A 56412-nucleotide genomic window follows, 5' to 3' on the forward strand; every position below is an offset into this window, starting at 1 on the left:
TGCTTATTGTCATACAAAGCGGCGCAATGCGTGCAGGAGGACGGCAAATTTGCAGTCCGTTCTGACAAGGGCTTGCGCGATGCGCCGGACATGCTGTTTTGGGGCCTGTGATGGCCCGGTGCTGGCCCAAAGCGCAGTGCGCACTAGCGCAAAAATGTGTCAGCCCCTAGCCGCTGTGCCAAAAATCCTGCACTGCTCGGGTATTTATCGACAACTTTTACGCAGGCCTCCGACAGGCATTGACTGCCTTGGCTGACAGACCTGGTGCACGGAGACGACTGCCCAACATGGCTGGTTAGCTATACAAATAATAGCTATATGCATTCCGGCGGCCGACAAACCCCGGAAGCGCATTGGGGCTCCTGCAGGCGCTGCCCCCCATGGCGCAGTGCAGCATGGTAAATTCGCGGACTGCCAGGCCTTCTGCCTTGTTTGCGAGTTCTTTGTTCTGCGCGCTCGGCCGCCGGGTTTTTTCCCATTTTGTTTTACTGAGAGACATCATGAAAATTCATGAATACCAAGGCAAGGAAATCTTGCGTCAGTTCGGCGTGCCCGTTCCGCGCGGTATCCCCGCCTTCACTGTGCAAGAAGCAGTGGAAGCAGCACAGAAGCTGGGCGGCCCCGTGTGGGTGGTGAAGGCCCAGATTCACGCAGGTGGCCGCGGTAAGGGCGGTGGCGTGAAGGTTGCCAAGACCATCGACGACGTGAAGGCGCTGTCCGAGCAAATCCTCGGCATGCAGCTGGTGACCCACCAGACCGGCCCTGAAGGCCAGAAGGTGCGCCGCCTGTACATCGAAGACGGTGCCGACATCCAGCAGGAATACTACCTGTCTGCCGTGACCGACCGTGGCACGCAGAAGGTGGCCTTCATCGCTTCGAGCGAAGGCGGTATGGACATCGAGGAAGTGGCGCACAGCACTCCCGAGAAGATCATCACCGTCCTGGTCGACCCCATTGCTGGCTTCACGCAAGCCAATGGTGAAGAGCTGGCCAAGGGTATCGGCATGCCTGCTGATTCGGTGGCCCAGTTCATCGATATCTGCCAAAAGCTGTACAAGTGCTACATGGACACGGACGCATCGCTGGTTGAAATCAACCCGCTCAACCGTGACTCCAAGGGCAACGTGATTGCACTGGACTCCAAGTTCAACTTCGACCCCAACGCGCTGTTCCGTCACCCAGAACTGGTGGCCCTGCGCGATCTGGACGAAGAGGATCCTGCTGAAGTGGAAGCTTCGAAGTTCGACCTGGCCTACATCAGCCTGGACGGCAACATTGGCTGCCTGGTGAACGGCGCTGGCCTGGCCATGGCCACGATGGACACCATCAAGCTGTTCGGCGGCGAGCCTGCCAACTTCCTGGACGTGGGCGGCGGTGCCACCCCCGAGAAGGTCACCGAAGCCTTCAAGATCATGCTCAAGAACCCCAAGGTCAAGGGCATTCTGGTCAACATCTTCGGCGGCATCATGAAGTGCGACACCATCGCTACCGGAGTGATCACCGCTTGCAAGGCGGTGAACCTGAGCGTGCCACTGGTGGTGCGCATGAAGGGTACCAACGAAGAGCTGGGCAAGAAGATGCTGGCCGAATCGGGCCTGCCCATCATCTCGGCCGACACCATGGCCGAAGCCGCCACCAAGATCGTTGCCGCAGTGAAGTAAGCCCTGGAGAACACACATGTCTATCTATATCAATAAAGACACCAAAGTCATTACCCAAGGCATCACGGGCAAGACCGGCCAATTCCACACTGAAAAGTGCCAGGAATACGCGAACGGCAAGAACTGCTTCGTCGCAGGCGTGAACCCCAAGAAGGCTGGCGAAAAGATTTTCGACATCCCCATCTACGGTTCGGTCAAGGACGCTGCCAAGGACACCGGTGCTACCGTGTCCGTGATCTATGTGCCACCCGCTGGCGCTGCTGCTGCCATCTGGGAAGCGGTGGAAGCCGACCTGGACCTGGCCATCTGCATCACCGAAGGCATCCCCGTGCGCGACATGCTGGAAGTGCGCAACAAGATGAAGGCCAAGGAAGCGGCTGGCGGCAAGAAGACCTTGCTGCTGGGCCCCAACTGCCCCGGTCTGATCACACCCGGTGAAATCAAGATCGGCATCATGCCCGGTCACATCCACAAGCCAGGCCGCATCGGCGTGGTGAGCCGTTCGGGCACGCTGACCTATGAAGCTGTGGCACAGCTGACCGAACTGGGCATTGGCCAGTCTTCGGCTGTCGGTATCGGTGGCGACCCCATCAATGGTCTGAAGCACATCGACGTGATGAAGGCGTTCAACGACGACCCGAACACCGACGCTGTGATCATGATCGGCGAAATCGGCGGTCCAGACGAAGCGGAAGCCGCTCTCTGGTGCAAGGCCAACATGAAGAAGCCTGTGGTGGGCTTCATCGCTGGTGTGACTGCCCCTCCCGGCAAGCGCATGGGCCACGCTGGCGCGCTGATCTCCGGCGGCGCCGACACGGCAGATGCCAAGCTGGCCATCATGGAAGAGTGCGGTTTCACCATCACCCGCAACCCATCCGAAATGGGCCGCCTGCTGCAAGGCCTGCTGAAGTAAGCAAAATTACGCATGCCAGGGGCTGCGTGCCCCGCTAAACTGCGTACTCCATAAAAAGAAGACGCCAGATCGTTCAGGTCTGGCGTCTTTATTCATAACTACGGAGCGCAACATGGATTACGTCAATCATCCCGACTTCTGGATCGGGCTGGTCAAGATCATCTGGATCAACATCATTCTCTCGGGCGACAACGCCGTTGTCATCGCGCTCGCTGCGCGCTCTCTGCCGCCTGAACAACAAAGAAAAGCCATCATGTTTGGCTCCGGCGCCGCCGTGGTGCTGCGCATCTTGCTGACCGTGGTGGCGGCCAAGCTCTTGGAGCTGTCCTTCTTGCAGATCGTCGGCGGCTGCCTGCTGCTGTGGATTGGCCTGCAGCTGCTCACCAGCCACGACGAAGAAGAGGGCGCGGGCAAGGGCACCGGCACAATGATGGCGGCCATTCGCACCATCCTGATCGCCGACCTGGTGATGAGCCTGGACAACGTGATTGCCGTGGCTGCTGCTGCTGGCGGCAATATGCTGCTGCTGATCCTGGGCTTGGCGATTTCGATCCCGCTGGTGATCTTTGGTTCGACCTTGATGATCAAGCTGATGGAACGCTTCCCGGTCATCGTCATTCTGGGCGCTGGCCTGATCGGCTGGGTAGGCGGTGAGACCATCATGAACGACAAGCTGCTGCACGGCTTTGTCGAGGCTAACCCTGCGCTGCACTACCTGGCAGCTGCCGCTGGCGCCGCGCTGGTGGTGGGCCTGGGTCTGTGGCTGCAAAAGCGCAATACCGCGCCCGCACACTGAGCGGCTGATCCTCTCACCCCAACACAAAGCGCCTTCGGGCGCTTTTTGCATTTCTGCGCCGGGCTGCAGAGATGGTGCTTCTTCAAGGGGAGAGAGCGCCTGCAGCAGCCAACGCATTGATCAGCATCAGTCATCAAGGGGGATCAAGGGTAAACCCGTAACCAAAATCCGGTAGCACCCAACACATCGTGATCCTTTGTCAACCGCGTATCGAAAAAGTCATTTGTATAGCTTATGTGCATATAATCGTGACGAGGTTTATCAATATGCCAAGACTCATAGTTTCATTAGATGGAGTGGTGATCCAGGACTACATGCTGACGGAGTCCAGGGCCACCCTGGGGCGCCGTTCCACCAACGACATCGTGCTGACCGACATGGCGGTCAGCGGCGAGCATGTGGTGTTCACCTATGACAAGAAGATCGGCATCGTCGTCGTCGAAGACCTGGGCAGCACCAATGGCACCAAGGTCAACGGCTTGAAGGTGCGCCGCCAGGTGCTGCAAAGCGGCGATCTGCTGGACATCGGCAAATGCCGCATCCGCTTTTTGATGAACTCTCTCGTGCCCGAAAGCCACTACATGCATGCCAGCGAAGCCGGCAGCCTGACCGCCAAGCCCGCCCACGCCGACCACGGCGAAGACAGCCCCACGGTCCCCGCCGACTTCCCCCCTGCCGAAGAGCAGCCCTACACCCCCAGCCCCTACCTGCGCGCCGTCAGCGGCGCCAGCGAAGACATCATCCTCTCCAAGGTTGTCACCACCGTCGGCCGCCCCGGGATCGCCGTCGCTGCGCTGACCAAGCGCGGCAAGGGCTATATCGCCACCAAGGTCGATGGTTCGGCCGATGTGGTGCTCAATGGCCAGGCGCTCAATGGCGCGGGGCTGTCGATGCACAAGGGGGATCGGATTGAGCTGGCGGGGATGGCTTATGAGTTTTGGACTTAGGGCTCTGGGTCTTGGGCTTCCATAGACAGGGCCTACATAGGCGCAGCGGCACCCTCGGGTGCCGTTTCTGTTTCTGCTTCCCATGCGCATAGCTTGCACAGTCCTGCAGTAGATGACAAAAATGGCAGAAATCTTGGGTTGATGACATTTATGAACGTCTTGCACAATAAGTTAACAAAACGCCGCATTTTTGTCAGCGCAGGCCGCGAAATGCATAGGTGCCAAAAGTTGGCACAGCACTTGCAATAAGTGATGCACGCCAAGTCGCTCGACAAGGCTACCTAATCACTGGTTACATAGAGAGGATTCAACATGCTGCGTAAGATGCAAAAGGGTTTTACCCTGATCGAACTGATGATCGTTGTGGCGATTATCGGTATTTTGGCTGCTGTGGCACTGCCTGCTTACCAAGACTACACCGTGCGTACGCGTGTGACTGAAGGTCTGACCTTGGCATCTGGCGCTAAGGCGATGGTGAATGAAACTGCTACTAAAGATGATTTGGTGGTTGCCGCCAAGACTTGGAATGAGCAACAAGGTAATACGGGTGCGAGCTCCAAGTATGTAAAGGATGTTAAAATCGCAGATGCCACCGGTATTATCACTGTGCAATACATCAAGACTACAGTGGGCCCTATTCCTGAGGATGCTTCCATCTTGTTGACCCCTTTTGTTAAGTTGGATGGCAAAGCCTTTTCCCAGCTTGCCGACGTTTTTTCCGGTACTGAGTCAGGTAATATTGACTGGGCATGCTCTTCTACCACCAACGAAACGGCTACCGTTCGTAAGATGACGGTTGATAAGGGTACTTTGCCAGCCAAGTTTGCTCCCGCTGAGTGCCGTTAATAGTAGTCATTGAAAGTAAGGGGGCGTTTGCCCCCTTTTTTTATTTCTGCAGGTGTTTAAATGATTCGGCATAGAAATGGCTTCACCTTGTTAGAGGTTATGATAGTGGTGGCTATTGTGGGTCTTTTGGCCTCTATCGCTCTGCCTGCATATCAAGACTACATTTCACGTGCGCGGATTTCAGAAGGTCTTGCCCTTGTTGCTGATGCTAAGCAAGAGCTAAGCACGAATGGAATGGATAATGAATCATCCCTTGAATTGACTGCGAAAGCATGGAATGAAAGCATGGGGGGCATGGGCAGAAGTAGCAAATACATCAAATCTATTTTGATTAATAATGAATTCGGTGAAATAACAGTGATTTTTACTCCTGGCGTTTCATCCAATGCGGCAGAGAAGTCGTTGGTGTTTAGTCCGCAGTTTCGAGATGGAAAAGGTGCGGCAGTGACTTTGCCTACTTATTTTTCTTTGACTAATCCCGAGGGTACCTTGGACTGGCTTTGTACATCTGCTGCCGGCTCTGGTGCAGGAACGCGTGCGCAGCTGTATGGATTTACCCCGCCAGCGACTATTGCCACCTTGCCCGCTAAATTAGCACCTACTGAGTGCCGTTGATAATGAGTTATGCCCTGAGAGGTAAGTTTGCCTTGGCGTGGGCTGCAAAGCACTTGGCAGTCTCTTTATTGTTTGCTGGTGCTGCGGCTGCTTTGGTGTTCATGCTTTGGTACCCCCATCCAACCAGCCAAATGCTGGGTGTTGCCCGTATTTATGGGTTGATGCTGGCAGTAGATGTCGTCTGTGGTCCATTGCTGACCTTGGTCATGGCTTCTCCCAAAAAATCCAGGCGTGAGCTAGTGCTCGATCTCGGCGTCGTAGCTGCTATCCAGCTGGCCGCATTGGGCTATGGTTTGCATGCTTTGTATATGGCTAGGCCCGTTGCCTTTGTTTTCGAAGAGGATCGGGTCGTCGTGGTTACCCGCAATGAGTTGGTAACTGGGGAAAATGATTTAACCAAAATTCCCGCATTGCCGCTCTTCGGTTTGGATTGGCATAAGGCCAATTTGCGGGTTCAAGGTGATGGGAAATTAGAAAGTCTGGACTTGTCATTGCAAGGTGTCTCCCCTGCGATGCGTACCGAAACCTGGACTGCATGGAGCTGGGATGACACAAAGCTGCAGTCGCGTCTGCGCTCATTAGCGACATTAGGCAGCAAGCAACAGGTACAAGTGCGGGAGCTGCGGGGGTCTGATTTTCTGCAAAATACGGAACGTGTCTACCTGCCTTTGGTATCGTCAAAGAATCTAGACTGGATTATAATTTTTGATAAAAAAGGTCAGTGGATGGATTCTTTGCCCGTGGATGGGTTTGCCGACTCTTGATATTTTTCTAATAGTCTGCCATATTGACTTTGGATAATATGTCTTGAAGTAATGCCCTTCTCTACGGTTGGCTTGCTGCGAAATAATCTTCTGATTTCCCCCCCCGCTTCTCCCGCAAGCCCACCTCCCCGATCACCATCCCCTTATCCACCGCCTTGCACATGTCATAAACAGTCAGCAGTGCGACCTGAACTGCGGTCAAGGCTTCCATCTCCACGCCAGTGGGCCCAACAGTTTCCGTTCTGACTTCGCAGCGCACGGCATTCTTTTCGGGTAACAACGCAAAATCCACTGCCACCTTGGTCAGCGCAATCGGGTGGCACAGCGGTATCAGCTCACTGGTCTTCTTCGCCGCCATGATGCCGGCAATGCGTGCAATACCCAGCACATCGCCTTTTTTCGCGGTGCCCGCGGCAATGATGTCCAAAGTGGCTGGCTGCATGGTGATAAAGCCCTCCGCGATCGCGATGCGGTGGGTGTTAGGCTTGGCGCCTACATCGACCATATGGGCCTGGCCCTGGGCGTCGAAATGGGTGAGTTCAGTCATGGTGCTTTCCGTGTTCAATACGTCACAAGCGGCAATACAGCATGCAACTTGTGCAGTGGTGCTTCATCATACGTGTTGGGCTGAAGGCTTGATGGCAAGGAGCCCGCTCTGCCTACCCTCTGGCTTGATTCAGATTCAGCATCTGCTGCCGCACGGAATTTTGAATGAATACATGGTTTTTTAAACGCACAGCATGTGCCTTGTTGGCCGCCCATATGGCGGCGGTGGCGGCGCTAGCCCCCATGCAGGCCCGCGCCGACACCAGCTTGCCGGCGATGGGTGAGGGCGCCGAGATGACCACCAGCGAGGAGCGGCGCCTGGGCGATGACATTGCACGCGAGATCTACCGCGATCCGCAGTTTCTCGATGACGCGATCCTTTATGAGTATGTCAACGGTATCTGGCAGGAGCTGATGCTGGCTGCGCGCCAGCGCGGCACCATGACGTCTGAACTGCAGGAGCGCTTTGCCTGGCAGGTGATGCTGATCCAGGATGCCACCGTGAATGCCTTTGCACTGCCTGGTGGTTTTATGGGCGTGCAGACCGGCCTGGTCGGCGTGGTCGGCAGCCGCGATGAGCTGGCTTCTGTGTTGGCCCACGAGATGAGCCACATCACCCAGCGCCATATTGCGCGAATGCTGGCCCGCCAGTCGCGCATGACGCCGGTGATGATTGCCGGCATGATCCTGGGCGCGTTGGCGGCCAGCAAGAACCCGGCTGCGGCCCAGGCGCTGATGGTGGGCAGTTCGGCCGCCGCCATCCAGTCACAGCTGAACTTCTCACGCGATATGGAGCGCGAGGCAGACCGCACCGGCATGAGCCTGATGCCGCCTGCCGGCTACTCGCAAGCGGGTTTTGTCAGCATGTTTGAGAAGCTACAGCAAGCCAACCGGATGAATGACAACGGCAGCTGGCCGTATTTGCGCACCCACCCGCTGACGACGGAGCGCATTGCCGACATGCAGTCACGCTTGCCCGCTGGCGCTGCACGCAAACCGCAGGACACGGGCATGGTGGCGCAGATGATGTCGGCCCGGGCGCGCATGCTGTCCAAGCCTGAGCCCCAGGTGCTGCACCAATGGGTGCAACTGACCACAGCAGCCGATTTTGCCAACCGCTCGTTGGACCAGCGCGCGGGTGTCTGGTATTTGGCAGCCATGTCCCACAACCAGCTGGGGCGCCATGCGGAGGCCCTGGCTGCGTTGGACCAGCTGGATGCCACCGTGCAAGCCCACCCCGATGCGATGCGCCAGGCGCAGCTGTTGCGTGCCGATGTCGCATTGCGCAACCGCCAGCCGCAGGATGCGTTGGCAGCGCTGGCCAAGATCCAACCGCTCAAGCCCCCTGCAAGTAAGGCGGGCAGCACCTCGGTGACGGTCAGCAATGCGATGACCGGCCTGGTCAACGAAGCGGTGATCACGCAGGGCTCGGACAAGTCGCTGAGCATCCAGGACAGCAGCCGCGATGTGCTGCTGCCGGAGGTCAAGGCGGTGGTGGGCGACGATGCAGGCCAGGGCAGTGACCGGTCCGAGCTGGTGCTGGCTGCGCAAGCCCTGGCGCAGCTGCCCGCCACGGGTTTGACGGCCTATGAAGGGGTATTGCGCCAGACCAGCAGCCGCCTGCAGACCCTGGTCGTGCAGTGGCCCAAGGATGCGGGGGCCTGGCTTGCGCTGTCGTGGGTGCTGCGCCAGCAGAACCAGCCGCTGCGCTCCATCCGCGCCGAGGCCGAGAGCCGGGCTGCGCAGTATGACTATCCAGCAGCGGTAGACCGCCTGCGTGCCGGGCAGGACATGGCGCGCAACAGCCCAAACCGCAACGACTATTACGAGGCCTCGATTATCGATACCCGCTTGCGCGAGATGCAATCACTTGCCAAGGAGCAGGCGGCCCGAAAGTGATTCGATGACCAGGCTGATGATGGAGTAAAGCACCGAGCCGATCAGCGCAGCCCAAAAGCCATGCACCACAAAGCCGCTGCCTGCAATGCCGGACGCGGCCCAGAACATCAGCGCGTTGATGACAAAGATGAACAGGCCCAAGGTGAGGATGGTGACGGGCAGGGTCAGCACGATCAGCACAGGGCGCACTATCGCATTGCACAGCCCTATCAGCAGCGCTGCAATCAGCGCCGCGCCAAAGCTGCGGATTTCCACACCACTGTAGAGGTAGGCGACACAGAGCAGGGCGACTGCGGAGAGCAGCCATTTGAGGATGAGTTTCATGGCGCCAGCATAGCGGATGGCGGGCGTGCTGTGTATAGGCCGGCATCCAATGATGGAAGGTTTGTTTACCGAGCCCAGCCATGAAAAAAGCGCCCGAAGGCGCTTTGTGTTGGGTGATGAGGCTGATGGCTTACACGCCGTCCAGCACCAAGCTGAAGCAGATACCCAGAATCCCCAGCAGCGAGCCTGCCAGCTTGCCAGGGCGCGGCACAAAGTCGGCCGATGGTGGCTCGGAGATGGCCTTGGGGCGGCGCCAGTCCAGCACTTCGGCCTCGGGGTACTCGGCGTGGAGCTGGGCGGTCATTTGCTGCACGCTCACTTCCGAGATATGGGTCGAGACGCGGGCGCGCTGCAGCTGGGTGCTTTGCGGGATCAGGCCCTCAAACAGGTTTTTGGCCCACTTGTTGCGCCACTTTTCGAGGGTGCTGCGATTGCCCCAGCGGCTGGCCCTGCGGGTGATCTTGGGGGCGCAAGCCACCAGCACCCAGTGCTCGTCGTTGATGGTTGCGCACTCGTTCAAGCGCTGCAGGGCAAAGGCGGCATCATCTACAAAGACTATTTTTACGTTCATCCAAGTGGCCTAAGTGGGGCTGGCAGCGTGGGGCTGCCAGCGGTGGTGGTAGAGGGCGGTTATAGGCTTAGTGTACGTTGGCCGCCGGGAGTTCCTTGGCTTTTTTGCTGGCCAGCCATTTGCCCAGCACCAGCACGACCAGTGCGCCAGCGGCAGCAGCTGCATAGTGCAAGGTCTTGCTCTGGTCGATCTTGAACATCCAGGTCCACTTGTCGGGGTTGGCAAACACGGGGTCAGAGACCAGCATGCCGCCCGCAATCCAGCCCAGCAGCATGCCGCCGGCGGTGATGACCATCGGGAAGCGCTCCATCAGCTTGATGACCAGCTGGCTGCCCCAGACGATGATCGGGATCGAGATCAGCAGGCCCAGAACGATCAGCAGCATGTGGTGCTCGTCGCCGGCGTTCTGTGCGGCGCCAGCAATGGCGATCACGTTGTCCACGCTCATCACCAGGTCGGCAACGATGATGGTCTTGATGGCGGCAAACAGGCGGTCGCTGCCTTGGATGTTGCCATGGTCTTCGTCTTCAGGCACCAGCAGCTTGACGCCGATCCAGAACAGCAAGATGGCGCCGACAAACTTCAGGAACGGCAGGGCCAGCAGGAACATCGCGAACGCGATCAGGATGACGCGCAAGATGATCGCGCCAGCGGTACCGAAAATGATGCCTTTGCGGCGCAGGTCAGGGGGCAGCTTGCGGCATGCCAGGGCAATCACCACCGCGTTGTCGCCGCCCAGCAGGATGTCGATGATGATGATTTGGCCCAGTGCAATCCAGAAGGGCGCGTGCGTCAGAAAATCCAAGTCCATGTAAGCACCTAATTTTTGAAAAAGCGGCCCATGCACCATGCACAGACCAGCCAGTGGGGTGTCGTTACAAGTCAGGGAGGCGACGTGGTTCAGCGTTGGCGCCGTGATGGCCAACCGCCGGGCAGTAGCTTCGAAGACCTGTGGTGCGGCACCATGGTTTTCAAAGGTCTTGCTCAGATCATGTGGGCCATGAACCTAACGCGCCGGAAGCCGTGAGGCTTCGTACTGACGACGCATTACATGTCTCTGCGCATGCCGCTGGCAAGGCATCAACGGGAGCTACTCCCCTTCGTCAGCGCGTATTGGAACACAAACCAAGCGCTTTGGGGTGACAAAGACCGGGCCACCGCACAGAGTATTCCCGCATGTGTGTGTTTGCCCACACCTGTGGATAACAAGCTGTGAACAAGTGGGGGTGCACCGCCGCTTGGCGGTTTCGCTGCCGCAGGGCTATCATCGATGGCAGCTATGGAAATCATCCACCTGACCGATCTGGAAGCAGCCATCAACCACTGGCGCCAGCGTGCGCCCAGTGGCCCTGGCGCATCCTTGGCGCCGCAGGTGGCTGCGCTGGCCGAGGTCTACGCGCGGCTGGTCTACCAGCGCCGCGATGGGGTGGATGTGCGCGAGATGGGCGATGCGGCCATGCAGGCCTGGCTGGCCTGGTGGGAGACCACACCGGATACGCCCTGCATCGCCATCTGCTCGACCAGCCAGGGCGATGCGGTCTGCAAGGGCTGCGGCCGCAGCTTTGACGAGGTGCAGCACTGGCTGGCCTACAGCCCTGTGCAAAAGCGGGCGGTGTGGCGGCGCATCAGCCTGCAGGGCACGGCCTGGCGCTTCAACCGCTATGCGGAACGTGCGCGTTCCGCAGGCGGCATCACTTCCAGCGAATAGGTTCTACAAAGACCGTGCCCTTGTCGCTGGACAGGGTCAGCTGGCCTTCCTGGATGGTGGCCTGCAGCTGCATGCTGCGCTCGGCCAGATCGGCCAGCGATTGGGACACCTCGGTGGGCAGGCGGAACACCTCGAGCTTTTCCTGGCGCGCGAGCTTGCCTTCCAGGCCCTTCCACCAGATCTCGGCTGCATGGTTGAAGCAGTAGACCAGCATGTGGTCCGACTTGTTGCAGGCCTTGGTGATCGGCTTTTCTTCGGGCTGGCCCACTTCGATCCAGATGCGCTTGGCGCCGGTGAAGTCGGTCAGGTGCACATCAGGGTTGTCCGGGTCGGACAGGCCGGCGCCAAAGCCCAAGGTGCCGTCGCCATTGCACAGGTCCTGCAGCTGGTGGGCGTTCAGGGCCAGCGCCACCAGGCGCACCATCATGCGCTCGTCGGTTTCGCTGGGGTGGCGCGCCAGGGTCAGGTTGTGGTCGGCGTAGTAGTTGTGGTCGATATCGGCAATCGACAGATTGGCCTTGTAGATCGTGGATTTGATAGCCATGGGGCAGGGTCTGGTGACGAAGCCTGGGCTTCGGGGTGAATCCGGCGCGCCAGGCTGGCGCATTGCGCTTGGCCGGGCGGTGAGAGAAAAAAGGCAAGAGGCCAGGGAGCGCCTGGCCTCTTGGGGGGAGCGTACTTAAACGCGCTGGGCCAGCTCGGTGGCCTTGCCGATGTAGCTGGCCGGGGTCATGGCCAGCAGGCGCTCCTTGTCAGCCTGCGGGATCTCCAGGCTGCGGATCAGCTGGTGCAGGTCTTCGGCGCGCACCGTCTTGCCACGGGTGACTTCCTTGAGCTTTTCATAGGCGCCTTGCACGCCATAGCGGCGCATGACGGTCTGGATCGGCTCGGCCAGCACTTCCCAGGCATTGTCCAGATCTTCGGCCAGGCGCTCTTCGTTCAGCTCCAGCTTGTTCAGGCCGGTCATCAGCGAAGTGTAGGCCAGTGCAGCATAGCCGGTGGCCACGCCGATGTTGCGTAGCACGGTGGAGTCGGTCAGGTCACGCTGCCAGCGGCTGATCGGCAGCTTCTCCGACAGGTGGCGCAGCAGTGCATTGGCCAGGCCCAGGTTGCCTTCGGCGTTTTCGAAGTCGATCGGGTTGACCTTGTGCGGCATCGTCGACGAGCCGATCTCGCCGGCCTTGAGGCGCTGCTTGAAGTAGCCCACCGAGACGTAGCCCCAGATGTCACGCGAGAGGTCGATCAGGATGGTGTTGGCGCGGGCAATGCCGTCAAACAACTCGGCCATGTAGTCATGCGGCTCGATCTGGATCGAGTAGGGCTGGAAAGTGAGGCCCAGGCCCTGGGGCTCGTGCTTTTCCACGACGTTCTTGCTGAAGCTCTCCCAGTCGAACTCGGGCCAGGCCGACAGGTGGGCGTTGTAGTTGCCCACGGCGCCGTTCATCTTGGCCAGCAGCTTGACGTTGGCAATGCGGTCCATCGCCGCTTGCAGGCGCACCACCACGTTGGCCAGTTCCTTGCCCACGGTCGTGGGGCTGGCGGTCTGGCCGTGGGTGCGGCTGAGCATGGGCACAGCCGCATACTGGTGCGCCATCTCGCGCAGCTTGAGCACCACGCGGTCCAGGCCCGGCAGGATCACCTGGTCGCGGCCGGCGCGGATTTGCAGCGCATGGCTGGTGTTGTTGATGTCTTCGCTGGTGCAGGCAAAGTGCACAAACTCGGCCGCCTTGAGCAGCTCTGGGCGTGCCTCGAACTTGCTCTTGATCCAGTACTCCACCGCCTTCACGTCGTGGTTGGTGGTCTTCTCGATGTCCTTGATCGCCTGGGCGTCGGCTTCGCTGAAGTTATTCACCAGGCCGTGCAGGTAGCTGCGTGCACCCTCGGACAGCGGCGAGAACTCGGCAAAACCGGCATCGGACAGCGCGATGAACCAGGTGATCTCCACCTGGACACGGCGATGCATATAGCCAAATTCGCTCATGATCGGGCGCAGGGTGGACAGTTTGGAGGCGTAACGGCCATCCAGCGGAGAAAGGGCGGTAAGGGAAGACAGGCTCATGGGCCGCTATTGTAGAAGCGGGCCGTTTGCCGCGGCTGCAGTCTGGATTTGCCTAATTACAATCGAGAGGTGCAAATGTCCCGTACGGACCCCCATGCCCATGGCAGCTTGGAGGTCCCTGCGGACCGGATCGACGCCACCTGCCTGAGCCTGAAGCTATGAAATTGCTAGGAAGCCTGACCAGTCCCTATGTGCGCAAGGTGCGCGTGGTGCTGGCCGAGAAAAAACTCGATTACCGCCTGGAGACCCTGGATGTCTGGGGCGACAGGGCCACGATTGCCTCGGTCAACCCGCTGGGCAAGGTGCCCTGCCTGGTGCTGGACGACGGCTCGGTGCTGGTGGACTCGCGGGTGATCGTCGAGTACCTGGACACCTTGTCGCCGGTGGGCCGGTTGATCCCCAGCCTGGGCCGCGAGCGCGCCGAAGTGCGCAGCTGGGAGGCGATGGCCGATGGCGTGCTCGATGCCGCCGTGCTGGCGCGCATGGAGTATGCCTTTGCCGGCCGCTCGGCCGAGCAGCGCAGCCCCGCCTGGGTGGAGCGCCAGTTGGGCAAGGTCTGGGCAGGGCTGGAGGCCATGGGCAACGGCCTGGGCCAGAAAACCTATTTTGCCGGCGCGGGTGTGCACATCAGCCTGGCCGATATCGCCGTGGGCTGCGCGCTGGCCTGGCTGCGCTTTCGCTTTCCCGAGCTGGATTGGGCGTCGCGCCACCCCAACCTGGCGCAGCTGCTGGAGCGCCTGGAAGCCCGGCCCAGCTTTGCAGCGACACAGCCTGAAGGCTGAGGCGCTCCCGACCTGCTGGCTCAGGGCTGAGAGGCTCCCGAGCCTACAGCCACGGCCAGGCTGCGCGCGGGCAAAAAAAGGCCCAGTCGTCTGGACTGGGCCTGGGTATAAAAAAAGTTGCGAAGCGTCCCGAAGTGAATGATAGAGAGGGAGGGAGGAGAAGCACTTCAGGTTTGCAGTCATGCCGGATTGGGCCTGAAAGACTTCGCAACATTAAAAAGGGTCGGTAAAAACTGCTTCTGTCGCCTTTACATGGTTCACAGAGTGGAAGGTCGGTTTTAAGTTTCCGCCTGCCACCATAAATGTATTGTAAACAAATAAATAATTTGTTTCATTACGTTATCATTCGTCAAATTAATCAGTGAGCGTTAGGCGATAGTACATCGTTTTGAATGCCGTTGCGCGTAAGTGAATGCTAGCGACGGGTGATGACGCAGTATAAACCCTTATGAATTCCCGAGTTCCATCGGTCTTTCTGCAGGTTTTATGCGGTCTGTAACACCGTTGCCCACAGCGTTCGCACCGTCTGCTGCTCTTCGAGCAAAGCCGTCTCAGGCACCTGGGTGGGCGCCTCGTTCAGCCTGGCCAAATGTTGCACACGGCGCAATGCGCGGTAGGCATTCGCACTCGCCTCACCCATGCCTTCGGGCAGCAAACCGGCACTTTCGGCACGCCGCAGCAAGGTGATGTTGCCCAGGTTGGGACGCAATTGGGGATTGCAAGCCGAATGCAGCAAAACCAGATACTGCACGGCAAACTCCACATCCATCATGCCGCCCACGCTGTGCTTGACATCGAACAAGCCAGCGGGCACCGCATGGGCGCTGCGCACGCGCTCGCGCATGGTGGCGATCTCGCTGCGCAGCGCTGGCGCATCGCGCGGGGCGGTGATCACCGCTTCGCGCACCGCATCAAAGCGGGCAGCCAGCGCAGGGCTCCCCAGCACAAAGCGGGCGCGCGTCATCGCCTGGTGCTCCCAGGTCCAGGCGGTGTTGCTGCCGCGCTGCTGCTGGTAGTTGGCGTAGGAGTCAAAGCTGGTGACCAGCAGGCCGGAGTTGCCGTTGGGGCGCAGCGCCGTGTCGATCTCGAACAGGTCGCCCTCGCCGGTCTTGACGGTGAGCCAGCTGATGAGCTTGCGCACAAAGGCTGAATAGACCTCGGGTGCGCGCTCGTCGTCGTCGTCAAAGACAAAGACGATGTCCAGGTCGCTGCCGTAGCCCAGTTCCTTGCCGCCGAGCTTGCCGTAGCCGATGATGCCGAACTGCGGCTCGGCGCGGTGCGCGCTCTTGAGCCGGCCCCAGCACCAGCGCGTGGTCACGCGCAGCACCGCATCGGCCAGCGCCGAGAGGTCATCGGCCACCTGCTCGACCGTGATCTGCTGCTCGATGTCGCGTGTCAAGGTGCGGAAGGTCTCGGCATGGTGGGCGCGGCGCAGCAGGTTCAGCAGGTTTTCATCGTCGTCTTCTGCGGTGGATTGCAAGGCGGCACGGCGCCGCTCCAGATCCGCCTCAAACTCCTGCGGGTTGAAGCGCTCATGCATCAGTGCATCGCTGGCCAGCTCGTCGATGACGCCGGGGTGCTGCAGCATGTAGCGGGCCGGCCATTTGGCCGCGCCCAGCATGTGCATCAGTTTTTCATGCACGGCCGGGCGCTCCTGCAGCATGGCCAGGTAGCTTTCGCGGCGCAGCAGCGATTCCATCCAGTCGGCCAGGCGCACCGCGGCGATCTCGCTGACCTGGCCCTGGCTGAGCCACTGGGCCGTGCGCTGCAGCAGCAAAACCAGGCGCCCCAGGCCCGCATCGCTCAGGTAGCTGTAGCGGGGATTGCGCTGCCACTGCAGCACGCGCTCGCGCACCGCCTCGGGCAGCTTGGGCAGCACGGTCTCCAGTTCGGGCGGGCTGGCAGCGGCCCCCTTGGCGCCGCCGCATTGGCAGCTCTTGCAGGCTTCGTTGCCGCCCAGCAGTTTGTCAAACTCCTGTGCGACCAGCTCGCGGTGCGCATCGAGCTGGTGCAAGAAGCGGCACTCGTCGTCATAGCCCAGCGTCTGGGCCATCCACCGCAGGTCGTCATCGCGCGTGGGCAGCACATGGGTCTGCTGGTCGTCCAGGTACTGGATGCGGTGCTCCACCTTGCGCAGAAAAGTGTAGGCGTCGGCCAGGGCCTGTGCGGTTTCGGGCGCCATCAGGTTGGCGCGCTCCAGGCGGGGCAGGGCCTCCAAGGTGGCGCGGCAGCGCAGCTCGGGGAACTGGCCGCCTCGCACCACCTGCAGCAGCTGCACGATGAACTCGATCTCGCGGATGCCGCCGCGCGAGAGCTTGACGTCATTGGCGCGCTCGGGGTGGCCCGCGCTGCGCTTGGACGCATGCTCGCGGATCTGGCGGTGCAGGCTGCGCAGCGAATCGAAGACCGCGTAGTCGAGGTAGCGGCGGAACACAAAAGGCAGCACCGCGCCGCGCAGCGCCTGCACATTGGGGCTGCGGATATCGGCCAGTGGCGCCACGATGCGGCTCTTGAGCCAGGCAAAGCGCTCCCACTCGCGGCCATGGGTCTGCAGGTAGTCTTCCAGTGCGGCGACCGAGATGGCGGCCGGGCCGGAGTTGCCATTGGGCCTCAGCATCAAGTCCACGCGGAACACAAAGCCGTGCTCGGTGGTCTCGCCAATCAGCTGGTAGATCAGCTTGATCGCGCGGATGAAGTACTCATGGTTGCTGAGCTTGCCCCGGCCATCGGGCTGGCCCTGGGTCTCGCCCTCTTGCTCGTAGATATAGATCAGGTCGATGTCGCTGGAGACATTGAGCTCGCGCGCGCCCAGCTTGCCCATGCCGATCACCCACAGCTGCACCGGGTTGCCATCTGCGTCGCGCGGGGCGCCATGGCGGCTGTCGAGCTCGGCCCGCGCAGCGGTGCAGGCGGCATCGAGCGCCAACTCGGCCAGCTCGGTCACGCCCCGGGTGATGGTCTGCAGATCGGCCTGCTCGTCGCAGTCCAGGTGCACCAGGCGCTCCATCACCAGCTGGCGAAGAATGCGCAGCGCAGCGCCCAGTGCATAGCCCTGGGCCTGCAGCGCAGCCAGGGTCGGTGCCATCGTGGCATGCGTAGGGGGGCCGCTGGGCAGCAGATCGAGCAAACCCTCGTAGCGGCGGTGCAGGCGCTGGACGAAGCGCGAATGCTCAGACAGAGGCAGGCTGGCCTGCGGGGGCGTGATATCCGTGTGTGCCATAGCGCTTTATCGACAATGTCCTGCGGCAGACCTGTTCAAATGCTCACATATGCAACGCGAGCGAGGGACTTGCCGCGGGTCATAATTTCGCTTTCCCCTTACTGATTGGACTCGATTGACTGTGCGCGCGCCCCGATTGCTCAAGCTCGCTGCCAAGCTGGTGCAATGGTCGCTGGGCTTATTGCTGGGCTTGGTGCTGTTGCTGGCCTTGGCGGTGGCGGCGCTGCATTGGTGGATTGTGCCCCGTATCAATGACTTTCGCCCGCAAGTGGAATCTAGGCTATCGCAGGCGCTGGGGGTGCCGGTGCGCATCGACCGGCTGCAGGCCGATGGCAACAACAGCCTGGTGCCCGCCATTGCGGTGCAGGGCCTGCGCATCGCGCAGCCCGATGGCTCTGCCGGGTTTACCCTGGATACGATCCAGGTGGCCTTGTCGGTGCCGTCGCTGTTGCGACTGCGGGCCGAGCAGATCGTCATCAACGCGCCGCAGCTGACGGTGCAGCGCGCCGCCGATGGCAGTGTGCGCGTGGCCGGCGTGTTGGTGGAGACCTCGCAGAGCCAGGACAGCGGCAGCGCTGCCGATTGGCTGTTTCGCCAGCGCGAAGTCCTGGTCCAGGGCGGCAGCATCACCTGGGATGACCAGCTGCGCGGTCTGCCGCCTGTCACCTTCAGCGACGTGCATCTGCTGCTGCGCAACCCCGGTCTGCGCCATGAATGGCAGCTGCGCGTGCGCCCGCCCGAGGACTGGGGCGACGCGCTGGAGCTGCGCGGCCGCATGCACCAGCCCATCTGGGCGCTGCACGATGGCCGCTGGAAGCACTGGAGTGGCCAGGTCTACCTGGAGGCGCTCCAGCTCAATGCCGCAGCGATGGCGCCCTACCTGCCGCCGGCGATGGGCCTGCAGCAAGGCCAGGGCTCGGCGCGCCTCTGGCTGGATGTGACGCGGGGCAAACTGACGAATGGCACGGCCGATGTGGCCTTGCGCGATGTGGGCGTGCGCCGCCAAGCTGCGGCGGCCAGCGATGACAAAGCGGCGCAGGGCACGGTGCTGCTGCTGCGCTCGGTGCAGGGACGCATCGGCGGCGCCGCCGATGACAGCGGCTTTCGCGTGCTGACGGAGAACCTGGCGGTGGAGTCGGCCAATGGCGAGCAATGGCCCGGTGGCAGCGCCCGCATCAACCATGTCTATGCCCAGGGCAAGCAGCCCAGCGAGACCGAAGCCAGTGCCCAGTCGCTCGATATTGCCTCGCTGGCCCAGCTGGCGCGGCTGCTGCCCATCCCCGACAACGCCCGCCAGTGGTTGCAGAGCAACCGGCCCGCCGGCCTGATCCGCAGCGCATCGGCCCATTGGCGTGGCGACATGGATACCTTGCAGGACTGGCAGGTCAAGGCCGATGTGGGCCAGCTGGCCTTTGGCATGCCGGCTGCCGCGCCACGCGCCAATGCGGCGCGCGACAGCCATGGCGGTCTGGTGCTGGCGGCCGGGCAGCCGCATGTGGGCCTGCGCGGGCTGGATCTGACGATTGATGCGCGGGCCGGTGGCGGCCAGGCCAAGATGGCCTTTGCCGATGGTGCGCTCTACCTGCCGTCGGTATTTGAAGACCCGCAGGTCCCCATCACCTTGGCCAGCACCCAGCTGCAGTGGACGGTGCAGGGAGAGCATATCCAGATGCAGTCCGAGCGGCTGGAGTTTGCCAATGCGCATGCAGCCGGCCATGCGCGCTGGTCCTGGCAGACGGCCGACCCGCAGAAGACGGGGTCCCACTCGCGCTTTCCTGGCATCCTGCAGCTCAAGGGCGTGCTCGAGCGGGCCGATGGCACCCAGGTGCACCGCTATTTGCCGCTGCACATTCCACCCGATGCACGCCACTATGTGCGCGATGCCGTTCTGGCCGGCCAGGCCAGCAATGTGCAGTTCGAGATCAACGGCGATCTGTGGGAAGTGCCTTTCCCCGATTCGCGCCACGGCCTGTTCCGCATCGTGGCACCCGTGCGCGATGTGCGCTATGCCTATGTGCCCAACTCGCACCTGCACCCTGGCGAAAAGCCCTGGCCGGAGCTCAACCGCCTCTCGGGCGAGCTGGTGTTCGAAGGCAATGGCATGCAGGTCAACAAGGCCAAGGGCATTCTGGACGGCAACCAGCGCATCGTGGTCGACCAGACCAGTGCCCAGATTCCCGACTTCCATGCCACGCGCGTGCTTGTCAATGCACAGGCCAATGGGCCCTTGGCCGATATGCTGGCCACCGTGCGCGGCAGCGCGATTGATGCGCTGACCCAGCAGGCACTGGCGCAGACCCAGGCCGATGGTGATGCCCAACTGCAACTCAAGCTCGACCTGCCGGTGCATGACATGGCCCAGGCCAAGGTCGATGGCAAGGTGCTGCTGCCGGGCAACCGTATCCAGTTCCATGATGACTCGCCGGTGGTCGACAAGGTTACCGGCGCGGTGCAGTTCTCCGAGCATGGTTTTGCGCTGCAGGAGCTGCAGGGCCAGGCGCTGGGCGGTGCGGTCAAGTTCTCCGGTGGCATGGATGTCAGCGGCCTGCCCGCTGGCGCGGACCATGGCCCCCGCCTCAAGGTGCGCGCCAATGGCGTGGCCACGGCCGACGGCCTGCTGCGCGCCAAGGAGCTGGGCCCGGTGGTGCAGCTGGCGCAACTGGCCCAAGGCCAGGCCGCCTACCAGTTGGACATCAGCATGGCCCAGGGCGTGCCGCTGGTGGAGGTGCGCAGCGATCTGGCAGGTATGGCCCTGGCGCTGCCGGTGCCGCTGAAAAAGGCGGCCGATGAGGTCTGGCCGACGCACTTTGCCAGCACCGTGCCGGAGGCTGCGCCGTCAGCGCTGGTGCGGCAGAACATGCAGCTCGATGTGGGTGGGCGCCTGCAGCTGCGCTATGTGCGCGATATCAGCAGCGATGATAAGGTGCCCGACAAGGTGGTCAGTGGCGTGCTGCGCCTGGGCGCCGGCGCGCTGACCTTGCCGGCCAAGGGCGTGATTGCCGAGGTGCAGCTGCCGCAGGTCGATGTGCAGGAATGGCAGGCGCTGGCCCAGCGCCTCAAGGCCATGGCGCCGGCACAGAAGACGCCTGTGGCAGAGGGCGCAGCGGCCGCAGGGGCGGCCCCCCCTGCGTCGCCCGCCGATGGCGACGCCTATGCCGCCTTTTTGCCCGACCACTGGGATATCCGCCTCGATACCGTACAGGTGCGCGGCATGGATATCCACAACCTGCACCTGAGCGGCTCGCGCACGGGGCCGCATTGGCGCAGCCAGGTCAGCTCCAGCCTGCTCGATGGCCAGCTGGAGTACGAGCAGGAGGCCAAGGGCCCGGGCACGATCCGCGCGCGGCTGAGCCAGCTGCGTGTGGGCCAGGAGGGCGCAGACAGCAAGGCCGGCGCCAGCCAGGATGACGCGCTGGGCCAGGAGCCCGGGCAGCTGCCGGCGCTCGATGTGGTGGTGGAGGACCTGCGCTGGCGCCAGCATTCGGTGGGCCGCCTGGAGGTACAGGCCGTCAACCAGCGCCAAGCGGACAAATCCTGGTGGCAGCTGAAAAACATGGTGCTCTCGAACGATGCCGCCAGCCTGCAGGCCAGTGGCGACTGGGGTGCCCAGCGCAGCAGCAGCGGCGGGCGCCGTACCGAGCTGGAAATGCGCCTGGACCTGAAGGACACCGGCGCGCTGCTGGGCCGCCTGGGCATGGCCGGTGTGGTGCGCCAGGGCAAGGGCTCGGTGCAGGGGCGCATCGGCTGGACGGGCAGCCCCGTGAGCCCGGACTACGCCAGCATGGACGGCAAGCTGCATATCGATGTCGGCCAGGGCCAGTTTCTGAAGGTGGAGCCCGGTGCGGCCAAGCTGCTGGGCGTCCTCAACCTGCAGGCCTTGCCGCGCCGGCTGACCCTGGATTTCAAGGACGTGTTCAGCGCAGGCTTTGGCTTTGACTTTGTGCGTGGCGATGTGCTGGTGAGCGATGGCGTGGCCTCGACCACGAACATGCAGATGAAGGGCGTGACCGCTGCCGTGCTGCTCGAAGGCAGCGCCAACCTGCGCGATGAAACGCAGGACCTACATGTGGTTGTCATCCCCGAGCTGAACACCACGACGATGGCGCTGGTGACCACCGCCATCAACCCGGTCATTGGCATTGGCACCTTCCTGGCCCAGGCCTTGTTCAAGGGGCCGTTGACGCAGGCGGTGACCCAGGAGTTCGAGGTCAGCGGCTCCTGGTCGGAGCCCGAGGTCAAGCGCATAGGCCGCAGGCAGGAAGCGGACAGCAACGCGGTGGGCACCCCGCATTGAGCGCCCGGACGCTGCGCTGAGTCACCTTCGATATCCGCAGGCACCGCGCCCGGTCAGCGGTTACGGATAATAGCTGCCAGTTTCTCTTGCAGGATGCATCGATGAAAGTAGCCGCACTCCAAATGGTGACCAGCACAGACTGGGAGCACAACCGCGCGCAGGCCTGGCAGCTGCTGCAGCAGGCGGCAGCCGCTGGAGCGGAGCTGGCGGTGCTGCCCGAGTACTTCTGCCTGATGGGCGAGCGCGATACCGACAAGCTGGCGCTGGCCGAGCCGTTTGGCGAAGGCCCCATGCAGCGGTTCCTGGCCGACAGCGCCCGCAGCCTGGGGCTGTGGATCGTTGGCGGCACCGTGCCGCTGCAGGGGCCGGACGCCGCGCATGTCTACAACAGCAGCTGCGTCTACAACCTGCAGGGCGACTGCGTGGTGCGCTACGACAAGATGCATTTGTTTTGCTATGCCAACGAGCGCGAGTCCTATGACGAACACCGCGTCATCGCGCCTGGCCATGCGCCGGTGCACTTTGACCTGCCCAGCCACGATGGCCACCGCTGGCGCATCGGCCTGAGCATCTGCTACGACCTGCGCTTTCCCGAGCTCTACCGCCTGCATGCGCAGGCGGGCGCCCAGTTGATGCTGGTGCCCAGCGCCTTTACCTACACCACAGGCCAGGCGCACTGGGAGCTGCTGCTGCGCGCGCGTGCCGTCGAGAACCTGGCCTATGTGCTGGCCGCAGCCCAAGGCGGCCAGCATGAAAACGGCCGCCGCACCTGGGGCCACAGCATGGCCATCAACCCCTGGGGCGAGGTGATGGCGCTGCAGGCGAGCGAGCCCGGCATGGTGCTGGCCGACCTGGACTGGGCGCAACTGCAGCGCTGGCGCCAGCAGCTGCCTGCCTTGCAGCACCGCGTATGCTGATGGCGCATTGGGCGCAGTCGCTGGCGCAGCGCTGGCACCAGAGCTGGCGGCGTTGGTCGCTGTGGTCGGCGCTGGTGCTGCTGGTGGCGGGCACCTTGGTTACCCAGGTCTGGCTGGCCGGCCGCTATGAGATCTCTGAAGTGCAGCAGCGCCTGGACCGTGAGGCCCAAGATGCCGTCAGCGATATCCGCAGCCGGTTCAACGACAACGTCAACCGCTTGCGCAGCATGCCGCGCTATGACAGCGATGTGATGGCCTGGCAGTCGGCTGCGGCCACCATCTTGCGCAACCAGCGTGACCTGGCGCATATCGAATGGCGCAACCCGCAGCTGCAGATCGAGGCCAGCGAGGAGTCGCCTTATTTGAACCTGCAGTGGTCGGCCATTGACCGCACCGGCATGAACACCGAGAGCCATACCGCCTGCCTGCGCGCCCGCAACACCGGCGCGGCCTCGTACGCGGGCAGCTATTTCCTGTCGCAGGGCAATGGCACCGGGCTGGAGCTGCTCGAACTGTGCGTGCCGGTGATCACTGGTGACCAGCTGCACGGCTTTGCGGTGGCCACCTACATCCTGCAGAACGTGCTGTCGGACCTGGTCAACGAGAGCCTGCGCCGCAACCATGAGCTGTCCTTCACCGAGACCGATGGCACGCGGCTGGCGATTGTCAGCACACCCCGGCGCGGCACGCGCGTGTTCACCTCCAACCAGCTGCTCGATCTGCCCGGTGTGGCGCTGATGCTGCGGGTGGACAGCTGGCATGCGGCGCCCAATGTCTTTCCCAATGTGCTCACCGCGCTGGTTACCGGCATGTCGATCGCGCTGATCACCGTGCTGGTGGTGCTGGTGCGCGACAACCGCCGCCGCCTGAAAGCCGAGCGCGATCTGGGTGATGCGCTGGCCTTTCGCAAGGCGATGGAAGACTCGCTGGTGACAGGGCTGCGCGCGCGCGACCTGCATGGCAAGGTCACCTATGTGAACCCGGCGTTTTGCGAGATGGTGGGCTTTTCGGCCGAGGAGATTCTGGACCCGAGCAAGGCCACGCCTTACTGGCCGCCGGAGATGGCGCCCGAATACGCGCGCCGCCAGCAGATCCGCCTGTCAGGCCATTTGCCGCCGCCGCGCGAGGGCTATGAATCGACCTTCATGCACAAAGAAGGCCGGCGCTTTCCGGTGCTGATTTTCGAGGCCCCGCTGATCAATGCCGCCGGGCTGCATACCGGATGGATGAGCGCCTTTGTCGACATGAGCGAGCAGCGCCGGGTCGAGGAGCTCTCGCGCGCCTCGCAGGAGCGCCTGCAGGCCACCGCGCGCCTGGCGACGGTGGGCGAGATGGCCTCACTGCTGAGCCACGAACTCAACCAGCCGCTGGCCGCGATCTCCAGCTATGCGACGGGCATCATGAACCTGCTGCCCGATGGCGCCTCGCCCGATGAGGTGCAGGAGCACCTGCCCGATGTGCGCATGGCCGTGCAGCGCATGGCCTTCCAGGCCGAGCGGGCGGGCAAGGTCATCAAGAGCGTGCATGGCTTTGTGCGCCGGCGCGACCAGTCGCGCGAGTTTTTGCAGGCCTCCGAGCTGATGGACGCGGTATTGCCGCTGGTGCGGCTGCAGGCGCGTAAACTCTATGTCGATGTGGCCACCGAGGTCGCGCCGGGCTTGCCCGCCGTTTTCTGTGACCGGACCATGGTCGAGCAGGTGCTGCTCAACCTCAGCCGCAATGGCATGCAGGCCATGGACTATGGCGGCACGCACCCCCGGGTGCTGCAGATGCTGGTGCGGCTGGCGCCCAGCGACGATGGCCGGTCTTGGGTGGAGTTTGTCGTGGCCGATGTGGGCGAGGGCATCACCGAGGAGGTGGCCGCACGCCTCTACACCCCCTTCTTCACCACCAAGGAGGAAGGCATGGGCCTGGGCCTGAGCCTGTGCCGCACTGTGGTCGAGCAGCATGGCAGCCACTTGCGCTATCTGCCCAACCAGCCCCGCGGGACCATCTTCAGTTTTACCCTGCCAACCTGGCGCAACGATTGAAAGTTCAGAGATGCAGCCGCTTGTGAATGCGACCGTGTATATCGTCGATGATGATGCCGAGGTGCGCGATGCCCTGGCCTGGATGCTGCGCTCGCGCCGCTTGCTCAGCGAGAGTTTTGCCTCGGCCGAGGCCTTTGAGGCCATGCTGCGCAGCCGCCCGCCCCAGGTGGACCCGGCCTGTGCGCTCCTGGATGTGCGCATGCCCGGCATGAGTGGCCTGGCGCTGTTTGACCGCTTGGTCGAGATGGATGTGATTGCCGCCTTGCCAGTGATTTTTTTGACCGGCCACGCCGATGTACCCACGGCGGTGGCCACCGTCAAGCGCGGTGCCTTTGATTTTTGCGAAAAGCCGTTTTCCGACAACGTGCTGGTCGACCGTATCGAGCATGCGCTGCAGGCATCGAGCGACTATCTGGAGACGCTGCGCTCGCAGCAAGGCGTGCGCGAGCGCGTGGCCGAGCTGACGGACCGCGAGCAGGCCGTCATGCGCCTGGTGATCGATGGCCTGCCCAACAAGCTGATTGCCGATGAGCTGACCATCAGCGTGCGCACGGTCGAAGTGCACCGGGCCCGGGTGTTTGACAAGATGCAGGTCAAATCAGCGGTGGAGCTGGCCAACCTGCTGCGCGATCTTTCCTGAGTCTGCCGTTAGCGCGGGCCCACAAAAAAGGGCGCCAGTCCTTGAACTGATGCCCTTTGTGTATTCCGCACAGGCAGGTGTTAACGGCCTGGCTGCACTTCACCGACATAAATCTCGACGCGGCGGTTGTGCGCGCGGCCAGCCGGGGTGTCATTGCTGGCCACGGGCTGGCGCGAGCCCATGCCCTGCACCTGGATGCGCGCGCCGTTCACGCCGCGCTGCGTCAGGTAGTTGCGGGCGCTCTCGGCACGGGCGAGCGACAGCGGGTCGTTGATGCCGTCGTTGCCGGTGCTGTCGGTGTGGCCGATGATGCGTACCTGGGCATTGGGGTTGTTGCGCAGGCCTTCGGCAAAGCGGTCCAGAATCGGTGCGAAGTTGCCCTGGATGTCCGAGCGGTTGGTCTGGAACGAGATGTCGCTGGGGATATCGAGCTTGAGCTGGTTGTCCGGCGTCTGCGTCACCACCACGCCGGTGCCCTGGGTGGCCTGCTCCATCTCCTGCTTTTGCTTTTGCATGTGCTGCGACCAGATATAGGTGCCCAGCGCGCCGATACCCGCGCCGATCACCGCGCCCGAGCCTGCATGGCCGCCAGCGATCGCACCCACGGCAGCGCCGCCCAGTGCGCCCACGCCGGCGCCGGTGGCGGTTTGGCGTTGGGTGTCAGACATGTTGGCGCAACCGCTCAGGATGGCCAGACTGGCAACGGCAGAGACTAGAATTTGTTTACGCATGCTTGAACTCCTCTGATGCAAGGGCCGATCCGGAAATGGAGCAGGCCGTGGATGCAAATTGTGGGCAGTAGAACTGCCAAATGCCAGAGACAAAGTTCAAAAATGGTAAAAATGACGGCAATGAGCGGCCATGTCCTACGATTTGCGCAAGCTAGTCGCGAGGAGGCTGCTCATCTTTGCTTACGATTTCCCCTTTTTTGCGACCGGCAAACATCGTCCACCAGACGATCGCCACCAGTATGACCAACGCCAATAGCGCTTCCAGCAATATCAGTCCCATCGGTACCCGCTCCTTACGTACGCTGTCGATGGCTGCGATTGTAGGAATTCTGGCCGCCTGCTCCAGCCAAGTCCCTTTGGACCAGCCGTCTTCGCCGACCACCCGCCCGCCGGTATCGGGCAGCATCGAGGTGCTGCCACCCGATGCCAATGAGCCGCTGCCCCCGGCGATCCAGCAGGCCAAGAGCCGCTGGGTGCCGGTGCACTGGTCGTCGGTGCCCGGCCTGGAGCAGGACAACCTGGCCGATGCCTGGAACGCCTGGATCAAAAGCTGCAGCCGCCCGCCCGCGCCGTTTGCGCAGTTTTGCTCCGAGGTGCGGCGCATGAGCCTGGCCTCGACCGAAGAGCAGCGCGCCTGGATGGTGTCGCGCTTTCAGCCCTACCGCGTCGAATCGCTCGATGGCAACCCCGATGGCATGCTGACAAGCTATTTCGAGCCCATGCTCGATGGCACGCGCCAGCCGGGCAATGGCTATTCGATCCCGCTGTACCGGTCGCCAGCCACGCTGGGTACGCGCAAGCCCTGGTTCAGCCGCCAGCAGATCGAGACCCTGCCGCAGGTGCAGGCCGAGCTGCAGGACAAGGTGATTGCCTGGGTCAACGACCCGGTCGATGCGATGGTGCTGCACATCCAGGGCTCGGGCCGGGTGCGCATCCAGGAGGCCGATGGCTCGGTGCGCCTGATCCGTGTGGCCTATGCCGCCACCAATGACCACCCGTACAAGAGCATTGGCAAGTGGCTGCTCGACCAGGGCCTGGTGCGCGATGCCACCTGGCCGGGCATCAAGGCCTGGATTGCCGCGAACCCAACCCGTGTCAACGAGCTGCTCTGGAGCAACCCGCGCTATGTGTTCTTCAAGGAAGAGCCGCTGTCGCCGCTCGATGCCGAGTTTGGCCCCAATGGTGCCCAGGGTGTGCCGCTGACCCCTGGCCGCTCGATTGCGGTGGACCGGGGTAGCATCCCCTACGGCACCCCTGTGTGGCTGTCGTCCACCGGCCCTACCGTGCAGCTCAACCGCCTGGTGATGGCGCAGGACACGGGCAGTGCCATCCTGGGCGCCGTGCGCGCCGACTACTTTGCCGGCTGGGGCCATGAGGCGGGTGATTTCGCCGGCCGGGTCAAGCAGCCGCTGCGCCTGTGGGTGCTGTGGCCCCGGGGCGTGGCCAAGCGCTGAGGCGCTGGGTTGGAGCCACCAAGGCCAGCTGCGAGGCTGGCCTTTTGCATGGCGTTGTTGCGGTGCCCGCTGCGGTCAACGCGAAGGCGCGCCCTTGGGGTTGGCCGTCATCGGCAGCGGCAAGGCGCTGCTGGATTTGACCTCGCCGAGCGAAAAGGTGGTGTGCACATCTTTCACATTGGGCAGGTGCAGCAGCACATTGCGGATAAAGCTGGAAAAACTCTCCAGGTCCTTGGCGACCACCTGCAGCTCAAACGTACCCGCGCCACTGATGTAGTGGCACGACGTGACCTCGGGCAGCAGGCGGATCGATTCCTCCATGCGCAAGGTGATATCGGCGGTGTTCTGCGCGGCATCGACGCGCACAAAGGCCAGCACGCCCAGACCGAGCTTGTGGCGGTCCAAGGTCGCGTGGTAGCCGGTGATGTAGCCGGCCTCCTCAAGCGCACGCACCCGGCGCCAGCAGGGCGCGGCCGACAGGCCCACGCGCTGGGCCAGTTCGGCATTCGTCAAACGGGCGTTTTTTTGCAGCTCGTAGAGGATGGCCCAGTCGAATTTGTCAATTTGGTTCATTTATTGCCATTATTGAGCAAGATTCTTTCAAATACTAGGTAAACCCCGGCAAGGAAAAGAATACTTTATTCTTGCTGCCCGTCATACACTGCAGCGATGAAGGGCCTGGTGTTTTGCCGTGCCCGCTGGCCCCCGGATGCATTGCTGGTATCTGCGGGTGCCAGATTCTTATAACGCCCCACAATCCCGGACCTGCCACAAGCGGCCACCGGGTGCTCTCCCCAGGAGACAAGACGATGAATGCCTCACTCCCCGAGTCCGTCCGCAAAGCGCTGGAGACGGTCACGCTTGATGACAACCTGCAGCGCAGGTTGCAACACAAATATGCAGCGGGCGGCGCAGCCGCACGTGGCGAATTTGGCGTCGAGCCTGTTTGCCAAGGAGGTGTGTGATGAACGCTTCACTGCCCGAGTCTGTTCGCAAAGCGCTGGAAACCGTCACGCTCGATGACAACCTGCAACGCGGGTTGCAACACAAAAACGCAGCGGGCGGCGCAGCCGCACGTGGCGTATTTGGCGTCGAGCCTGTTTGCCAAGGAGGTGTGTGATGAACGCTTCACTGCCCGAGTCCGTTCGCAAGGCGCTGGAAACCGTCACGCTCGACGACAAATACGCATTGGCACACGGCCGTGCATTCATGAGCGGGGTGCAAGCCCTTGTTCGCCTGCCGATGCTGCAGCGCCAGCGCGATGCCTTGCAGGGCCTCAACACCGCAGGCTTTATCAGCGGCTACCGGGGTTCGCCCCTGGGCGGCTACGACCAGGCGCTGTGGGCGGCCAAAAAGCACCTCAAGGAAAACCACATCGAGTTCCAGCCTGGCGTCAACGAAGAGCTGGGCGCCACCGCCGTCTGGGGCACGCAGCAGCTCGACCTGTACCCGCAGAGCAAGAAGTTCGACGGTGTCTTTGGCATCTGGTACGGCAAGGGCCCGGGCGTGGACCGCAGCGTGGACGTGTTCAAGCACGCCAACATGGCGGGCACGGCCAAGCACGGCGGCGTGATTGCGCTGGCGGGCGATGACCACATCAGCAAATCCTCGACGGCGGCGCACCAGAGCGACCACATCTTCAAGGCGGTGGGCTCGCCGGTGTTCTTTCCCTCCAGCGTGCAGGACATCCTGGACATGGGCCTGCACGCGTTTGCGCTGAGCCGTTTCTCCGGCGTCTGGTCGGGCATGAAGACGATCCAGGAGATCGTGGAGTCGTCGGCCAGCGTCTCGGTGGACCCGGACCGCGTCAACATCATCACCCCCGATGACTTTGTGATGCCGCCCGGCGGCCTGCACATCCGCTGGCCCGATGCGCCGCTGGAGCAGGAAGCGCGCCTGATGGACTACAAGTGGTATGCGGCGCTGGCCTATATCCGCGCCAACAAGCTCAACTACAACGTCATCTCCACCCCCAACGATCGCTTTGGCATCATCGCCAGCGGCAAGGCCTTCAATGACACGCGCCAGGCGCTGATCGACCTGGGTCTCGACGACGACACCTGCCGCCAGCTGGGCATCCGCCTGCACAAGGTCAACGTGGTCTGGCCGCTCGAGGCCTCGATCACACGCGACTTTGCGATGGGCCTGCAGGAGATTTTGGTGGTCGAGGAAAAGCGCCAGATGATCGAGTACCAGCTCAAGGAAGAGCTGTACAACTGGCGCTCGGATGTGCGCCCCCACGTGCTGGGCAAGTTTGATGAGACCGATGGCGACCACTCGGGCGGCGAGTGGTCGGTGCCCAACCCCAGCGAGCACTGGCTGCTGCGCCCCAAGGCCGACCTGACCCCGGCGCTGATTGCGCAGGCGCTGGCCAAGCGCCTGAAAAAGCTGGGCGTGCCCGATGACATCGTGCGCCGCATGGATGCGCGGCTGCAGGTGATTGCCGCGCGCGAGCAGGGCCTGAAGGACAGCGGGCAAGAGTCGGTCGACCGCCTGCCCTGGTTTTGCAGCGGCTGCCCGCACAACACCAGCACCCGCGTGCCCGAAGGCAGCCGCGCCGTAGCCGGCATTGGCTGCCATTACATGGTCAACTGGATGCCCGACCGCAACACCAGCACCTTCACGCAGATGGGCGGCGAAGGTGTGACCTGGGTCGGCCAGGCGCCGTTCACCACCGACCAGCATATCTTCTCGAACCTGGGTGACGGCACCTACTTCCACAGCGGACTGCTGGCCATCCGCCAGAGCATTGCCTCGGGTGTGAACATCACCTACAAGGTGCTCTACAACGATGCCGTGGCGATGACCGGTGGCCAGCGCGTGGGCGAACGGCCCGAGGGCCACTCGGTGCTGCAGATCATGACCAGCCTGTTGTCCGAAGGGGTCAAGAAGCTGGTCATCGTGACCGACGAGCCGGAAAAATACCAAGGCGTGCAGCTGGGTGCTGGCGTGACCGTGCACCACCGCGACGAGCTCGACCGCATCCAGCGCGAGTTCCGCGAGCTCAAGGGCACGACGGCCATCATCTATGACCAGACCTGCGCAACCGAAAAGCGCCGCCGCCGCAAACGCGGCACGCTGGCCACGCCGGCCAAGACCGTCATCATCAACGAGGCGGTGTGTGAGGGCTGCGGTGACTGCTCGGTGCAGTCCAACTGCCTGTCGGTCGAGCCGGTGGAGACCGATTTTGGCCGCAAGCGCAAGATTAACCAAAGCACCTGCAACAAGGATTTCTCCTGCGTCAAAGGCTTTTGCCCGAGCTTTGTCACCATCGAAGGCGGCCAGCTCAAAAAAGCCAAGAAGGAGAAAAAGGGCGATATGGCCAAGCTGCCCGCCTTGCCCGATCCGGTGCTGCCTGTGGCCACGCAGGCTTGGGGCATTGTGGTGGCCGGTGTCGGCGGCACCGGCGTGATCACGATCGGCTCGCTGCTGGGCATGGCTGCGCACCTGGAAGGCAAGGGCGTGGTCACGCAGGATGCGGCAGGTCTGGCGCAAAAGGGCGGCTCGACCTGGAGCCATATCCAGATCGCCAATTCACCTGATGCCATCTACACCACCAAGGTGGACACGGCCAAGGCCGACCTCATCATTGGCTGCGACCCCATCGTCGCGGCCAACAAGACCACCTTGGCGGCTATGCAGCAGGGCCGCACCTTTGTGGCGCTCAACACCCATGGCGCGCCCACGGCAGCCTTTGTGCACAACCCCAACTGGCAGTTCCCCGAGGCCGGTTGCGAATCGGCGATCCTGGCCGCAGTCGGCCAAGAGGGTGTGGGCATGTTCGATGCCGAGCACATTGCCACCCAGGCGCTGGGCGACAGCATCTACACCAACCCGCTGATCCTGGGTTACGCCTGGCAAAAGGGCCGGGTGCCGCTGTCCCATGCCGCACTGATGCGGGCGATGGAACTGAACGGTGTGCAGGTGGACAACAACAAGGCCGCGTTTGAGTGGGGCCGCCAATGCGCCGCCAACCTGACCCAGGTTCAGGCCATGTTTGCCGCCCAGCAGGTCATCCAGTTGGTGAAAAAGCCATCCTTGCAAGAGCTGGTGGCCAAGCGCGTGGCCTTCCTCACCGACTACCAGGACAGCGCCTACGCCGCCGACTACCAGGCCTTTGTGAACCAGGTGCAAGCGGCCGAGGCGACATTGGGCAGCAGCACGCGCCTGTCGCAGGCGGTGGCGCGCTATCTGTTCAAACTGATGGCCTACAAGGACGAGTACGAGGTGGCGCGTCTGCACACCACGGCTGAGTTCAGCGAGAAGATTGCCAGCATGTTCGAGGGTGATTACAAGATCGTGCACCACCTGGCGCCGCCCACCACGGCCAAGCGCAACGATAAGGGCGAGCTGGTCAAGAAGGCCTATGGCGGCTGGATGCGCAAGGCTTTTGGCGTGCTGGCAGGGCTCAAGGGCCTGCGCGGTGGCGCGCTTGATATCTTTGGCCGCACCGAAGAGCGCCGCACCGAGCGCGCGCTGATCCAGGAGTACCGTGCCTGCATCGAGGAGCTGCTGCAGGGACTGAGCGCCGAGCGCCTGGCGCTGGCGGTGGAAATCGCCAGCATTCCTGAAGACATCCGTGGTTATGGCCATGTCAAGGAACGCCACCTGGCTGCGGCCCGTGCCAAATGGCAGCAGCTGATGGCGCGCTGGCGTGCCCCAGCGGATGCTGGCAATGCGCCGGTGGCCGCCAAGCCAGAACCGGCTCGGGTGTAAAGCTATTGGCCATCAGCCTCTGCAGGCCATGCCGACCAAGCCGCCAGGATACCGTGCCTGGCGGCTTTTTTGTCAGGCTGCGCGGCCCGATGGTGTGACAAATTTGTCACATTGGGCAGTTCATGCCGCGCTGTTTCCGCATTTCTGCGCGCAAATACCACCTCTGCGGCTGCATGGGCCATAGTGGCTTCTACCAATACGCTGGCATGAAAGCTGCTTAATTCCATGAAAACAACCGGAAAAACCAGAGGCATCCAAGGTATTGCCTGGGTGTTCGCAGAGGGGCACGCATACAATGCTTCTCTTTGGGCCTTGGTTTTGGTCATCCAGGCAAGGCCTGCATCCACGTTGGGAGCTTCATTTGTTTATCTCTTCTGCTTTTGCCCAGACCGCACCGGCTGCTGCTGCCTCCGGCGGCATGACCTCCACCCTCACCAGCATGCTGCCTTTGGTGCTGATGTTTGTGGTGCTGTATTTCCTGATGATCCGTCCTCAGATGAAGCGCCAAAAGGAAGCCCGTGCGATGATCGACGCGCTGGTCAAGGGCGACGAAGTGGCGACCAACGGTGGCCTGGTGGGCCGCGTGGTGGGCCTGGACGAACAGTTCCTGCAAGTAGAGTTGGCCCAGGGCGTCGTCGTGCAACTGCAGCGTGGTGCTGTGGTGCAGGTGCTGCCCAAGGGTACGCTGAAGTAATCCACTGTTGAAACAGCAATTGGCGCAGCATGGCTGCGCCTTCTATTTTGCGTAAGGTAAGAGCGCGATCATGAACCGTTATCCGGTCTGGAAGTACGCGATCATTGTGATCGCGCTTCTGGTAGGGGTTGTTTACACCCTGCCCAACTTTTTTGGTGAGGCGCCTGCTGTCCAGGTCGCCTCGGTCAAGGCGACTGTCACGGTCGATTCTGCATTGCAGCAGCGCGTGGAGACGGCGCTGGCCGATGCCGACGTCAAGCCGCTGAGCATCGCGCTGGAAAACGGCTCGATCCGTGCCCGCTTCGACAAGGAAGACGAGCAGCTCAAGGCCAAGGGCGTGCTCGAGCGCGTGCTGATCCCCGACACCAGCGACCCCTCCTATGTGGTGGCGCTGAATCTGATCTCCCGCTCGCCCGCCTGGCTCACCGCCTTGCATGCCAAGCCCATGTACCTGGGTCTGGACTTGCGCGGTGGTGTGCACTTCACCTTGCAGGTGGACATGCAGGCAGCGCTGACCAAGCGCACCGAAGCGCTGACCAGCGATGTGCGTCTGGCGCTGCGCGACAAGAAGATTCGCCACGGCGGTGTGAACCGCGAAGGCCAGTCGCTCGAAGTGCGCCTGCAAGACGAGGCCACCGCCACGACGGTGCGCAACCTGATTGTGGACACCATGCCCGACCTGCAGGCCAACGTGGTCAGCACGGGTGGCGCCTATGTGGTGCGCGCCAACATCAAGCCTGAATCGCTGCGCAGCGTGCAAGAGCAAGCGCTCAAGCAGAACATCACGACCTTGCACAACCGGATCAATGAGCTGGGCGTGGCCGAGCCGGTGATCCAGCAGCAAGGCTCCGACCGCATCGTCGTGCAGCTGCCTGGTGTGCAGGATCCCGCACAGGCCAAGGACATCCTGGGCCGTACTGCGACCCTGGAAGTGCGCATGGTCGACGACAGCTCGGACGCACGCGCTGCCGAAATGGGCACCGGACCCGTGCCTTTTGGCTCTGAAAAGTACAGCGACCCGCATGGCCAGTCGATTGTCGTGAAAAAGCAGGTCATCCTGACCGGCGAGAACCTGAACGACGCCCAACCCGGCTTTGACAGCCAGACGCATGAAGCGACCGTGAACCTGACGCTGGACGGCAAGGGCGCGAATATCTTCAAGGACGTCACGCGAGAGAACATTGGCAAGCGCATGGCCATCCTGCTGTTTGAAAAGGGCAAGGGCCAAGTGGTGACTGCCCCTGTGATCCGCTCCGAAATCGGTGGCGGCCGCGTGCAGATCTCGGGCAGCATGAGCACCAAGGAAGCCAGCGATACCTCGCTGCTGCTGCGCGCCGGCTCGCTGGCCGCGCCGATGGAAATCATCGAGGAATACACGATCGGCCCCAGCATGGGCAAAGAGAACGTGGAAGCCGGTATCAAGAGCATTGTGGGCGGCTTCATCGCGATCGCCGTTTTCATGTGCATCTACTACATGATCTTTGGCGTGGTCTCGACCATTGCGCTGGGCGTGAACGTCTTGCTGCTGCTGGCCATCCTGTCGATGCTGCAGGCCACCCTGACCCTGCCGGGCATTGCCGCCATGGCGCTGGCCATTGGTGTGGCCATTGACTCGAACGTGCTGATCAATGAGCGGGTGCGCGAGGAATTGCGCGCCGGTGCGTCGCCGCAGGCGGCGATCCATGCCGGTTATGAACATGCCTGGCATACCATCTTGGACTCCAACGTCACCACCTTGATCGTGGGCCTGGCGCTGCTGGCCTTTGGCTCGGGCCCGGTGCGCGGTTTTGCCGTGGTGCACTGCATCGGCATTCTGACCAGCATGTTCTCGGCCGTGTTCTTCTCGCGTGGCCTGGTCAACCTCTGGTATGGCCGCCGCAAGAAACTCAAGAGCGTGTCGATCGGTCAGGTCTGGAAGCCCGAGGGCGAAGACCACCGCTCCGTGGCATCTGCTAAACGTTAAGGAGGAAGACCATGGAATTCTTCCGTATCAAAAAAGACATCCCTTTCATGAAATACGCGTTGGTGCTCAACGCGATTTCGGTGATCACCTTTGTGCTGGCGGTGTTCTTCCTGACCACCCGTGGCCTGCACCTGTCGGTGGAGTTCACCGGCGGTACTGTCATGCAGGTGGCCTACGAGCAGCCTGCCGACGTGGGCAAGATCCGCGAACAGGTCGCCTCGCTCGGCTACCAGGATATCCTGGTGCAGAACGTGGGCAGCGCCGACCGCGTGATGATCCGCCTGCCGATCGAGAAAGGCGTGACCACCGCCCAGCAAGGCGAGAAGGTCATGGGCGCGCTCAAGGCCGCAGACCCAGGGGTGACCTTGCTGCGCAGCGAGTTCGTCGGCCCCTCGGTCGGTGAGGAGCTGGTGCACGGCGGCCTGATGGCGCTGGGCGCCGTGGTGCTGGGTATCGTGATCTACCTGGCGATGCGCTTTGAGTGGAAGTTCGGTGTGGCCGCAGCCATCGCCAACTTGCATGACGTGGTGATCATCCTGGGCTTTTTCGCTTTCTTCCAGTGGGAGTTCTCACTGGCCGTGCTCGCCGGTGTGCTGGCGGTGCTGGGCTACTCGGTCAATGAGTCGGTGGTGATCTTTGACCGGATCCGCGAGGCATTCCGCAAGTTCCGCAAGCTCAGCACGCCCGAAGTGATCGACCACGCCATCACCTCGACGATGAGCCGGACCATCATCACCCACGCTTCCACCGAAGCGATGGTGCTGTCGATGTTTCTTTTTGGCGGTGCCAGCTTGCATTACTTTGCGTTGGCGCTGACCATTGGTATTCTTTTTGGTATCTACTCGTCGGTGTTCGTTGCTGCGGCCATCGCCATGTGGCTGGGCGTCAAGCGCGAAGACCTGGTCAAGGTCAGCCAAAAGGACCTGGACCCGAACGACCCCAATGCCGGGGCTACGGTATAAAGCAGACCGATAAGGGATGGGATTTCTGTGGCTGTTGCACCCTCGCACCATCGCACCTGGCAAAAAAAGCTCGCCCGTGAAGCGCGGCTGAGATTTGTCGGGGGCTTGTGCGCGGGTCTGCCCGGGGTGGCAGCGCGCCTGCGCGCCGAGCTGCTCCAGATCATGGCGCGGCCCAGTACCGATCCCGCCCGCTCGCATGTCGCGCTGTCGGCCGCCATTGCCGAGTTTGACAGCCGCCAGCAAGCCTGGCTGGACAGCGCCAACAAGCTGCTGCGCCAAAGCCTGCTGGCGGGCGAGCCGGCCCCCGAGCCGGTGGCAGCGCCTCCCACCATCACCAGCTTCGAGCTGGTCAGCAACGAGGCCATCGAAGGCCGCATCATCGCATCGCGCCTGGCAGCCCAGCTGCTGGAGCTGGTCGCAATGGAGCTGGACAGCGTGCGCCGCGTGACCCAGTTTCTGGAAGACCAGGAGCTGGGCCCGGCCGATGCGCTGCGCCCCGAGACCTGGTGCCTGCGGCTGATCGAAGCCTGGGAAGCGGCTGGCCTCAGCCGCAAGACGCTGGACCTGCTCTGGACGCCGATGCTCGAAGCGCTGGCGCCGCTGGGCATCAGCGGCTACACGGCCGTGCGGCGCTTTTTTGACGAGCAAGGCGCGGCCACCGAAGATGAACTGCGCAGCTACCGCATCAAACGCACTGAAAGCGAGCGCCATGCGCCGGCCGCCACCGCCTCTGCAGCAGCCGCTGCTGTGGCTGCTGCCACCCACCAGGCGGGCGGCATGGCCGCAGCGCAAGGGACCGCAGGCGCGGCCAGCATGCCTTCGGGCCTGATGCCTGCTGGCGGCGCCGCTGCCCCCGGATGGGTGGCGATGGGCGCAGCCCGCCAGAAGAGCCAGGGTGTGCTGGCGCAGCTGCGGGGCTTTTTGCACAACGTCGCCGGTGGCCGCTCCAATGGCGGGCCGACCTCGGTGCGCGCCTCGCTGGGAGACGCGGGCGGCTATGTGATCTCGCCGGCGCTGCAGCATGCGCTGGTCTCGCCGCCCACGGCGATCCAGTCGGCCTGGTTCCATACCGCGCCGGCTGATGACGATTTTGACCCCGGACAGGTGGTGGCGCCGGTGGCGCTGGCGGTGCGCCAGCAATCCTCGGCGCTCAAGAGCGTGGCCTCGTCCGACGAGGAAAAGGCGATCATCGAGATCATCGCCTTGATGTTCCAAAGCATCCTGAACGAAGACCGCATTCCGGCCGGTATCCGCATCTGGTTTGCGCGGCTGCAGGTGCCGGTGCTGCGCGTGGCGCTGGCCGAGCCGGCCTTCTTCAATGACACCGAGCACCCCGCGCGCCAGCTGATCGACCGCATGGGGGCCTGCGTGCTGGGCTTTGAGGCCGCTGCGCTCAATGGCACCAGCTTGGAAGCCGAGGTCAAGCGGGTGGTGCAGGTCATTGAGCAGTACCCCGACACCGGCAGCCGCGTGTTCCAGCTGGTGCTCAAGGAATTCCAGAAATTCCTCGAAAAGAACCTGACCGGCCAGACCGCCACCGCGCGCGAGCTGGTGAGCCTGGCCCAGCAGATCGAGCAAAAGGAAACGCTGGCCATCCAGTACACGATCCAGCTGCGCGACATGCTGCTGGAGATGCCGGTGGACAGCGATGTGCGCGAGTTCCTGTTCAAGCAGTGGTCCGATGTGCTGGCCATGTCGGCCATCCGCTTTGGCGCCGAGCACGAGAACACGCAAAAATTCAAGAAAGCCGCGCTGGACCTGGTCTGGTCGGCGTCGGCCAAGCCCAGCAAGGAAGAGCGTGCCAAGGTGATCCGCCAGCTGCCGCTGTTGCAAACCGTGCTGCGCCAGGGTTTGACGCTGTCCAATATCGTTGGCGAGCGCCAGGACGAGATGATCAAGAGCCTGATGGACATCGTGGCCGAGGCCTTTCTGGCCAAGACCAATGAGATCCCGCAGGAGCGCATCATTGCGCTGGCAGAGCGCCTGGCGCATCTGGAGGATGCCCTCGACGAGGTGGTGACCGAGGAGTACCCGCTCAGCGCCGAGAGCATCGAGCTGATGCTGGGCATCGACACCAGCAGCATCCAGGTGATTGCCGATGATGGTGCGCTGGTGCAGCCCGAGGTGCTGGAGTGGGCGAAGAACCTGTCGCTGGGCAACTGGTTCCTGCTGGACCACAATGCCAGCCCGCTGCAGGTGCAGTATGTCTGGCACAGCCAGCACAAGCAGCTGCATCTGTTTGCGGCGCTGAGTGGCTCCTGCTTTCTCTTCCAGATGCGGCGCATGGGCCACTACCTGCAGGCGGGCCTGCTGCTGCCGCGCGATGCCGAAGGCATCACCGCCCGCGCAGCCCGCGATGCGCTGGCCAAGATCGAGGCCAACCCCGAGCGGCTTCTGCAGTAACTGCTGGATCTAGCCTGCCGCCAGGCGCTGGAACAAGCCGCCGGGCAGGCGCGCCACCTGGCCTTGGAGTTCGAGCTCCAGCAGCTGGATCTGCAGGCTGGCGATATCGATGCCGGTGCGGCTGCACAGACTGTCCAGATCGACCGGGTCAAAGCCCAGCGCCTGCAGCAAACCCTGGTCTTCATGCTGATCGTTGCTGGCGGCTACGCCAGGCGTAGCCCCTGGGGCGGGTTCTGCAGCTGGCGCCCGCGCGGCTGCACCGCCCAGCGCCGGCAGCTCTTCCAGAATATCTTCCACCGATTCCACCAGCTTGGCGCCCTGGCGGATCAGCGCATGGCAGCCTTTGCTTTGCGGCGCATGGATGGAGCCGGGGATGGCGAAGACCTCGCGCCCCTGCTCGCTGGCCAGCCGGGCGGTGACCAGGGAGCCGGAGGCGGTCGCCGCCTCGACTACCAAGGTGCCACTGGCCAGGCCGGCGATCAGCCGGTTGCGTTTGGGAAAGTTCTGCGCCAGCGGGGGCGTGCCCAGGTGGTATTCGCTGACGATCCAGCCCTGCTCGGCAATCTGCGCGGCCAGCGGGTGGTTGGCCCGGGGGTAGACCCGGTCGATGCCGGTGCCGATCACGGCGATGGTGGCGGGCTGCGTATCTGTTGCGGCCTCCAGCGCGCCGGCATGGGCGGCGGCATCGATGCCCAGCGCCAGGCCGGAGACGACGGTCACGCCCTGGCGCGCGAGGGTCTGCGCAAAAGCGCGGGCATGGAGCGCACCCTGGGGCGTGGGATTGCGGCTGCCGACCACGGCCAGCGCCCGGTGCGGCCAGGCCAGGCCTTGGGCGCCAAACCAGCGGGCATGGCCGGTGATGTAGAGCAGCACTGGCGGGTCTGCGGTTTCGAGCAAGGACGCCGGGTAATCGGCGTCGCCCAGGGTCAGCACATGGCGCTGCAAAGGGGCGGGCGCGCTGGTCAGCCAGGCCCAGGTGGCCGCCTGCAGCGCTTGCAGCTCGGGGCTGGGGTGGTGCAGCGCCCGGGCTTGCGCGGGCGTGATGCAACTCTCCAACGCGGCGCTGGTCTGGGCCAGCACGTCAGCGGGCAGCCCAAAGCGCGCCAGCAGCCGCCGGATGGTGGTATTGCCCAGGCCGGGCGTGGCGCTCAAGCGCAACCAGTCATGCAGCTCTTGTTCGGTCATGGGCAAGAGCCACTTTCCCCGTTACCCGTATCAGGGGCGGTAGTCGGGCGAGATCAGCGAGTCGCCTACCTTCACGCCTTCCTTGGCTTCCAGAATCAGCGCGTAGGACACATTGTCGAACGTGCGGAACACCATGGCCAGGCCATTGGCCTCGTTGGGCAGCTTGATGACGGTCTGGTCGCTGTCGGTCTTGTCCTTGATGCGCGCGCCGCGCGTCATCAGGCGGAAGACATGGCCGAGCTCGACACCGTCGGCCTGGCCCCGGTTGATGGCGATCACGTTGTTGCGCGATGCATAGGCCACGCTGTTGCTGCCGTAGATGGACACGACGCTGCCTTGCAGGTGCTCATCGGGCGCATGCGGCACATAGCTGGTGACGGTAGCGCGCGGCATCGGCAGCAGCTTGTCGCCGATGCGGATTTCTTCCTTCACCGACGTGATGTCCAGCGATGCGGGCACCGGATCGGTGTGGGCATGGCCCTTGGCATCGAGCGTCGTCTCCTTGCGCTCACCGGCCATCACCTGCACCTTGCCCAGGTACTGGGCTTCGTAGCCCAGCACGGCGTTGGTTTCAGGGTCGACCATCGGCACGGCATTGCGGAACACACGGTAGTACTGGCGCTCCTGGCCCGTTTCCAGCGACTGGTCGGCCGAGCGGCCATAGACGCGGTCGCCGGGCGACAGCAGGGCGCGCTCTTGCGCGGCACCGACCAGGCGCGGGGCTTTTTCGCTCTCGCCAGCGGCCAGCACTTCGGGCTCGACCAGGAAAGCCTCGATGAGGCGCTGGTTGACGGCGGGCAGCGCGGTGCCCGAGAGGCTCTCGCTGCGCACGCGCGGCGAGATGCGGATGACTTCGTCCTCACCCGAGCGCGAGGTGACCAGGCGCGCTATGCCATTGCGGCGCTCCAGGTACAGGGTCTGGCCGGGGTAGATCAGGTGCGGGTTGGCGATGGACTGCAGGTTCATGCCCCACAGCGCCGGCCAGCGCCAGGGCTGTTGCAGGTAGATGCGCGAAATATCCCAGAGCGTATCGCCCCGCTTGACCACGTAGCTCTCGGGTGCATTGGCGACCAGGTCGGCCTCGGGGATGCCCTGCGCCGCCACTTGCTGGGCGGTGCTGCGTTGCTGCGCGGTCACCGGCAACTGCGCGGCCGGGGTGGCGGCCCAGGCACTCATGCCGGCGCAGGCCATGCAGGCGACTGCAATGGCGCTGCTGCGCAGCTGGTGGAACAGGGGCGTGGTGGATGCTCGCATGGCCGGGTGACTCCCTCTCAGTCGCTGGCAGGCCACAGTGGGCCTGCTGTCAATGTTTGTAATTGCCTCTGATTCTCGGGCCAAGCCCTTGATCGATCAATGATTATTGCAAGCCATCTGGGCATTGAAGCGCAAAAGTGGCGAAAATAACGACATTCAAGAGCGAAAACTATGTCTATCCTCCCGATTCTCTGCTACCCCGATCCCCGTCTGCACAAGGTCGCCAAGCCCGTGGCCGTGGTCGATGACCGCATCCGTACCTTGGTCCAGGACATGCTGGCCACTATGTACGACGCCAGCGGTATCGGCCTGGCAGCCACGCAGATCGACGTGCACGAGCGCGTGGTGGTGATCGACGTCTCTGAAGAGCGCAATGAGCCCATGGCCATCATCAACCCGGAAATCCTCTGGGCCAGCGATGAAAAGCAGGTGGGTGACGAAGGCTGCCTGTCTGTGCCCGGCATTTACGACGGTGTCGAGCGCTCGGTGGCGGTCAAGATCCGGGCACTCGACGAGAATGGCAACAGCCGCGAGATCGACGCCGAAGGCCTGCTGGCCATCTGCATCCAGCATGAGATGGACCACCTGCTGGGCAAGGTGTTTGTCGAGTACCTCTCGCCCCTCAAGCGCAACCGCATCAAGTCCAAGCTGGTCAAGCAGCAAAAGCGCGAGCTGGCCGACGCCAAGGGCTGACATGGGCACGGCGCGATCTTCACGGAGCTGGCTGCCTGGCAGCGCGTGGGGCGCGATGGTGCTGCTCGCGCTGTGCGCCGCCCTGGCGGGCTGCGCCTACCCCACCCAGTTCAAGCCCGGCACCCCGCAGCAGGAAGTGCTGAGCAAGCTCGGCCCTGCTACGACCGTCAAAAAGCTCGAGGGCGGAGCGGAGCGCTGGCTCTACACCACCCAGCCGATGGGGCGCGAGGCCTACCAGCTGCGCTTTGGCGCCGATGGCCAATTGCAGACCACCACCCAAGTGCTGACGGCCGAGAACTTCGGCGCCATCCCGCTGGGCCAGTTCAGCGAGCAGCAGCTGATGCAGGATTTTGGCCCGCCGATGGAAATCACCCGGGTCTGGAGCTTCAAGGGACAGGTCTGGACCTACCGATTCTGGGACAATGGCATCAAGCGATTCGCGCATGTGCACATCGATCCGCAAGGTGTGGTGCAAAAGCTGATGTTCATGGATGAGCCTTTGCCCGAGCCCCGCCAGCGCGATTGACGGCCGGTCTGCGTGGCCCGATCGCAACTGGCCTCTTACCTAAAAAAAGACATGAAAGTAGTTTTTGCCGGCACGCCGGAATTTGCCCGTGTGGCTCTCGAGCAGTTGCTGGCCGCCGGTCACGAAGTGCCGCTGGTGCTGACCCAGCCGGACCGGCCCGCCGGCCGGGGCATGAAGCTGCAGGCCTCTCCGGTCAAGCAATGCGCGCTGGCGCACGGCATTGCAGTCAGCCAGCCGCTCAGCCTTCGGCTCGATGGCAAATACCCGCAAGAAGCGGCTGTCGCACGCGCGGCGCTGCTGGCGGCCCAGCCCGATGTGATGGTCGTCGCCGCCTACGGTTTGATCCTGCCGCAATGGGTGCTGGACTTGCCTGCCAAGGGCTGCCTCAACATCCACGCCAGCCTGCTGCCGCGCTGGCGCGGCGCCGCGCCCATCCACCGCGCGATCGAGGCGGGCGATGCCCAGACCGGCGTGACCATCATGCAGATGGACGCGGGCCTCGATACCGGTGATATGTGCCTGGTCGAAGCGCTGGACATTGCCGCCGATGACACCACCGCCAGCCTGCACGACAAGCTGGCCGAGATGGGCGGGCGCATGCTGGTGCAGGCACTGGCCTTGAGCGCCGAGGGCCGTTTGCAGCGCGCGCCGCAGCCGGCAGAAGGCATCACCTACGCGCACAAGATCGAGAAGGCCGAAAGCACCATCGACTGGGCGCAGAGCGCCTTACAGATCGATCGGCGCGTGCGCGCCTTCAATCCCTTCCCGGCCGCCTCGACCCGCATGGGCGAGGAGGTGGTCAAGATTTGGGCAGCGCAGCCCGAGCGGCATTCGCCCGCCGGTGCCGTTCCCGGCCAGGTGCTGGCGGCCGACGGCCAGGGCATTGTGGTGGCCTGCGGCGAGGGTGCCTTGCGCATCAGCGCGCTGCAGCGGCCCGGTGGCAAGCGGCTGCAGTCGGCCGATTTTCTGCGCGGCCATGCGCTGCAGCCCGGCCAGGTGCTGGGTGACGACAGGCTCTCCGTGGCGGCTCCATGAGCCTGCACCACCGGCGCCGCGCCATCGACCACCCCAGTTTCCGTGCCGGCGTGGTCGACATGTCGGGCACGGCCGTGGGCATTGCCGCCTGGGCGCTGGTCACCGGTGTGGCCATGGTCAAGGCGGGAATCTCCGCCCCCATAGCCATCTTCATGTCGCTGGTGGTCTATGCCGGCAGCGCCCAACTGGCGGTGCTGCCGCTGATGGCGATGGGCTCGCCGATGTGGGTGGTCTGGTTCACCGCCGCCTGCGTGAACCTGCGCTTTGTCATTCTGTCGAGCATGTGGCGCAGCTATTTTGCGCACCTGCCGCTGTGGCACCGGCTCTGCATTGGTTACTTCAGCGGTGATGTGATCTTTGTGGCCTTCATGCGCCGCTACACCGCGCCGGTGGCCAAGCCCCAGCAGGTCTACTACTTCTGGGGCGCCTCGTCGCTGAACTTTGTGACCTGGCAGGGCTTCTCGATTGCCGGCATCTTGCTGGCCAACGTGGTACCGCTGGAATGGGGCCTGGGCTTTGCCGGCGTGCTGGCGCTGCTGGGTGTGCTCTATTCGATGCTGATCGACCGCGCCACCAAGGTCGCGGCGCTGGTGGCGGCCACGGCGGCGATTGCGGCTTATGGCATTCCGCTCAAGCTCAATATCCTGGTGGCGATTGCCTGCGCGGTCACCATCGGCCTCCTGGTCGAGGCGGTGGACCAGCGCGGGCGCAAGCCCAAGATCGTGGTGGTGGCCAAGAACAAACCGCTGCCATCGCCCGGGCCCGAGCAGCCCGACGATGGCACCACGGCGGTGCCCGTGCGTGAGGAGCATGTGCGATGAGCCAGGACGACTGGGATCTGCTCTACCAGCTCACCGCCATCGTGGGCCTGACCGTCATCACCGTGGTCACCCGCGCGTTCTTCATGATCCCGAAGAACGAGCTGCCCTTGCCCGACTGGCTCAAGCGCGGCCTCAAATACGCGCCGCTGGCCGCGTTGATGGCCGTCATTGCGCCCGAGCTGTTGATGGTCAAGGGCGAGCTGACCGACACCTTGCTCGATGCCCGCATTCCGGCGGTGGTCTGCGCGACCATCTATTACTTCAAAAAGCGCGGCATCCTGGGCACGATTGTGGTGGGCATGGCGGTCTACCTGCCGCTGCATATCGGCCTGGGCTGGTAAGCCGGGGCGGAGAGACGCGAGCGCGACCCGCTGCTTGGGCCGGGCTGGGCAGGCCTCTACAATGGCGGCCATGCGCAGGCCCTTGCATGGCGCGCGCCCCAGTTTCTAGACTCTTTGGTAGCCATTCCCATGAACATCCTTCGTTTCTCCGACCTGTGTGCCCAAGGCAAGGTGCAAGGCCAACGCGTTTTTATCCGCTCCGATCTGAATGTGCCGCTCAACGATGCCGGCGAGATCACCGAAGACACGCGCGTGCGTGCGTCGGTGCCTGCGATCGAGATGGCGCTCAAGGCTGGCGCCGCCGTGATGGTGACCAGCCACCTGGGCCGCCCCACCGAGGGCGCGTTCCAGCCCGAGGACTCGCTCGCCCCGGTGGCGCAACGTCTGGCGCAGCTGCTGGGCCGCGAGGTGCCGCTGATCGCGGACTGGGTTGACGGTGTCACCGTGGCCCCCGGCCAGGTCGTGATGCTGGAGAACTGCCGCAGCAATGTCGGCGAGAAGAAGAACCTGCCGGCGCTGGCGCAAAAGCTCGCCCAGCTGTGCGACATCTATGTGAACGACGCCTTTGGCACGGCCCACCGCGCCGAAGGCACGACCTACGGCATCGCCGAGTACGCCAAGATCGCCTGCGCCGGCCCGCTGCTGTCGGCCGAGATCGATGCCATCACCAAGGCGCTGGCCGCGCCGGCGCGTCCGCTGGTCGCCATTGTCGCGGGCTCCAAGGTCTCGACCAAGCTGACCATCCTGCAGGCGCTGTCCAGCAAGGTAGACCAGCTGATCGTCGGCGGCGGCATTGCCAACACCTTCATGCTGGCGGCAGGCCTGAACATCGGCAAGTCGCTGGCCGAGGCCGACCTGGTGGGTGACGCCAAGGCCGTGATCGATGCCATGGCCGCACGCGGCGCCGATGTGCCGATTCCGACCGATGTGGTGGTGGCCAAGACCTTTGCGGCCGACGCCGAGGCGACCATCAAGCGCGCCACCGACGTGGCCGATGACGACCTGATCCTCGATATCGGCCCCGAGACGGCCGCCCGCCTGGCCGAGCAGCTCAAGAAGGCCGGCACCATCGTCTGGAACGGCCCGGTGGGCGTGTTCGAGTTCGATGCGTTTGCGCATGGCACCGAAACCCTGGCCCAGGCCATTGCCCAGTCGCCCGCCTTCAGCATTGCCGGTGGCGGTGATACCTTGGCCGCCATTGCCAAGTACGGCATCGAGGACAAGATTGGTTATATCTCCACTGGCGGCGGTGCCTTTTTGGAAGTATTGGAAGGCAAGACCTTGCCAGCTTTTGAGATTCTGCAAAAACGCGCGGCAGGCTGAGCTTATTCAGTGGACAAATGGCGTTTCTAAAGTGTGAGCAAAAACAACAAAATGCGTGGCTCTGCTCGCACTTTGGATCGTTTCACTTGTCTTGGTAGCACCACATCTACAACAATGGATGCAAGCCTGGGCGGGTGTTGGCCCGTCGGCTATCTAATTCCGAGGAGGGAAACATGGCTTTGAAAAAGACCATCGGAGCGGCGGCGCTGGCAAGCGCCGTGCTTGCGTTGACGGGTTGCGCGGTAGAGGCGCCCGTTCCATACGGCGCCAACTATGCGCAACCAACCCAGATGAAGGTCCGCGCAGCGGGCCACTGGGACCTGATGGCCAGCGAAGTGGTGGCCGACACGCTGGCGACGCTGGAGCGCAATGGTCTGAACGCCAAGACGCCTTTGTATGTGGCCCTGCCACAGAACGCCAGCGCCTTTGACAGCGTGTTCCACGACCTGGTCGTGACCAAGCTGGTGCAGCATGGCGCATCGGTCTACACCACCCCCGGCCAGCAGCTCGAAGTGAGCTACGACGCCAAGGTCGTGCACCACAACCTGCAGCAAGCGGGCAACTGGGCCTATGAAGGCGACAACGGCCAGGTCGTCGCTGGCGTGAGCCCGACCATCGGCACCGACTACCAGGCCGCCACCATCGCAGGCGCCCCGGCATACTCCGAAGTGCTGCTGACCACCACGGTGCTGCGCCAGGGCCAGTATGTCGCGCGCAAGTCCAATGTCTACTATGTTGACAATGCCACCGTCGGCCAGTTCGCCAAGACCGAAGCCTACCGCGCCGTCAACATGAAGGTGGTGAACAAATGATGCGGCGTCTGACCACCCTGGCCGCTGTGGCCTCTGCCGCTGTGCTGGCCGGTTGCGCCAGCTGGACCGATCCTGCCCAGCCCGTGAGCACGGTGCGCAGCGAGCCGACCTACCAGGCTGCGGACGCCAGCGTCTTCCTGGCCAACAGCCAGGATGCGATCAACAAGCTGACCGCCTCGGTCGCGCCCCAGTCGACCGGTACCGGCCCCGTGCTGGTGGCCACCGTGGTCAATGTGAACAACATGGGCGCCTCGTCGCCACTGGGCCGCACCTTGTCCGAGATCTACGCCAACCAGATGGCCGCCCGTGGCTTCCACGTCAAGGAAGTCAAGCTGCGCACCGATCTGTATGTGCGCGAAGGCACCGGCGAGCTGCTGCTGTCGCGCGAGATGCGCGACATTGCGCGCAGCCAGAACGCCTCGATGGTGCTGGTCGGCACCTTCTCGCCCGCTGCCAACTTCACCTACGTCAGCCTCAAGCTGGTGCGTACCGAAGACAGCCGCATCCTGTCGGGCTATGACTATGCCTTGCCCAATGACCGCGATGTGACCCGTTTGCTGAACGCGCCTCGCTGATCCACCACCGGGCCGCCGCCCGGTTGGAACAAAGAACGCACTCCCCTTGGGGCAGTGCGTTTTTTTATGGCCGGATCGGCCAGCGTTGACAGCCTCCACAGCGGGCTGGCAGAATCCAGCCTCCCTCCTGGCGCGACATTCGATCCGGTTGGCCTGCGTGTTTCCCAGACCCGCTGCCGGCTTCAGGTTTTCCAGTCCCGATCTGCGCGCCTGCGTGCTTTTTGCACACCTCCCCGCCAACTCCGCGTTGGCACACTTTTGATGGATCAGGTGCCGAGCCTTGCTGTTCGGCGCCACGGCATCCGTCTGCCCTTTCCTATCCCTCTCTCACACTCTCACGTCTGGAGCTTCGAATGATGATTCGTCTGTCCAAGTCCGCCCTGGTGCTGGCCATGGCTTTCTTCGCCACCTTGGTGGCTTTTGGCAATATCACCGACTACGCCACCAACTTTGCCTTTGTGCACCATGTGTTCCTGATGGACACCACCTTCCCCGGTAACAGCATCCTCTACCGCGCCATCGATGCGGAATGGATCCACCACCTGGGCTATGCCGGCATCATTGCGCTGGAGACACTGACAGCGCTGCTGTGCTGGGTTGGCGGCAGCCAGCTCTTGCGCGCCCGCCATGCCGATGCGGCCGGTTTTCGCGCTGCCAAAAAATGGGCGATTGCCGGGCTGACCCTGGGCTTTCTCACCTGGCAGGTGGGCTTTATGTCGGTGGGCGGTGAGTGGTTTGGCATGTGGATGTCCAAAGAGTGGAATGGCGTGCCCGATGCCTTCCGCTTCTTTATCACCTTGCTGCTGGTGCTGGTCTACCTGACGATGGACAACGACAGCCTGGCCCCGCCTGCGCAGTCCGCAGGCCGCTGATTCAGCGACGTAGGATCGCTTTGTGCTGGCTCAGCGGCGCGCCCGGCTGGGCCAGAGCACCGAGGCGATGGCCAGCACCATCAAGGCCACCGCCGTCCAGTCCTGCCAGTGCAGGATCTCGCCCAGCCACCAGGCGCCGCTGAAGACGCCCAGCACGGGGATCAGCATCACACTCAAAGTGGACGCCAGCGGCGGCAGGGTGCGCACCAGAAAGAACCAGGCCACCTGGGCAAAGCCGATCACCAGCACCGCATTGAACAGGATGGTGCCCCAGGCGATGGGGTCAGGCGCATGCCAGCGCGGGCGCTCCAGCAGCGTGGCCAGCAGGCACAGGCAGCCGGTGGTCATCACGGTCATCCAGAAGGCCAGGGTCAAGGTGGGCGCGGGGATGTGGGTGCGGCGCAGCAGCTGGGTGCCCAACGCCCAGCTGGCCGCTGCCAGCAGCATCAGCGCCACGCCCGTGGGCTTGCCGCCCAGCTTGTCCATCTCGTTCCACAGCAGCAGAAACACGCCGCCGGCGGCAGCGGCTACGCCCAGCCAGGCGCGCGGCGGCAGCCGGTCACTGAAGAACAGTGCGCCCAGCGCTGCTGAAAAAATAGGCATGGTGTATCCCAGGATCGCCGCCCGGCCGCTGGGCAGCAGCGGAATCGCCACAATGATCAGCGTGTGCCACATCACCATGTTGAAAAAGCCCAGCACCACGAGCGGCCCCCAGTAGCGCCGCTCCAGCCGGAAGGGCACCTTGAGCACCAGCAGGCCCAACGCCAGCAGCGGCAGGCCGATCAGCATCGACAGCGCGCGAAAGCTCAGTGGCGGGAAGTGCTGCACCCCCGTCTTCATCACCGGCCAGTTCAGCCCCCAGACCAGGGTCAGCAGGCACAGGATCACCAGTTGTTGTCGCGACAGGGTAGGCATGGGGCGCGATTGTGCCTGCAATCCCCGTGCGACGCAGTCAGCTCTGCGAAGGCCCTGGCACGGCCAGCTTTTACAATAGCGCCCATGCCTTTTATCGACCAGCTGCGCGCCGCAGCCACCCAAAACAACTCCATGCTGTGCGTGGGCCTGGATCCGGAGCCCAGCCGTTTTCCCGCCGCGATGCGCGGCGATGCCAGCAAGATCTATGATTTTTGCGCAGCCATCGTCGATGCCACCCATGACCTGGTCAACAGCTTCAAGCCGCAGATCGCCTACTTTGCAGCGCACCGCGCCGAGGACCAGCTGGAAAAGCTGATGGCCCATATGCGCCGCGTGGCTCCCCAGGTGCCGGTGATTCTCGATGCCAAGCGCGGCGACATCGGCTCGACCGCCGAGCAGTACGCCAAGGAAGCCTTTGAGCGCTATGGGGCGGACGCGGTGACCTTGTCGCCCTTCATGGGCTTTGACTCCATCACGCCCTACCTGAAGTACGAGGGCAAGGGCGCCTTCTTGCTGTGCCGCACCTCCAACCCCGGTGGGGACGACCTGCAGGCCCAGACCCTGGCCGATGTGCCCGGCCAGCCGCAGATGTTCGAGCATGTGGCGCGCCTGGCCCAGGGCCCCTGGAACACCAATGGCCAGCTCGGCCTGGTCGTCGGTGCCACCCGCCCGCAAGAGATCGAGCGTGTGCGCGCCGTCGCCCCCCACCTGCCGCTGCTGATTCCCGGCGTCGGTGCGCAGGGTGGTGATGCGGTGGCCACCGTCAAGGCGGCCCGCATTGGCGGCGGCCCGATCATCATCAACTCTTCGCGCGCCATTTTGTATGCGAGCAGCGGCGACGACTTTGCCAGCGCGGCGCGCGCCGCTGCGATCCAGACCCGCGACCTGCTCAACGCGGTCGATTGAGCGGCTCCAGCGCCAGAACGACAGGGTCCGTGCTGCACGCTGGCACGGACCCTGCTTCTTTTTCCGGAATAGTGCGGAGGCTTCTTGGGCCAAGACACAATGCGCCTGCCGCTTTTCTTCTGACGCCTTTTCCACCGCCACAAGGACTTCCGATGCTCCCTATGCTTTTTTCTCGCCCGCGCCGAAAGGCCTGCCTGGGTCTGCTGGCGCTGGCGGCCAGCATGGCGGCCGGCGCACAGGCGGCTGCGCACTACCCCACCAAGGCCATCACCTTGGTGATTGCCTACCCGCCTGGCGGCAGCACCGATGCGGTGGGCCGCATGGTCGGCACCGAACTGGCGCAGCGGCTCAAGCAGCCGGTGGTCATCGAGAACCTGGGCGGTGCCGGTGGCGCCATCGGCGCGCAAAAGGTGGCCCGGGCGCCGGCCGATGGCTATACCCTGCTGCTGTCGGCCAACAACGAGATGGCGATTGCGCCGCTGATCAACAAGGCCATCAAGTACCGGGTGTTCAAGGATTTCACGCCGATCAGCCTGGTGGCGACCCAGCCCATGGTGCTGGTTGCCTCGCAGTCCAGCGGCGTCAAGAACACGCAGGAGTTCCTCAGCCTGCTGCGCCAGAACCCCGGCAAGTACAGCTATGGCAGCTCGGGCGTGGGCACGGCGCTGCACATTGCTGGCGAGATGGTGCAGCAGGCCGGCAATGTGGCGATGACCCATGTGCCCTACAAGGGCGTGGCACCGCTGACCAATGACCTGCTGGGCGGCAGCCTGGATTTTGGCGTGTTTGTGCTGTCCTCGGGCCTGCCGCATATCCGCGCCGGCAAGGTGGTGGCGCTGGGCACGACCGAGGCCAAGCGCTCCAGCGTCACACCCGATATCCCGGCCTTGGCCGAGACCTCGGCGTTTGCGAGGGTCGATATCAACAGCTGGTTTGCGCTGATGGGCCCAGCCAAGTTGCCCCCGCAGGTGCAAAAGGCCTTGCGTGCGGCCATTGATGACATGCTGCAGTCCCCCAGCTTTCGCGCCAAGCTCGAAGCCAGTGGCAATGTGGTGGCTGCGCCCGGCCAGGACATGGGCGCCTTCTTGAAGGCCCAGGTGTCCAAGTACCAGCAGATCGTCGAGACCGCGAAGATCGAAGACCGCTGAGCGCGGTCTCCTTCGGCGCAGCTTACCGCCGCGCCGCCTGCAGCCAGCGGCCGCCCCAGACCACGACCACCAGCGCCAGCACGACAAACACCGCGCCAGCCCATTGCCAGGCCGTCACCGTCTCGCCCAGCACCAGCATGCCGGTGGTCAGGCCAATGACCGGCACGCAGAGGCTGAAGGGCGCCACCCGGTTGGCCGAGTAGCGCTGGATCAGCTTGGTCCACAGCCCGTAGCCGACGATGGTGGCCACCCAGCCCAGGTAGGCGATCGACATCCAGGCCAGCCCGGGAATCTGCTGCCAGGTCTCTGCCTGCAGCCACTTGCCCACGCTGCCCTCGTCCAGTGCGGCGCTCAGCCCGATAAAGGGCAGAATCGGCATCAGGCTGCTCCAGGCGATAAAGCCCACCGGGTCGTAGCGGGCGTTTTCCTTTTGCGCCAGGCGCACCACCACGTTGGAGCAGGCCCAGGATGTGGCCGCGCACAGCACCAGCAGCAGGCCTGCCAAGGTGGTGCCACCAGCGCCATTGCTGCGCAGCTCATTGATCAGCAGGCAGGCCAGGCCGAGCGCGGCAATGCCCATGCCGGCCACCAGTGGGCGGCCGGGGCGCTCGCGCAGCAGCACCCAGGTCCACACGGCGGTGAGAAACACCTGGGTCTGCAGCACCACGCTGGCGAGCGACGCCGTCATGCCCACCTTGAGCGCGGTGAACAAGAAGCCAAACTGGCCCACGCCCTGCAGCAGGCCAAACAGCACCACCCAGCGCCAGTGCACGCGCGGCGGCTTGATGAACAGCACCAGCGGAAAGGCCGCGCAGAGGTAGCGCAGGGCGCCCAGCTCGAACGGGGTCAGGCTCTGCAGGCCCCATTTCATGATGACAAAGTTGATGCCCCAGACCACCACCACGACCAGCGCCAAGGCGAGGTCCGTAGGGCGAAAGGGGACAGGGGAGCTGGAAGCGGACATGGCTGGAGGCACTGGTGTGCGCAGCGCCGGATGTTATTCAAGGTTTTCCAGCAGTGTGCCAGCAAGCGCAGCTGCGTGCTGGCGCTGCGCTATTCAGCGCCGCTAGCACGGCCCAGCAAACCGCAGGTTTGCGGTTGAGACGAGGCACCCTGCCGCAGGCAGTACAACGTACGACAAGGCAGGGTGCGGCCGGCCAGGTAACGACGTATCAAGGGTTGTGTTGGTGGCTCTCAGCGCAAATGGCGCGTGGGCGACAGAGCCTCAGGCTGCACACCCTGGCTCACCAGCGCCGGGTCCAGCGGCTCCTGCAAGGCCAGGTTGCGCGCCAGCAGGCCGTAGCCATAGGCGCTCTGGATGCCATACCCGCCCTGCGCGGCCACCCACAGAAACTGCGGCACCTGGCCATCCCAGCCAATCACCATCTCGCCATCGGCGACAAAGGAGCGCAGGCCTGCCCAGCTGTGGCTGGGGCGGCGAATGTCGAAATGGCTGGCCTGCATGATGCGGTCAATGCCCTCGGCAATGTCCATCATCTCGGGCTGCACATCATGCGGGTGGGTGGCATCGGCGTTGGCGGGCGAGCCCAGCAGCTGGCCGGCATCGGGCTTGAAGTACCACTGCTCGCCGATATCGATGACGGCCGGCCAGTGCTGGCCGTCCATGCCGGCGGGCATCGCAAAGGTAAAGGCACTGCGGCGCTTGGGCGTGAGGCCAATGGCAGCCGCTCCAGCCATCTGGCCCAGCTCATCGGCCCAGGCGCCGGCGGCGTTGACGACATGGCGGGCCTGCAGCTGGCGGCCATCGGCCAGGCTGATCTGCCAGTGGCCGACGCTGGCATCCCAGTGTAGGCTGTGCACCCGGGCATCGTTCCACAGCTGGCCGCCGCGCCGGCGCATGCCCTTCAAAAAGCCCTGGTGCAGCGCATGCACATCGATATCGCGGGCGCCATCGTCGCTAAAGCCGGCTTCCAGCACCTCGGTGTTGAGCGCCGGCAAAAAGGCTTTCAGCGCGGCCTTGTCCAGCCAGCGCGCGCCGGGCGAATGCTGGCGTGCCTCGTCGTAGGCGGCTTGCAGCGCGGGCAACTGCGCGGGCGTTGCCACATACAGCACGCCGCGGGGGCTGACCAGCGCATGCTCGGCAAAGTCGGCCGGCGGCTGCTCGTAAAACTGGCGGCTGGCTCGGGTGAGCGCTTGCACCTGGGGTGGGCCATAGTGCTCTTCAAACAGCGCGGCCGAGCGGCCGGTGGTGTGGTAGCCGGGCTGGGATTCCTGCTCCAGCACCAGCACCTGGGCGCTGGTAGCCAGGTGCCAGGCGGTGGCGCTGCCGGCCATGCCGGCGCCGATGACGACAAAATCCCAGACCGCCGGGCTGGCGGCGGTAGAAGCGGATGCGCTAGGGGAGGCCGAAGGGGAACTGTTGGGGGTTTCCATGGTCAGCATGGTAAGGTCAGAGGCACTTCGCAAAGGGCAAACATGAGACAGAAACAAGCACGCAAGGGTTTTTATTCATGGGCACTGGGCGCCAGCGGGCTGCTGGCCATCTGCGCCGCCAGCACTGTGCAAGCGCAGACGGCGGCTCCCGCGCTGCCCAAGCCCACGGTTGTGGGCAGCGGCTACCTCAACCCCTGGGCCATTGCGCCCTTGCCGGACAAACGCTTTTTGCTGACCGAGCGCGGCGGCAAGCTCTGGCTGCTCGATGCCGATGGGCGTAAACAGTCCGAGCTGCAAGGCGTGCCCAAGGTGGTCGATGCCGGCCAGGGCGGCCTGCTCGATGTCGTGGCCGACAGCCAGTTCGCCAGCAACCGGCGCATCTATTTTTGCTTCAGCGAAGCGGGCCCCCAGGCGGGCACCAACAGCACGGCGTTGGCTTCGGCGCGCATTGCGGCCAATGAGCGCCAGCTCGAAGACGTCAAGCTGCTGTTCAGCCAGCGCCCCAAGGCCAGGAGCAATGCCCATTTTGGCTGCCGCATTGCCGAAACGCCCGATGGCAACCTGTTCCTCAGCCTGGGTGACCGCTACTCGCAGCGCGACGATGCGCAGACCCTGAACAACCACCACGGCAAGCTGGTGCGCATTGCCAAGGATGGCAGCGTGCCCAAGGACAACCCTTATGCGGGCCGCCAGGATGCGCTGCCGGAGATCTACAGCTACGGCCACCGCAACAGCCAGGGCTTGGCCGTCGCCGCCGATGGCAGCCTGTGGCAGCACGAGCATGGCCCGCAGGGCGGCGACGAGATCAACCGGCCCCAGCCTGGCAAGAACTATGGCTGGCCGGTGATCACCTATGGCGAGGAATACGGCGGCGGCAAGATCGGCGAAGGCACGCAAAAGGCCGGCATGGAGCAGCCCTTGCACTACTGGGTGCCCAGCATTGCGCCCTCGGGCATGGCCTTTGTCACGAGTGACCGCTATGGGCCAGCCTGGAAGGGCAGCCTGTTGGTGGGCGGCCTCAAGTCGCGCAGCGTCGCCCAGCTGACGGTCAAGGACGGCAAGGTGACCGGCGAGAAGCGCCTCTATGAATCGCTGGGCGAGCGCATCCGTGACGTGCGCCAGGGCGCCGATGGCCTGGTCTACCTGCTCACCGATGGGCCCGATGGCAAGCTGATTCGGCTGGTGCCCTCGGGCAGTTAAAGCTTGCGCTTGAAACCCAGATGGCTGGACACAAAGCCCAGCTTTTCGTAAAAGCGGTGGGCATCGGCCCGGCTTTTGTCGGTGGTCAGCTGCACCACCGTGCAGCCCCGCTCCCGACACTGCGCCACCGCCCATTCCAGCATCTGCTGGCCCGCGCCGGCGCCGCGCAGCTGCGCTGCAATGCGCACCGATTCGATCTGGCCGCGCCAGGCCCCCGTGTGTGACAGGCCGGGCACAAAGGACAGCTGCAGCGTGCCCACCACCTGCCCGTCCAGCTCGGCCACCACCAGGCGCTGGTTGGCATCGGCGCAGATCGCGTCAAAGGCCGCGACATAGCGCGCATCGGGCGGGTCGGCCAGCACCTCGCGCTCACGGCCCAGCGCATCATCGGCGAGCAGCGCGATGATCGCGGGCAGGTCGGCCAGGGTTGCGGTGCGGAAAATCAGGTTTGCTGGCATAGGCGCAGTGGGATGGACTGGTTCGTTGACGCGCGGCAAGCTGCCTCAGCGCTTGAGGTAAGGCGCCAAGTAGCGCCCGGTATGGCTGGCCGGGTTGGCCGCGACCTGCTCGGGCGTGCCCTGGGCCACCAGCTGCCCGCCGCCGGCGCCGCCTTCGGGGCCCATGTCGATGACCCAGTCGGCCGTCTTGATGACGTCCAGGTTGTGCTCGATGACGACAATCGTGTTGCCCGCATCGCGCAGCTGGTGCAGCACCTTGAGCAGCAGGTCGATATCGGCAAAGTGCAGGCCGGTGGTCGGCTCATCGAGGATGTAGAGCGTGCGGCCCGTGTCGCGCTTGGACAGCTCCTGCGCCAGCTTGACGCGCTGGGCCTCGCCGCCCGATAGGGTGGTGGCGCTCTGGCCCAGGCGGATATAGCTCAGGCCCACATCCAGCAGCGTTTGCAGCTTGCGGGCAATGGTGGGCACATCGCGGAAGAAGTCGTGCGCGTCTTCCACCGTCATCTCCAGGATCTGCGCAATATTGCGGCCCTTCCACTGCACCTGCAGGGTTTCGCGGTTGTAGCGCTGGCCCTGGCAGATGTCGCAGGGTACATAGACGTCAGGCAGAAAATGCATCTCCACCTTGACCATGCCATCGCCCTGGCAGGCTTCGCAGCGGCCGCCGGCCACATTGAAGCTGAAACGGCCCGGGCCATAGCCGCGCTCCTTGGCGGTGTTGGTCTCGGCCATCAGCTCGCGAATGGGCGTGAACAGGCCGGTGTAGGTGGCCGGGTTGCTACGCGGCGTGCGGCCAATCGGGCTTTGGTCCACATTGATGACCTTGTCGAAATAGTCCAGGCCTTCGATCTCCTGGTAGGGCGCAACATCGCCCTGGGCGCGGTTGATCTTGTGGGCCGCGGCCGCATACAAGGTGTCGTTGACCAGGGTCGATTTGCCCGAGCCCGAGACGCCGGTCACGCAGGTGAACAGGCCGACCGGGAAATCCACCGTCACATCGCGCAGGTTGTGGCCGCTGGCGCCGATGAGACGCAGGCTTTGCACCGCATGCGGGTCCACTGCGGCGGAGGCGGCCGCTTCCTGCACGCTGCGGCCCTTGGTACTGCTGGTGCTGCTGGTACTGCTGGGCTTTTTCTCCAGCGAGGTGCGCACGGTAGGGAACTGCGAGCCGCTCTTGTCCGCGGCGGCCTTGCCCACCGGCGCGCCCACGGTGCTGGCCAGCACCGGCAGCCAGGGCGTGCGGCGCGCGGGCACGGCAATCGATTTCTGGCCGCTCAGGTACTGGCCGGTGAGCGACTGCGGGTGGGCGCAGATGTCGGCGTAGCGGCCCTGGGCCATGATCTGGCCGCCGTGCACACCGGCGCCCGGGCCCATGTCGATGATCTGGTCGGCCGCGCGCATCATGTCCTCGTCATGCTCGACGACGATCACGCTGTTGCCGATGTCACGCAGGTGCTGCAAGGTGGCGATCAGGCGGTCGTTGTCGCGCTGGTGCAGCC

Annotated in this window: 51 protein-coding genes (1 of these 51 only partly in view); 34 read left to right on the top strand and 17 right to left on the bottom strand. The window is 63.6% G+C overall.

Annotated features, from left to right (window positions below; genetic code table 11):
* The first annotated feature begins 500 nt into the window (after positions 1-500).
* From sucC to DCO45_RS11980, 7 genes are all read left to right on the top strand, one after another.
* The gene (sucC, locus tag DCO45_RS11950) at positions 501-1661 is read left to right on the top strand and encodes an ADP-forming succinate--CoA ligase subunit beta (protein ID WP_021026617.1); all 1161 of its coding nucleotides are present in this window, start codon (positions 501-503) and stop codon (positions 1659-1661) included.
* A gap of 16 nt (positions 1662-1677) precedes the next feature.
* Entirely contained in the window at positions 1678-2574 is an 897-nt protein-coding gene (gene sucD / locus DCO45_RS11955) for a succinate--CoA ligase subunit alpha (protein WP_021026616.1), read from the top strand.
* A 112-nt stretch (positions 2575-2686) separates the two neighbouring features.
* Positions 2687-3370: a TerC family protein gene (locus DCO45_RS11960; protein ID WP_116926062.1), complete on the top strand. Its 684-nt coding sequence runs from the start codon at positions 2687-2689 to the stop codon at positions 3368-3370.
* Between the two features lie 266 nt (positions 3371-3636).
* Positions 3637-4317, top strand: a complete 681-nt coding sequence (locus DCO45_RS11965; protein ID WP_116926063.1) for an FHA domain-containing protein — start codon at positions 3637-3639, stop codon at positions 4315-4317.
* 312 nt (positions 4318-4629) lie between these two features.
* Positions 4630-5163 carry a pilin gene (locus DCO45_RS11970; RefSeq protein ID WP_116926064.1) on the top strand — a complete coding sequence of 178 codons (534 nt, stop codon included), beginning with the start codon at positions 4630-4632 and terminating at the stop codon, positions 5161-5163.
* A 60-nt stretch (positions 5164-5223) separates the two neighbouring features.
* A complete protein-coding gene (locus DCO45_RS11975) occupies positions 5224-5778 on the top strand; it encodes a pilin (RefSeq protein WP_116926198.1) in 555 nt (184 codons plus the stop codon).
* Between the two features lie 2 nt (positions 5779-5780).
* Positions 5781-6542, top strand: coding sequence for a fimb protein (locus tag DCO45_RS11980; protein ID WP_116926065.1), 762 nt, complete (start codon positions 5781-5783; stop codon positions 6540-6542).
* Positions 6543-6603: 61 nt separating this feature from the next.
* Here DCO45_RS11980 and moaC read toward each other — a convergent pair whose 3' ends face one another.
* On the bottom strand, positions 6604-7089 hold the full coding sequence (gene moaC / locus DCO45_RS11985; RefSeq protein ID WP_116926066.1) for a cyclic pyranopterin monophosphate synthase MoaC: 486 nt from the start codon (positions 7087-7089) through the stop codon (positions 6604-6606).
* A gap of 200 nt (positions 7090-7289) precedes the next feature.
* On the opposite strand from moaC, the gene DCO45_RS23235 reads away from it, so the two are divergent.
* On the top strand, positions 7290-8987 hold the full coding sequence (locus DCO45_RS23235) for a M48 family metalloprotease (protein WP_243419329.1): 1698 nt from the start codon (positions 7290-7292) through the stop codon (positions 8985-8987).
* On the opposite strand, the gene DCO45_RS11995 is transcribed toward DCO45_RS23235, so the two are convergent.
* The 3 genes from DCO45_RS11995 to DCO45_RS12005 all read right to left on the bottom strand — a co-directional run bounded on the left by DCO45_RS11995 (position 8955) and on the right by DCO45_RS12005 (position 10693).
* Positions 8955-9311: a phage holin family protein gene (locus DCO45_RS11995; protein WP_116926067.1), complete on the bottom strand. Its 357-nt coding sequence runs from the start codon at positions 9309-9311 to the stop codon at positions 8955-8957. The two genes, DCO45_RS23235 and DCO45_RS11995, sit on opposite strands and share 33 nt — an antisense overlap.
* 130 nt (positions 9312-9441) lie before the next feature.
* Positions 9442-9882 carry a hypothetical protein gene (locus DCO45_RS12000; RefSeq protein ID WP_116926068.1) on the bottom strand — a complete coding sequence of 147 codons (441 nt, stop codon included), beginning with the start codon at positions 9880-9882 and terminating at the stop codon, positions 9442-9444.
* A 67-nt stretch (positions 9883-9949) separates the two neighbouring features.
* Positions 9950-10693 carry a TerC family protein gene (locus tag DCO45_RS12005; RefSeq protein WP_021026609.1) on the bottom strand — a complete coding sequence of 248 codons (744 nt, stop codon included), beginning with the start codon at positions 10691-10693 and terminating at the stop codon, positions 9950-9952.
* 468 nt (positions 10694-11161) lie between these two features.
* Here DCO45_RS12005 and DCO45_RS12010 point away from each other — a divergent pair, with 468 nt between their 5' ends.
* A complete protein-coding gene (locus DCO45_RS12010; protein WP_116926069.1) occupies positions 11162-11590 on the top strand; it encodes a DUF3717 domain-containing protein in 429 nt (142 codons plus the stop codon).
* Here DCO45_RS12010 and DCO45_RS12015 read toward each other — a convergent pair.
* Positions 11574-12134 carry a YaeQ family protein gene (locus DCO45_RS12015; protein ID WP_021026607.1) on the bottom strand — a complete coding sequence of 187 codons (561 nt, stop codon included), beginning with the start codon at positions 12132-12134 and terminating at the stop codon, positions 11574-11576. The two genes, DCO45_RS12010 and DCO45_RS12015, sit on opposite strands and share 17 nt — an antisense overlap.
* 135 nt (positions 12135-12269) lie before the next feature.
* Positions 12270-13649: an adenylosuccinate lyase gene (gene purB, locus DCO45_RS12020; protein WP_116926070.1), complete on the bottom strand. Its 1380-nt coding sequence runs from the start codon at positions 13647-13649 to the stop codon at positions 12270-12272.
* A gap of 158 nt (positions 13650-13807) precedes the next feature.
* Here purB and DCO45_RS12025 point away from each other — a divergent pair, with 158 nt between their 5' ends.
* On the top strand, positions 13808-14431 hold the full coding sequence (locus DCO45_RS12025; protein ID WP_116926071.1) for a glutathione S-transferase N-terminal domain-containing protein: 624 nt from the start codon (positions 13808-13810) through the stop codon (positions 14429-14431).
* Between the two features lie 484 nt (positions 14432-14915).
* Here DCO45_RS12025 and glnE read toward each other — a convergent pair whose 3' ends face one another.
* The gene (glnE, locus tag DCO45_RS12030; RefSeq protein WP_116926072.1) at positions 14916-17651 is read right to left on the bottom strand and encodes a bifunctional [glutamate--ammonia ligase]-adenylyl-L-tyrosine phosphorylase/[glutamate--ammonia-ligase] adenylyltransferase; all 2736 of its coding nucleotides are present in this window, start codon (positions 17649-17651) and stop codon (positions 14916-14918) included.
* 121 nt (positions 17652-17772) lie between these two features.
* On the opposite strand from glnE, the gene DCO45_RS12035 reads away from it, so the two are divergent.
* From DCO45_RS12035 to DCO45_RS12050, 4 genes are all read left to right on the top strand, one after another.
* On the top strand, positions 17773-21945 hold the full coding sequence (locus DCO45_RS12035) for a YhdP family protein (RefSeq protein ID WP_165841184.1): 4173 nt from the start codon (positions 17773-17775) through the stop codon (positions 21943-21945).
* A gap of 101 nt (positions 21946-22046) precedes the next feature.
* Positions 22047-22862 (top strand): carbon-nitrogen hydrolase family protein, encoded by an 816-nt coding sequence (locus DCO45_RS12040; protein WP_116926199.1) that lies wholly within the window; start codon positions 22047-22049, stop codon positions 22860-22862.
* The gene (locus DCO45_RS12045) at positions 22862-24892 is read left to right on the top strand and encodes an ATP-binding protein (RefSeq protein WP_116926200.1); all 2031 of its coding nucleotides are present in this window, start codon (positions 22862-22864) and stop codon (positions 24890-24892) included. The genes DCO45_RS12040 and DCO45_RS12045 overlap by 1 nt, the downstream gene beginning before the upstream one ends.
* Before the next feature lie 10 nt (positions 24893-24902).
* Complete coding sequence (locus DCO45_RS12050; protein WP_116926074.1) at positions 24903-25532, top strand: response regulator; 630 nt, start codon at positions 24903-24905, stop codon at positions 25530-25532.
* 80 nt (positions 25533-25612) lie between these two features.
* On the opposite strand, the gene DCO45_RS12055 is transcribed toward DCO45_RS12050, so the two are convergent.
* Positions 25613-26263 carry an OmpA family protein gene (locus DCO45_RS12055; protein ID WP_021026474.1) on the bottom strand — a complete coding sequence of 217 codons (651 nt, stop codon included), beginning with the start codon at positions 26261-26263 and terminating at the stop codon, positions 25613-25615.
* A 239-nt stretch (positions 26264-26502) separates the two neighbouring features.
* Between DCO45_RS12055 and DCO45_RS12060 the strand changes: the two genes are divergently transcribed.
* Positions 26503-27717, top strand: coding sequence for an MltA domain-containing protein (locus DCO45_RS12060; protein WP_116926201.1), 1215 nt, complete (start codon positions 26503-26505; stop codon positions 27715-27717).
* 75 nt (positions 27718-27792) lie between these two features.
* Here DCO45_RS12060 and DCO45_RS12065 read toward each other — a convergent pair whose 3' ends face one another.
* A complete protein-coding gene (locus DCO45_RS12065; protein WP_116926075.1) occupies positions 27793-28290 on the bottom strand; it encodes an Lrp/AsnC family transcriptional regulator in 498 nt (165 codons plus the stop codon).
* A gap of 236 nt (positions 28291-28526) precedes the next feature.
* Here DCO45_RS12065 and DCO45_RS22955 point away from each other — a divergent pair, with 236 nt between their 5' ends.
* From DCO45_RS22955 to DCO45_RS12070, 3 genes are read left to right on the top strand one after another with little or no spacing between them, the layout of a single operon-like run.
* Complete coding sequence (locus tag DCO45_RS22955) at positions 28527-28682, top strand: hypothetical protein (protein WP_165841185.1); 156 nt, start codon at positions 28527-28529, stop codon at positions 28680-28682.
* Positions 28682-28837, top strand: a complete 156-nt coding sequence (locus DCO45_RS22960) for a hypothetical protein (RefSeq protein ID WP_165841186.1) — start codon at positions 28682-28684, stop codon at positions 28835-28837. Before DCO45_RS22955 ends, DCO45_RS22960 begins: the two co-directional genes overlap by 1 nt.
* The gene (locus DCO45_RS12070; RefSeq protein WP_116926076.1) at positions 28837-32433 is read left to right on the top strand and encodes an indolepyruvate ferredoxin oxidoreductase family protein; all 3597 of its coding nucleotides are present in this window, start codon (positions 28837-28839) and stop codon (positions 32431-32433) included. Before DCO45_RS22960 ends, DCO45_RS12070 begins: the two co-directional genes overlap by 1 nt.
* A gap of 2 nt (positions 32434-32435) precedes the next feature.
* Here the strand turns inward: DCO45_RS12070 and DCO45_RS22700 are convergent, their stop codons facing one another.
* The gene (locus DCO45_RS22700) at positions 32436-32759 is read right to left on the bottom strand and encodes a hypothetical protein (RefSeq protein WP_133248142.1); all 324 of its coding nucleotides are present in this window, start codon (positions 32757-32759) and stop codon (positions 32436-32438) included.
* A 35-nt stretch (positions 32760-32794) separates the two neighbouring features.
* On the opposite strand from DCO45_RS22700, the gene yajC reads away from it, so the two are divergent.
* The 4 genes from yajC (at position 32795) to DCO45_RS12090 (ending at position 38455) form a co-directional block, all read left to right on the top strand.
* Complete coding sequence (gene yajC, locus DCO45_RS12075) at positions 32795-33127, top strand: preprotein translocase subunit YajC (RefSeq protein WP_021026469.1); 333 nt, start codon at positions 32795-32797, stop codon at positions 33125-33127.
* 70 nt (positions 33128-33197) lie between these two features.
* Positions 33198-35090, top strand: a complete 1893-nt coding sequence (secD, locus tag DCO45_RS12080) for a protein translocase subunit SecD (RefSeq protein ID WP_116926077.1) — start codon at positions 33198-33200, stop codon at positions 35088-35090.
* Between the two features lie 11 nt (positions 35091-35101).
* Entirely contained in the window at positions 35102-36052 is a 951-nt protein-coding gene (gene secF, locus DCO45_RS12085) for a protein translocase subunit SecF (protein ID WP_021026467.1), read from the top strand.
* 27 nt (positions 36053-36079) lie between these two features.
* Positions 36080-38455 (top strand): DUF1631 family protein, encoded by a 2376-nt coding sequence (locus tag DCO45_RS12090; RefSeq protein WP_116926078.1) that lies wholly within the window; start codon positions 36080-36082, stop codon positions 38453-38455.
* A gap of 9 nt (positions 38456-38464) precedes the next feature.
* Here the strand turns inward: DCO45_RS12090 and dprA are convergent, their stop codons facing one another.
* On the bottom strand, positions 38465-39640 hold the full coding sequence (gene dprA, locus DCO45_RS12095; RefSeq protein ID WP_116926079.1) for a DNA-processing protein DprA: 1176 nt from the start codon (positions 39638-39640) through the stop codon (positions 38465-38467).
* Positions 39641-39670: 30 nt separating this feature from the next.
* Complete coding sequence (locus DCO45_RS12100; RefSeq protein WP_116926080.1) at positions 39671-40894, bottom strand: LysM domain-containing protein; 1224 nt, start codon at positions 40892-40894, stop codon at positions 39671-39673.
* A gap of 171 nt (positions 40895-41065) precedes the next feature.
* On the opposite strand from DCO45_RS12100, the gene def reads away from it, so the two are divergent.
* From def to DCO45_RS12145, 9 genes are all read left to right on the top strand, one after another.
* The gene (gene def / locus DCO45_RS12105) at positions 41066-41587 is read left to right on the top strand and encodes a peptide deformylase (RefSeq protein ID WP_116926081.1); all 522 of its coding nucleotides are present in this window, start codon (positions 41066-41068) and stop codon (positions 41585-41587) included.
* Between the two features lies 1 nt (position 41588).
* Positions 41589-42113, top strand: a complete 525-nt coding sequence (locus DCO45_RS12110; protein WP_243419330.1) for a hypothetical protein — start codon at positions 41589-41591, stop codon at positions 42111-42113.
* 51 nt (positions 42114-42164) lie between these two features.
* Complete coding sequence (gene fmt, locus DCO45_RS12115; protein WP_116926083.1) at positions 42165-43148, top strand: methionyl-tRNA formyltransferase; 984 nt, start codon at positions 42165-42167, stop codon at positions 43146-43148.
* Complete coding sequence (locus DCO45_RS12120) at positions 43145-43969, top strand: AzlC family ABC transporter permease (protein WP_116926084.1); 825 nt, start codon at positions 43145-43147, stop codon at positions 43967-43969. The genes fmt and DCO45_RS12120 overlap by 4 nt, the downstream gene beginning before the upstream one ends.
* Entirely contained in the window at positions 43966-44310 is a 345-nt protein-coding gene (locus DCO45_RS12125) for an AzlD domain-containing protein (protein WP_116926085.1), read from the top strand. Before DCO45_RS12120 ends, DCO45_RS12125 begins: the two co-directional genes overlap by 4 nt.
* Before the next feature lie 129 nt (positions 44311-44439).
* Positions 44440-45633 carry a phosphoglycerate kinase gene (locus DCO45_RS12130; protein WP_116926086.1) on the top strand — a complete coding sequence of 398 codons (1194 nt, stop codon included), beginning with the start codon at positions 44440-44442 and terminating at the stop codon, positions 45631-45633.
* A 173-nt stretch (positions 45634-45806) separates the two neighbouring features.
* Complete coding sequence (locus tag DCO45_RS12135; protein WP_133248143.1) at positions 45807-46445, top strand: hypothetical protein; 639 nt, start codon at positions 45807-45809, stop codon at positions 46443-46445.
* Entirely contained in the window at positions 46442-47020 is a 579-nt protein-coding gene (locus DCO45_RS12140) for a FlgO family outer membrane protein (protein WP_243419331.1), read from the top strand. Before DCO45_RS12135 ends, DCO45_RS12140 begins: the two co-directional genes overlap by 4 nt.
* Positions 47021-47373: 353 nt before the next feature.
* Positions 47374-47892, top strand: coding sequence for a DUF2165 domain-containing protein (locus DCO45_RS12145; protein ID WP_116926088.1), 519 nt, complete (start codon positions 47374-47376; stop codon positions 47890-47892).
* 30 nt (positions 47893-47922) lie between these two features.
* Here the strand turns inward: DCO45_RS12145 and DCO45_RS12150 are convergent, their stop codons facing one another.
* Positions 47923-48807: an EamA family transporter gene (locus tag DCO45_RS12150; protein WP_116926089.1), complete on the bottom strand. Its 885-nt coding sequence runs from the start codon at positions 48805-48807 to the stop codon at positions 47923-47925.
* A gap of 84 nt (positions 48808-48891) precedes the next feature.
* On the opposite strand from DCO45_RS12150, the gene pyrF reads away from it, so the two are divergent.
* Together pyrF and DCO45_RS12160 are read left to right on the top strand one after the other, a co-directional pair.
* The gene (pyrF, locus tag DCO45_RS12155; protein WP_116926090.1) at positions 48892-49713 is read left to right on the top strand and encodes an orotidine-5'-phosphate decarboxylase; all 822 of its coding nucleotides are present in this window, start codon (positions 48892-48894) and stop codon (positions 49711-49713) included.
* A 161-nt stretch (positions 49714-49874) separates the two neighbouring features.
* Positions 49875-50861 (top strand): tripartite tricarboxylate transporter substrate-binding protein, encoded by a 987-nt coding sequence (locus DCO45_RS12160; protein ID WP_116926091.1) that lies wholly within the window; start codon positions 49875-49877, stop codon positions 50859-50861.
* Between the two features lie 22 nt (positions 50862-50883).
* Here the strand turns inward: DCO45_RS12160 and DCO45_RS12165 are convergent, their stop codons facing one another.
* Both DCO45_RS12165 and DCO45_RS12170 read right to left on the bottom strand, forming a co-directional pair.
* Positions 50884-51825 (bottom strand): EamA family transporter, encoded by a 942-nt coding sequence (locus DCO45_RS12165; RefSeq protein WP_116926092.1) that lies wholly within the window; start codon positions 51823-51825, stop codon positions 50884-50886.
* Between the two features lie 230 nt (positions 51826-52055).
* Positions 52056-53255, bottom strand: coding sequence for an FAD-dependent oxidoreductase (locus tag DCO45_RS12170; RefSeq protein WP_116926203.1), 1200 nt, complete (start codon positions 53253-53255; stop codon positions 52056-52058).
* Between the two features lie 42 nt (positions 53256-53297).
* Here DCO45_RS12170 and DCO45_RS12175 point away from each other — a divergent pair, with 42 nt between their 5' ends.
* Positions 53298-54455 (top strand): PQQ-dependent sugar dehydrogenase, encoded by a 1158-nt coding sequence (locus DCO45_RS12175; RefSeq protein ID WP_116926093.1) that lies wholly within the window; start codon positions 53298-53300, stop codon positions 54453-54455.
* Here DCO45_RS12175 and DCO45_RS12180 read toward each other — a convergent pair.
* Entirely contained in the window at positions 54452-54913 is a 462-nt protein-coding gene (locus DCO45_RS12180; RefSeq protein WP_116926094.1) for a GNAT family N-acetyltransferase, read from the bottom strand. The two genes, DCO45_RS12175 and DCO45_RS12180, sit on opposite strands and share 4 nt — an antisense overlap.
* A 45-nt stretch (positions 54914-54958) precedes the next feature.
* On the bottom strand, positions 54959-56412 hold the 3' portion of the coding sequence (gene uvrA, locus DCO45_RS12185) for an excinuclease ABC subunit UvrA (RefSeq protein WP_116926095.1). It continues 1693 nt past the right edge of the window; the window shows 1454 of its 3147 coding nt (coding positions 1694-3147); its start codon lies off the right edge, out of view; it ends in the stop codon at positions 54959-54961.

Source organism: Comamonas sp. JNW (assembly GCF_003105075.1).
Classification (GTDB): Bacteria; Pseudomonadota; Gammaproteobacteria; order Burkholderiales; family Burkholderiaceae_C; genus Comamonas; species Comamonas squillarum.

Excerpts from the sequence above, each read along its gene's own strand:
- sucC (WP_021026617.1), top strand. The coding sequence starts at position 501 with ATGAAAATTCATGAATACCAAGGCAAGGAAATCTTGCGTCAGTTCGGC.
- sucD (WP_021026616.1), top strand. The coding sequence starts at position 1,678 with ATGTCTATCTATATCAATAAAGACACCAAAGTCATTACCCAAGGCATC.
- DCO45_RS11960 (WP_116926062.1), top strand. The coding sequence starts at position 2,687 with ATGGATTACGTCAATCATCCCGACTTCTGGATCGGGCTGGTCAAGATC.
- DCO45_RS11965 (WP_116926063.1), top strand. The coding sequence starts at position 3,637 with ATGCCAAGACTCATAGTTTCATTAGATGGAGTGGTGATCCAGGACTAC.
- DCO45_RS11970 (WP_116926064.1), top strand. The coding sequence starts at position 4,630 with ATGCTGCGTAAGATGCAAAAGGGTTTTACCCTGATCGAACTGATGATC.
- DCO45_RS11975 (WP_116926198.1), top strand. The coding sequence starts at position 5,224 with ATGATTCGGCATAGAAATGGCTTCACCTTGTTAGAGGTTATGATAGTG.
- DCO45_RS11980 (WP_116926065.1), top strand. The coding sequence starts at position 5,781 with ATGAGTTATGCCCTGAGAGGTAAGTTTGCCTTGGCGTGGGCTGCAAAG.
- moaC (WP_116926066.1), bottom strand. The coding sequence starts at position 7,089 with ATGACTGAACTCACCCATTTCGACGCCCAGGGCCAGGCCCATATGGTC.
- DCO45_RS11995 (WP_116926067.1), bottom strand. The coding sequence starts at position 9,311 with ATGAAACTCATCCTCAAATGGCTGCTCTCCGCAGTCGCCCTGCTCTGT.
- DCO45_RS12000 (WP_116926068.1), bottom strand. The coding sequence starts at position 9,882 with ATGAACGTAAAAATAGTCTTTGTAGATGATGCCGCCTTTGCCCTGCAG.
- DCO45_RS12005 (WP_021026609.1), bottom strand. The coding sequence starts at position 10,693 with ATGGACTTGGATTTTCTGACGCACGCGCCCTTCTGGATTGCACTGGGC.
- DCO45_RS12010 (WP_116926069.1), top strand. The coding sequence starts at position 11,162 with ATGGAAATCATCCACCTGACCGATCTGGAAGCAGCCATCAACCACTGG.
- DCO45_RS12015 (WP_021026607.1), bottom strand. The coding sequence starts at position 12,134 with ATGGCTATCAAATCCACGATCTACAAGGCCAATCTGTCGATTGCCGAT.
- purB (WP_116926070.1), bottom strand. The coding sequence starts at position 13,649 with ATGAGCCTGTCTTCCCTTACCGCCCTTTCTCCGCTGGATGGCCGTTAC.
- DCO45_RS12025 (WP_116926071.1), top strand. The coding sequence starts at position 13,808 with ATGAAATTGCTAGGAAGCCTGACCAGTCCCTATGTGCGCAAGGTGCGC.
- glnE (WP_116926072.1), bottom strand. The coding sequence starts at position 17,651 with ATGGCACACACGGATATCACGCCCCCGCAGGCCAGCCTGCCTCTGTCT.
- DCO45_RS12040 (WP_116926199.1), top strand. The coding sequence starts at position 22,047 with ATGAAAGTAGCCGCACTCCAAATGGTGACCAGCACAGACTGGGAGCAC.
- DCO45_RS12045 (WP_116926200.1), top strand. The coding sequence starts at position 22,862 with ATGGCGCATTGGGCGCAGTCGCTGGCGCAGCGCTGGCACCAGAGCTGG.
- DCO45_RS12050 (WP_116926074.1), top strand. The coding sequence starts at position 24,903 with ATGCAGCCGCTTGTGAATGCGACCGTGTATATCGTCGATGATGATGCC.
- DCO45_RS12055 (WP_021026474.1), bottom strand. The coding sequence starts at position 26,263 with ATGCGTAAACAAATTCTAGTCTCTGCCGTTGCCAGTCTGGCCATCCTG.
- DCO45_RS12060 (WP_116926201.1), top strand. The coding sequence starts at position 26,503 with ATGACCAACGCCAATAGCGCTTCCAGCAATATCAGTCCCATCGGTACC.
- DCO45_RS12065 (WP_116926075.1), bottom strand. The coding sequence starts at position 28,290 with ATGAACCAAATTGACAAATTCGACTGGGCCATCCTCTACGAGCTGCAA.
- DCO45_RS22955 (WP_165841185.1), top strand. The coding sequence starts at position 28,527 with ATGAATGCCTCACTCCCCGAGTCCGTCCGCAAAGCGCTGGAGACGGTC.
- DCO45_RS22960 (WP_165841186.1), top strand. The coding sequence starts at position 28,682 with ATGAACGCTTCACTGCCCGAGTCTGTTCGCAAAGCGCTGGAAACCGTC.
- DCO45_RS12070 (WP_116926076.1), top strand. The coding sequence starts at position 28,837 with ATGAACGCTTCACTGCCCGAGTCCGTTCGCAAGGCGCTGGAAACCGTC.
- DCO45_RS22700 (WP_133248142.1), bottom strand. The coding sequence starts at position 32,759 with ATGACCAAAACCAAGGCCCAAAGAGAAGCATTGTATGCGTGCCCCTCT.
- secD (WP_116926077.1), top strand. The coding sequence starts at position 33,198 with ATGAACCGTTATCCGGTCTGGAAGTACGCGATCATTGTGATCGCGCTT.
- secF (WP_021026467.1), top strand. The coding sequence starts at position 35,102 with ATGGAATTCTTCCGTATCAAAAAAGACATCCCTTTCATGAAATACGCG.
- dprA (WP_116926079.1), bottom strand. The coding sequence starts at position 39,640 with ATGACCGAACAAGAGCTGCATGACTGGTTGCGCTTGAGCGCCACGCCC.
- DCO45_RS12100 (WP_116926080.1), bottom strand. The coding sequence starts at position 40,894 with ATGCGAGCATCCACCACGCCCCTGTTCCACCAGCTGCGCAGCAGCGCC.
- def (WP_116926081.1), top strand. The coding sequence starts at position 41,066 with ATGTCTATCCTCCCGATTCTCTGCTACCCCGATCCCCGTCTGCACAAG.
- DCO45_RS12110 (WP_243419330.1), top strand. The coding sequence starts at position 41,589 with ATGGGCACGGCGCGATCTTCACGGAGCTGGCTGCCTGGCAGCGCGTGG.
- fmt (WP_116926083.1), top strand. The coding sequence starts at position 42,165 with ATGAAAGTAGTTTTTGCCGGCACGCCGGAATTTGCCCGTGTGGCTCTC.
- DCO45_RS12120 (WP_116926084.1), top strand. The coding sequence starts at position 43,145 with ATGAGCCTGCACCACCGGCGCCGCGCCATCGACCACCCCAGTTTCCGT.
- DCO45_RS12125 (WP_116926085.1), top strand. The coding sequence starts at position 43,966 with ATGAGCCAGGACGACTGGGATCTGCTCTACCAGCTCACCGCCATCGTG.
- DCO45_RS12130 (WP_116926086.1), top strand. The coding sequence starts at position 44,440 with ATGAACATCCTTCGTTTCTCCGACCTGTGTGCCCAAGGCAAGGTGCAA.
- DCO45_RS12135 (WP_133248143.1), top strand. The coding sequence starts at position 45,807 with ATGGCTTTGAAAAAGACCATCGGAGCGGCGGCGCTGGCAAGCGCCGTG.
- DCO45_RS12140 (WP_243419331.1), top strand. The coding sequence starts at position 46,442 with ATGATGCGGCGTCTGACCACCCTGGCCGCTGTGGCCTCTGCCGCTGTG.
- DCO45_RS12145 (WP_116926088.1), top strand. The coding sequence starts at position 47,374 with ATGATGATTCGTCTGTCCAAGTCCGCCCTGGTGCTGGCCATGGCTTTC.
- DCO45_RS12150 (WP_116926089.1), bottom strand. The coding sequence starts at position 48,807 with ATGCCTACCCTGTCGCGACAACAACTGGTGATCCTGTGCCTGCTGACC.
- pyrF (WP_116926090.1), top strand. The coding sequence starts at position 48,892 with ATGCCTTTTATCGACCAGCTGCGCGCCGCAGCCACCCAAAACAACTCC.
- DCO45_RS12160 (WP_116926091.1), top strand. The coding sequence starts at position 49,875 with ATGCTTTTTTCTCGCCCGCGCCGAAAGGCCTGCCTGGGTCTGCTGGCG.
- DCO45_RS12165 (WP_116926092.1), bottom strand. The coding sequence starts at position 51,825 with ATGTCCGCTTCCAGCTCCCCTGTCCCCTTTCGCCCTACGGACCTCGCC.
- DCO45_RS12170 (WP_116926203.1), bottom strand. The coding sequence starts at position 53,255 with ATGGAAACCCCCAACAGTTCCCCTTCGGCCTCCCCTAGCGCATCCGCT.
- DCO45_RS12175 (WP_116926093.1), top strand. The coding sequence starts at position 53,298 with ATGAGACAGAAACAAGCACGCAAGGGTTTTTATTCATGGGCACTGGGC.
- DCO45_RS12180 (WP_116926094.1), bottom strand. The coding sequence starts at position 54,913 with ATGCCAGCAAACCTGATTTTCCGCACCGCAACCCTGGCCGACCTGCCC.